The 56779-nt window shown below is 72.6% G+C and carries 48 protein-coding genes (2 of these 48 only partly in view); 23 read left to right on the top strand and 25 right to left on the bottom strand.

The genetic code is table 11. The features are described from left to right. From ACZ6X9_RS29010 to ACZ6X9_RS28985, 6 genes are all read right to left on the bottom strand, one after another. Positions 1-397, bottom strand: partial view of a hypothetical protein gene (locus tag ACZ6X9_RS29010; protein WP_469780973.1) — the 5' portion only. It extends 8 nt beyond the left edge of the window; 397 of the gene's 405 nt are visible here — the first part of the coding sequence; it begins with the start codon at positions 395-397; the stop codon falls past the left edge of the window. A gap of 960 nt (positions 398-1357) precedes the next feature. Then, positions 1358-1576: a DUF5988 family protein gene (locus ACZ6X9_RS29005; protein WP_469780972.1), complete on the bottom strand. Its 219-nt coding sequence runs from the start codon at positions 1574-1576 to the stop codon at positions 1358-1360. Between the two features lie 94 nt (positions 1577-1670). Next, positions 1671-2717 (bottom strand): ketoacyl-ACP synthase III family protein, encoded by a 1047-nt coding sequence (locus ACZ6X9_RS29000; protein ID WP_469780971.1) that lies wholly within the window; start codon positions 2715-2717, stop codon positions 1671-1673. Then, positions 2707-7806, bottom strand: coding sequence for an SDR family oxidoreductase (locus ACZ6X9_RS28995; protein ID WP_469780970.1), 5100 nt, complete (start codon positions 7804-7806; stop codon positions 2707-2709). The genes ACZ6X9_RS29000 and ACZ6X9_RS28995 overlap by 11 nt, the downstream gene beginning before the upstream one ends. Next, positions 7803-8732, bottom strand: a complete 930-nt coding sequence (locus tag ACZ6X9_RS28990; protein WP_469780969.1) for an SDR family NAD(P)-dependent oxidoreductase — start codon at positions 8730-8732, stop codon at positions 7803-7805. Before ACZ6X9_RS28990 ends, ACZ6X9_RS28995 begins: the two co-directional genes overlap by 4 nt. Positions 8733-8745: 13 nt before the next feature. Beyond that, positions 8746-10227: an acyltransferase domain-containing protein gene (locus ACZ6X9_RS28985; RefSeq protein ID WP_469780968.1), complete on the bottom strand. Its 1482-nt coding sequence runs from the start codon at positions 10225-10227 to the stop codon at positions 8746-8748. 1494 nt (positions 10228-11721) lie between these two features. Between ACZ6X9_RS28985 and ACZ6X9_RS28980 the strand changes: the two genes are divergently transcribed. Continuing rightward, the gene (locus tag ACZ6X9_RS28980) at positions 11722-11976 is read left to right on the top strand and encodes a hypothetical protein (protein WP_469780967.1); all 255 of its coding nucleotides are present in this window, start codon (positions 11722-11724) and stop codon (positions 11974-11976) included. A gap of 272 nt (positions 11977-12248) precedes the next feature. Beyond that, entirely contained in the window at positions 12249-12698 is a 450-nt protein-coding gene (locus tag ACZ6X9_RS28975; RefSeq protein ID WP_469780966.1) for a hypothetical protein, read from the top strand. Here the strand turns inward: ACZ6X9_RS28975 and ACZ6X9_RS28970 are convergent. The 4 genes from ACZ6X9_RS28970 to ACZ6X9_RS28955 form a co-directional block, all read right to left on the bottom strand. After that, positions 12680-13033, bottom strand: coding sequence for a hypothetical protein (locus ACZ6X9_RS28970; RefSeq protein WP_469780965.1), 354 nt, complete (start codon positions 13031-13033; stop codon positions 12680-12682). The genes ACZ6X9_RS28975 and ACZ6X9_RS28970 overlap by 19 nt on opposite strands. Positions 13034-13210: 177 nt before the next feature. After that, positions 13211-13792 (bottom strand): S1 RNA-binding domain-containing protein, encoded by a 582-nt coding sequence (locus tag ACZ6X9_RS28965; protein WP_469780964.1) that lies wholly within the window; start codon positions 13790-13792, stop codon positions 13211-13213. Positions 13793-13802: 10 nt separating this feature from the next. Next, entirely contained in the window at positions 13803-13970 is a 168-nt protein-coding gene (locus ACZ6X9_RS28960) for a phosphotransferase family protein (protein WP_469781027.1), read from the bottom strand. 618 nt (positions 13971-14588) lie between these two features. Continuing rightward, positions 14589-15791 (bottom strand): alpha/beta hydrolase family protein, encoded by a 1203-nt coding sequence (locus ACZ6X9_RS28955; RefSeq protein WP_469780963.1) that lies wholly within the window; start codon positions 15789-15791, stop codon positions 14589-14591. A 216-nt stretch (positions 15792-16007) separates the two neighbouring features. Here ACZ6X9_RS28955 and ACZ6X9_RS28950 point away from each other — a divergent pair, with 216 nt between their 5' ends. After that, positions 16008-17135: an amidase domain-containing protein gene (locus ACZ6X9_RS28950; RefSeq protein ID WP_469780962.1), complete on the top strand. Its 1128-nt coding sequence runs from the start codon at positions 16008-16010 to the stop codon at positions 17133-17135. Between the two features lie 242 nt (positions 17136-17377). Further along, a complete protein-coding gene (locus ACZ6X9_RS28945) occupies positions 17378-18652 on the top strand; it encodes a polysaccharide deacetylase family protein (protein WP_469780961.1) in 1275 nt (424 codons plus the stop codon). Positions 18653-18737: 85 nt separating this feature from the next. On the opposite strand, the gene ACZ6X9_RS28940 is transcribed toward ACZ6X9_RS28945, so the two are convergent. The 3 genes from ACZ6X9_RS28940 to ACZ6X9_RS28930 all read right to left on the bottom strand — a co-directional run bounded on the left by ACZ6X9_RS28940 (position 18738) and on the right by ACZ6X9_RS28930 (position 22486). Next, the gene (locus ACZ6X9_RS28940; RefSeq protein ID WP_469780960.1) at positions 18738-20615 is read right to left on the bottom strand and encodes a transglycosylase domain-containing protein; all 1878 of its coding nucleotides are present in this window, start codon (positions 20613-20615) and stop codon (positions 18738-18740) included. A gap of 474 nt (positions 20616-21089) precedes the next feature. Beyond that, the gene (locus ACZ6X9_RS28935; protein ID WP_469780959.1) at positions 21090-21581 is read right to left on the bottom strand and encodes a hypothetical protein; all 492 of its coding nucleotides are present in this window, start codon (positions 21579-21581) and stop codon (positions 21090-21092) included. 239 nt (positions 21582-21820) lie between these two features. Then, the gene (locus ACZ6X9_RS28930; RefSeq protein WP_469780958.1) at positions 21821-22486 is read right to left on the bottom strand and encodes a TetR/AcrR family transcriptional regulator; all 666 of its coding nucleotides are present in this window, start codon (positions 22484-22486) and stop codon (positions 21821-21823) included. A 65-nt stretch (positions 22487-22551) separates the two neighbouring features. On the opposite strand from ACZ6X9_RS28930, the gene ACZ6X9_RS28925 reads away from it, so the two are divergent. Next, positions 22552-24066 carry a monooxygenase gene (locus ACZ6X9_RS28925; protein ID WP_469780957.1) on the top strand — a complete coding sequence of 505 codons (1515 nt, stop codon included), beginning with the start codon at positions 22552-22554 and terminating at the stop codon, positions 24064-24066. 367 nt (positions 24067-24433) lie between these two features. Here ACZ6X9_RS28925 and ACZ6X9_RS28920 read toward each other — a convergent pair whose 3' ends face one another. Further along, complete coding sequence (locus ACZ6X9_RS28920; RefSeq protein WP_469780956.1) at positions 24434-25867, bottom strand: MFS transporter; 1434 nt, start codon at positions 25865-25867, stop codon at positions 24434-24436. A gap of 1219 nt (positions 25868-27086) precedes the next feature. Here ACZ6X9_RS28920 and ACZ6X9_RS28915 point away from each other — a divergent pair. From ACZ6X9_RS28915 to ACZ6X9_RS28895, 5 genes are all read left to right on the top strand, one after another. Then, entirely contained in the window at positions 27087-27719 is a 633-nt protein-coding gene (locus ACZ6X9_RS28915) for a dTDP-4-dehydrorhamnose 3,5-epimerase family protein (protein ID WP_469780955.1), read from the top strand. Continuing rightward, complete coding sequence (locus ACZ6X9_RS28910; RefSeq protein ID WP_469780954.1) at positions 27716-28738, top strand: NAD-dependent epimerase/dehydratase family protein; 1023 nt, start codon at positions 27716-27718, stop codon at positions 28736-28738. Before ACZ6X9_RS28915 ends, ACZ6X9_RS28910 begins: the two co-directional genes overlap by 4 nt. A 51-nt stretch (positions 28739-28789) precedes the next feature. Next, complete coding sequence (locus ACZ6X9_RS28905) at positions 28790-29095, top strand: ferredoxin (protein ID WP_469780953.1); 306 nt, start codon at positions 28790-28792, stop codon at positions 29093-29095. Positions 29096-29183: 88 nt separating this feature from the next. Beyond that, on the top strand, positions 29184-30296 hold the full coding sequence (locus ACZ6X9_RS28900) for a DegT/DnrJ/EryC1/StrS family aminotransferase (protein ID WP_469780952.1): 1113 nt from the start codon (positions 29184-29186) through the stop codon (positions 30294-30296). A 267-nt stretch (positions 30297-30563) separates the two neighbouring features. After that, positions 30564-31433, top strand: coding sequence for a YceI family protein (locus ACZ6X9_RS28895; protein ID WP_469780951.1), 870 nt, complete (start codon positions 30564-30566; stop codon positions 31431-31433). A 131-nt stretch (positions 31434-31564) separates the two neighbouring features. Here the strand turns inward: ACZ6X9_RS28895 and ACZ6X9_RS28890 are convergent, their stop codons facing one another. Together ACZ6X9_RS28890 and ACZ6X9_RS28885 are read right to left on the bottom strand one after the other, a co-directional pair. Next, positions 31565-31765: a hypothetical protein gene (locus ACZ6X9_RS28890; protein WP_469780950.1), complete on the bottom strand. Its 201-nt coding sequence runs from the start codon at positions 31763-31765 to the stop codon at positions 31565-31567. A 55-nt stretch (positions 31766-31820) separates the two neighbouring features. Next, positions 31821-32777, bottom strand: a complete 957-nt coding sequence (locus ACZ6X9_RS28885) for an MBL fold metallo-hydrolase (RefSeq protein WP_469780949.1) — start codon at positions 32775-32777, stop codon at positions 31821-31823. Positions 32778-32890: 113 nt separating this feature from the next. Here ACZ6X9_RS28885 and ACZ6X9_RS28880 point away from each other — a divergent pair, with 113 nt between their 5' ends. From ACZ6X9_RS28880 to ACZ6X9_RS28870, 3 genes are read left to right on the top strand one after another with little or no spacing between them, the layout of a single operon-like run. After that, complete coding sequence (locus ACZ6X9_RS28880; RefSeq protein ID WP_469780948.1) at positions 32891-33088, top strand: hypothetical protein; 198 nt, start codon at positions 32891-32893, stop codon at positions 33086-33088. A gap of 4 nt (positions 33089-33092) precedes the next feature. Next, complete coding sequence (locus tag ACZ6X9_RS28875) at positions 33093-34481, top strand: amidase (RefSeq protein ID WP_469780947.1); 1389 nt, start codon at positions 33093-33095, stop codon at positions 34479-34481. Between the two features lie 21 nt (positions 34482-34502). Further along, on the top strand, positions 34503-35069 hold the full coding sequence (locus ACZ6X9_RS28870) for a TetR/AcrR family transcriptional regulator (protein WP_469780946.1): 567 nt from the start codon (positions 34503-34505) through the stop codon (positions 35067-35069). Between the two features lie 72 nt (positions 35070-35141). On the opposite strand, the gene ACZ6X9_RS28865 is transcribed toward ACZ6X9_RS28870, so the two are convergent. Next, on the bottom strand, positions 35142-35789 hold the full coding sequence (locus ACZ6X9_RS28865) for a TetR/AcrR family transcriptional regulator C-terminal domain-containing protein (RefSeq protein ID WP_469780945.1): 648 nt from the start codon (positions 35787-35789) through the stop codon (positions 35142-35144). Between the two features lie 55 nt (positions 35790-35844). On the opposite strand from ACZ6X9_RS28865, the gene ACZ6X9_RS28860 reads away from it, so the two are divergent. Then, positions 35845-37350, top strand: coding sequence for an FAD-dependent monooxygenase (locus tag ACZ6X9_RS28860; RefSeq protein ID WP_469780944.1), 1506 nt, complete (start codon positions 35845-35847; stop codon positions 37348-37350). A gap of 39 nt (positions 37351-37389) precedes the next feature. Here ACZ6X9_RS28860 and ACZ6X9_RS28855 read toward each other — a convergent pair whose 3' ends face one another. Next, the gene (locus ACZ6X9_RS28855) at positions 37390-37971 is read right to left on the bottom strand and encodes an AAA family ATPase (RefSeq protein ID WP_469780943.1); all 582 of its coding nucleotides are present in this window, start codon (positions 37969-37971) and stop codon (positions 37390-37392) included. A 200-nt stretch (positions 37972-38171) separates the two neighbouring features. Next, positions 38172-39683, bottom strand: coding sequence for a glycoside hydrolase family 3 protein (locus ACZ6X9_RS28850; protein WP_469780942.1), 1512 nt, complete (start codon positions 39681-39683; stop codon positions 38172-38174). A 612-nt stretch (positions 39684-40295) separates the two neighbouring features. On the opposite strand from ACZ6X9_RS28850, the gene ACZ6X9_RS28845 reads away from it, so the two are divergent. The 5 genes from ACZ6X9_RS28845 to ACZ6X9_RS28825 are packed head-to-tail and all read left to right on the top strand — an operon-like array spanning position 40296 to position 45856. After that, positions 40296-41519 carry a phytanoyl-CoA dioxygenase family protein gene (locus tag ACZ6X9_RS28845; RefSeq protein WP_469780941.1) on the top strand — a complete coding sequence of 408 codons (1224 nt, stop codon included), beginning with the start codon at positions 40296-40298 and terminating at the stop codon, positions 41517-41519. Beyond that, a complete protein-coding gene (locus tag ACZ6X9_RS28840; RefSeq protein ID WP_469780940.1) occupies positions 41501-42850 on the top strand; it encodes a DUF6271 family protein in 1350 nt (449 codons plus the stop codon). Before ACZ6X9_RS28845 ends, ACZ6X9_RS28840 begins: the two co-directional genes overlap by 19 nt. After that, positions 42847-44091: a type III PLP-dependent enzyme gene (locus ACZ6X9_RS28835; RefSeq protein ID WP_469780939.1), complete on the top strand. Its 1245-nt coding sequence runs from the start codon at positions 42847-42849 to the stop codon at positions 44089-44091. The genes ACZ6X9_RS28840 and ACZ6X9_RS28835 overlap by 4 nt, the downstream gene beginning before the upstream one ends. Next, positions 44088-44684 (top strand): GNAT family N-acetyltransferase, encoded by a 597-nt coding sequence (locus ACZ6X9_RS28830; RefSeq protein WP_469780938.1) that lies wholly within the window; start codon positions 44088-44090, stop codon positions 44682-44684. The genes ACZ6X9_RS28835 and ACZ6X9_RS28830 overlap by 4 nt, the downstream gene beginning before the upstream one ends. Beyond that, entirely contained in the window at positions 44684-45856 is a 1173-nt protein-coding gene (locus tag ACZ6X9_RS28825; protein ID WP_469780937.1) for an MFS transporter, read from the top strand. Before ACZ6X9_RS28830 ends, ACZ6X9_RS28825 begins: the two co-directional genes overlap by 1 nt. Before the next feature lie 116 nt (positions 45857-45972). Here the strand turns inward: ACZ6X9_RS28825 and ACZ6X9_RS28820 are convergent, their stop codons facing one another. The 3 genes from ACZ6X9_RS28820 to ACZ6X9_RS28810 form a co-directional block, all read right to left on the bottom strand. Continuing rightward, complete coding sequence (locus ACZ6X9_RS28820) at positions 45973-47700, bottom strand: acyl-CoA dehydrogenase family protein (RefSeq protein ID WP_469780936.1); 1728 nt, start codon at positions 47698-47700, stop codon at positions 45973-45975. A 76-nt stretch (positions 47701-47776) separates the two neighbouring features. Next, positions 47777-48337: a PadR family transcriptional regulator gene (locus ACZ6X9_RS28815; protein ID WP_469780935.1), complete on the bottom strand. Its 561-nt coding sequence runs from the start codon at positions 48335-48337 to the stop codon at positions 47777-47779. A 140-nt stretch (positions 48338-48477) separates the two neighbouring features. Beyond that, the gene (locus ACZ6X9_RS28810) at positions 48478-49386 is read right to left on the bottom strand and encodes a LysR family transcriptional regulator (RefSeq protein ID WP_469780934.1); all 909 of its coding nucleotides are present in this window, start codon (positions 49384-49386) and stop codon (positions 48478-48480) included. A gap of 58 nt (positions 49387-49444) precedes the next feature. On the opposite strand from ACZ6X9_RS28810, the gene ACZ6X9_RS28805 reads away from it, so the two are divergent. Beyond that, a complete protein-coding gene (locus ACZ6X9_RS28805; protein ID WP_469780933.1) occupies positions 49445-50959 on the top strand; it encodes an MFS transporter in 1515 nt (504 codons plus the stop codon). A 157-nt stretch (positions 50960-51116) separates the two neighbouring features. Here ACZ6X9_RS28805 and ACZ6X9_RS28800 read toward each other — a convergent pair whose 3' ends face one another. Then, positions 51117-51626: an anthrone oxygenase family protein gene (locus ACZ6X9_RS28800; RefSeq protein WP_469780932.1), complete on the bottom strand. Its 510-nt coding sequence runs from the start codon at positions 51624-51626 to the stop codon at positions 51117-51119. Positions 51627-51687: 61 nt separating this feature from the next. On the opposite strand from ACZ6X9_RS28800, the gene ACZ6X9_RS28795 reads away from it, so the two are divergent. After that, complete coding sequence (locus tag ACZ6X9_RS28795) at positions 51688-52695, top strand: AraC family transcriptional regulator (protein ID WP_469780931.1); 1008 nt, start codon at positions 51688-51690, stop codon at positions 52693-52695. Positions 52696-53358: 663 nt separating this feature from the next. Then, positions 53359-54792 (top strand): DUF1266 domain-containing protein, encoded by a 1434-nt coding sequence (locus ACZ6X9_RS28790; protein WP_469780930.1) that lies wholly within the window; start codon positions 53359-53361, stop codon positions 54790-54792. Between the two features lie 268 nt (positions 54793-55060). Here the strand turns inward: ACZ6X9_RS28790 and ACZ6X9_RS28785 are convergent, their stop codons facing one another. Continuing rightward, entirely contained in the window at positions 55061-55417 is a 357-nt protein-coding gene (locus ACZ6X9_RS28785; RefSeq protein WP_469781026.1) for a DoxX family protein, read from the bottom strand. A gap of 402 nt (positions 55418-55819) precedes the next feature. Between ACZ6X9_RS28785 and ACZ6X9_RS28780 the strand changes: the two genes are divergently transcribed. Beyond that, on the top strand, positions 55820-55990 hold the full coding sequence (locus ACZ6X9_RS28780; protein WP_469780929.1) for a hypothetical protein: 171 nt from the start codon (positions 55820-55822) through the stop codon (positions 55988-55990). A 145-nt stretch (positions 55991-56135) separates the two neighbouring features. Here ACZ6X9_RS28780 and ACZ6X9_RS28775 read toward each other — a convergent pair whose 3' ends face one another. Next, positions 56136-56779, bottom strand: partial view of a LysR family transcriptional regulator gene (locus ACZ6X9_RS28775; protein WP_469780928.1) — the 3' portion only. The gene runs 307 nt beyond the window's last position; the window shows 644 of its 951 coding nt (coding positions 308-951); the start codon falls outside the window, past its right edge — the gene reads right to left on this strand; the stop codon is at positions 56136-56138.

Here is a 56779-nt window from a genome sequence, read left to right as displayed (position 1 = left end):
TTCGCCAGGTGTGCGTCACCAGGCCGTCGGCGTCCATCGACGCCTCGGCCAGGATGGCGACCCCGTTGAGTTCTTCGAACACTCCGCTCGAGGACCGACCCGTCAGCACGCCCTTGAACGACACGGCACCGCCCGCCGCCACATCGCCCGCGGCGCTGCCGACGAGAACGAGCTGGTCCTGCCCGGACTCGGAGGTCACCACGAAACGAGCCGTGGCCGTCTCCGTTCCGTCGGGGTACCGCTTCGAGACGTGCGTCGCCACATCGGTGACGGAATTCCCCAGAACCTGACCGCCACCCGTTGCCGAATACTCGAGCAGTACAACATCGTTGTCCACGTCGACAACGCGCGTCGCATTGATTTTGTTTCGAATGTGCGCGATCTGTTCGCCGGACATGACTCCCCTTCCGCTTGTGGCATTGGTGTTTCACATATAAGGGAAGCCGGCCGAGGAGATGGAGAGTGCGTACAGTCACTTCGCGAACAGTCTCAATGCCTCCACTTTTCCCTTGAGATTCCGGCATCACATTCGGCGGTTACAGCAGAGTTTGCCGTGCGGCCTTGCGCCCTGATTCGCCACTGTTGCTCGGGTTCCCGGGCGAATGATGGCGCAATAAAGTCGACCGTGAAGTCGCCGACGGCGTCCTGGTCTTCACGGGCCTCTTTCCCGCGCCAGAAAATCGAGCGTGCATCCGAATGCCCCTCGTCGACGCGCTGCCGATGACGCCCGAACCCGTCGGGCTCGGACTGCCGGGCGGTGGGCCGTGGGCAGCCCCCTCGGACGGCCCTTTCCCTCTCCGGCCCCGGTTCCATGGGATGCGGCACCCGTCGGGACCGGTGAGACGGGGGCGGGGACCGGCCGAGGGCGCAGTGTCCGAGGGCCCGGAGCGTGCCTGATCGGGAGGCATTCCTGGAGGACCTCGCGCACGGCCCGCGCCCGCTCCTCCGCCTCGGCCCCGGCCGCCCGGCGGGACCGCGCCTCCTCGGCCGGCAGCCGCCCTGGCACCCGGGCGACGTACCGCACACGGTCACCGGACACATCCCCTCCACCCCCGTGCGAGCCGGCCGCCGGAGCCGAGGAGCCGCGCCACAGTGCGCCGAGTGGCGTACCACTCGCCCCCTCTCACCCCCCACCTCCAGTGCACGACAGCCCACCGCCGGCCGACAACCGTGCACCCGACGGCGCCCGAGGATCCGAGGGCGCGCGGGGCGTCCGGTCGCGCCGAGTCGGGCTGAGAGCACCTTTCCGCACTGTGGGATGCGGACAGGTACGGGGCCGGGGCGGGGCCGCTGCCTTGCCCGTTGCCCGCAGTCCCGTGATGCCCGGTCCTGTGGCCGACCGACGCCTATCGCCGCGTTACTCGGCGATTTTCGTGCGGTAGGCCCAGCGGAACACGGCGAGGCGAAAGCCGTTTTGCTCTGTGTATTCGCCGGTGGACACGAAGTGTTCATGGCCGTCGTACCAGGTGAGCACGGCCTTGTCAGCCTGAGAATCGAGGCGGACGAGGCGTTTGGTGTCGGGCAGGTCCTTCGGCCCTCCGGCCAGGAAGGCGTTCGGTGGCTGATCCACGGTCACTGGAATCCCTTCTCCGGTGGCTGGTCGACAGGTGCCGATGGTTGCGGTGCCGGTGCGCCTGCACATCACCGCGCGTGGCTCGTCGTCCGGCGTTTCACCTGCTCGCATCCTGACGGGCAGTGGCGATGAAGGGGTGAGGGGGCCCGCTCTTCGGGGGTATGCGGGTGATTTCCAGGAGCAGGCAGGTCCAGGTGAAGCCCAGGCCCATGCCGACGACGAGGACGAGATCGCCGGGGCGGAGCCGACCGGTGCGCACCAAGTGGTCCAGCCCCAGCAGTTGGTCGCACGGCCCCGCGTGGCCGACGGTGCGGCCGAACGGCCAGGTCGTCCGCTCCAGGGGGAGCCCGACGGCCTCGGCGAAGAAGGTCCGCACCGGGACCTGCCCGAGGAACGGCACGACGAGGTGGCTCACTTCCCGGGCGGTGGCGTGGCCGTCCTCAAGGGTGCGGGCGATCACGTCGTGGGCGGCACGGCTCAGGGAGTCCATGAAGCCGGTGAGACCGGACTGCTGGATGACCAGCCTCTTGCGGGCCGGGATCTCGTGTGCGGCTCTCGGGACGGCCCGTGAGCCCTCCTCGAGCTCCGGCAGCGCCGTGACGGCACTGCCCCGGAGCCGCGCGAAGCCGTCCCGCGCGCCGACCACGACGGCGGCGGCGCCGTCCCCCGTCACCCATCCCGAGCCGTTGTGCCAGCGGTTGACACGCGATGCGGCGGTGGTGTGGGCCGTGACCACTAGGGCGTGGGACTGCGGCCGGCCGCCGTGGGAGAGGTGATCGCGGGCCAGGAGGAGCGCCGTCACCGCGGAGTTGCTGGCGGCGTCGACGCGGCACGTGAGCGCGTGGGGGAGGGCGAGGAGGCGTTGAAGGTAGGTGAACGGCGTCTGGTGGTCCTCGTCGGCGGCCGCCGCGTACAGCAGCATGCCGACGTCCGCGGCCGGCACACCGGAATGCCGCAGGGCGTCCAAGGCGGCGCGTGCCGCCATCTCGCGGGGTGCGAGCGAGTCGGTCGTGGCGCTGGCCGTGACGCCGCTGAGGGCGATCTCGGCGGGATCGGCCTGCCCTTGGGCCAGGGCGTCGGCGGCCCGGATCCGTGGCGGCAGCCAGCGGCCCACCCCGGCGATGTGCGGTGTCTCAGGTGCCATGGCCGTCCTCCGGGGAGGCTGTGAGCGGTGGGGGTGGGGCGGTCGGGGGCCGATGGGCGGACGCGGCGGTCGGCCAGGGAGCGCCGGGGCCGGACCGTACGTGGACATGCCCGGTCGCGGTGTCGAGGTGTCCCACCTTCTTCCCCGCCAGGCCGCGAATACGGGCGATGGAGGTGTCGCCGGCGACGGCCCACAGGTCTCCCGTGTAGGGGTCGGGCGGTGCGTGCAGGAGGATCGCGGGGCCGTGGGAGCGGAGGAGGGTGACGTCGTTACCCGGGCTTCCCAGGTCGATGGCGTCCACCGAGGCGAGGACGGCCAGGGGGACGAGGGAGGGGGATCCGAGCAGGACCGAGACTTGCGCCAGGCAGTCGAAGAGCAGGGCCGGCACCTGGAAGTCGCGGAAGGTGGCCTCCCACGAGGACAGGTCCAGGGCGTACCGGGCGAGGGCACCGGACGGCCCGGTGCGGAGATCGGCGGCCGAGGTGAACGGCCCGGACAAGTGCACCAGTTGGTTGGGGTGGTGGTACGGGTGGGAGGCCACCGGGGTTCCCGCGGGCGGGATCCCGGGCGCCGGGAGGTGTGGGTGGTGGTCGTCGAGCAGCACGTCGACCTCATGGCAGAGGGTTCCCACCCGCAACGGGTGGCCGTACGGGCTGTGCCGGTCGAGGAGCACGCGGACCCGGACGGTCACCGCCGCTCCGTCGCGGGAGGAGGCCGGCCGCGCGGGGACGGCGGTCGCCTCGGTCCTGGCCGTCAGGACCGTGCCCCGGGACTCTCCTGGCAGCGGCGTCCGGCAGCGCAGGCGGCGGAACCCCACCACCTCCAGGTCCGGCCGGAGGGCACGGGCGGCCTCGGCGGCCATCTCCAGTGCGAACATCCCCGGAACGACCGGGCGGCCGTTGACCCGGTGGTGGGGGATCCACCGTTCGCAGGCAGCCGTCTCCTCGGGCTTCGGCATGGCCCGCGCGAACGTGACGGTGCCGTCGGCGACCCGGTGGATTTCGTCCCCGGCCAGCGGGGTGGGCCGCCGGCTGGACGCGGGCGCGGGCCGGCCGGACGGGTGCCCGGTGGCGGACGCGCCGATGCCGCCGAGGTGGTCGAGCATCCGCTGCTCGGAGTCGCGTACGAAGACGACCGCGGACTCGTGCGCGTGGTCGGTCAGAGCCCGGAGGAACTGCCGGCATCCCACCTCGGGGGTGATGAACGCCTCCCAGCCCAGTTCCTTGATGTTCGCCGTGAACTCGGGTGCGGCCGCCGCCCCGACCTCGGACCAGGCCGACCACAGAAGACCGAACTCGTCACCCCTGCCGTGCCATAGGCCGGCCCAGGCCAGGAACTCGTTGGCACCGACGTAGTCCGCGTCCCCCGGGGTGCCGAACAGCATGCCGGCGGAACTGAAGTTGCACCACAGTTGGGGCGGGCACGCGGCCAGGGCGCGCTTCAGGTTGAGGTACCCGCGGACCTTCACGTCCCGCACCGTGCGGAAGTCGGCCAGGCGTTTGTCGGGCAGGGCACGCGAGCGCAGTTCCATCGCCGCGTGCAGGAGCAGATCGACGCGGCCGTGCCGCCGGAGGACCGCGGTCAGGGCGCCGTCCACACTGTCGGCGTCGGTGACGTCGCACACCGTGTAGTGGACCCGCCCGGCTCCGGTCTCGTGCTCCAGGCGATCAAGGTTGGCGCGCGCCTCCGCGCCCCGCACCAGGCGCCGGTACTCCGCCTTTACGGCCTTCACCGACTGTTCCGGCCCGCTCGCCAGGCGGCGCCTCACGTAGTCGGGCCAGGGCGGGGGTGGTGTCGCTTCGTCCGGCACCCGGGTGCGGCCGAGGATGTGCAGCTCGGGGCCGTGGCGTCGCGCCAGGTCGGTGAGGATCTCCGCGGTGATCCCGCGGGCCCCGCCGACGGCGACGACGACCGTGTCCCGTCCGAGCGCGAGCGGGGAGGGTCGTGCCGGCTCACTGGGGCACAGGGCGGGGACCAGCCGTCGGCCGCCGCTGTGGACGACCAGGCCGCCCGGTGGGGTGTGACCGGTTTCCCGAGCCAGTACCGCAAGGGCCTGATGGGCCGGGCGGAGATCCGTCAGCACGGTCGTGAAGCGCGTGCGGGGCAGCTCTGAGCGTGCGGAGCGCAGGGCCCCGGAGAACAGGCCGCCGAGCGGGTGCGGGGTCTGCCCGCGGACCGCGTCCACGAGCAGGACCGCCACGCTGCCACCGTCCTCGTCCAGCCGCTCGGACAGCGCCTGCACCGTGGCGAACATCAGGTCGTGCAGGGCCTCGACGCCGCTCGGGTCGTCCAGATCGGCGGGGCCGAGCCGGGACAGGACGCGTACGTGCCGGGGGGCGAAGGGCAGACCGGCCAGGAGCGCCGCGGCGCCGTGGGCCTCCACCGCCCGGGCCCCGGGCGGCGCGGCGCCGACCGGGGACAGCAGAACACGGTCCGGTGCGGCGGGCACGGCGGCGGCCAGCTCGGGATCGTCGGTCAGGACGACGGCGCCGGGCGGGATCGCCGGCAGGACGTCGCGGGCCGGGGCGGGCGCGGGCTGGTGCATCAGGCGCAAGCCCTTGGCGCGTCCGATCGGTTCCGAATCCCCGTCATCGGCCGGACGGTGAGGAGTGGACTCCCCGGATGTCCCGGGACGCCGACGGCCCGGCGGAATCTCGGCGGAAGGAGCGGATTCCGCTCCGGGCGGCCTGACCAGTACGGCGCCGGATCCCGGGTGGCGGGGCTTCAGGCACAGCGGGCTGCCGGAGAGGAGCGCGTGGGCGACGGCCAGAACGCCGTCGGCGCCTCCGTAGGTGCGTCGGCTCTCCCGCAGCGGGGGCACCTCGTGGGCCGGGACACCACCCCCGGAGGCCGTACCGGTGAGGGTTCCCAGCACCCGCAGTCCGTGCTCCCTGGCGGTGTACGTTCGGGTGAGAGCCAACACCACCGCGCCCTCGGCGAGGACGTGTCCGGCCGGCAGGACGCCGGCGAGGAGGGCCTCCCACTCCGGCAGGACGTTGCCGTTGACACCGCCGACGAGAACCAGGTCGCAGGTGCCGTGACGCAGGTAGCGGTGTGCGGTGTGCAGGGCGGCCGGTGCCGCGTCGAGTACGTCGTGCAGCACGGTGTTGGGCCCGTGCAGGTCGAAGTAGTTCGCCACCCGGCCGGAGACCACCGTCGGGCAGACACCGGTGAAGTCGTCCGGACCCACCTCCAAGATGGTCTCCTCGACCCGTTGCGTCAGCAGGCGTTGGATCTCCTCGGCCTGGCGCCGGTCGGGCAGCACGCGCAGCGCGGCGGTGCAGTCGCCCAGGTACAGGCGCAGGGCGGTGTCCATCGTGTGCCGCAGGGGCCCGGAACCGGTGCTCACCACTCCGGTCGTCGGGCGCAATCGGTCCCACGCGGCTCCCAGGTGCCGGGCGAGGCCGGCCGTGGCCTCGACGGCCATCAACTGTGCGCGGTCCATGTGACGCGTCACGACCGGGGGGATGGTCAGCTGGCTGGGTGCCGGCAGGGGATAGGGGTCGCCGAACTCCGGCGCGGGTGCGGGCCCTCGTCCCCGAAGCCAGTCGCACTCCGCGCGCGCGTCACGGCCCGGGAAGTGCGTCGAGATTCCGACCACGGCCACTGCATCCTCGTCCCCTCTCCGTGGCGCCGGGCGGGACTTCCGGCGAGAGGACACGGGCGGGCGGACGGACATCCCTGCCCTGGATGCCTGCTGCTCAGGGCCGGCGAGCACCACATGGGCGCCGGTGCCGCCCAGCCCGAAGGCCGAGACCCCTGCCAGACGGACCCGGTCGCCGCGTGCCGGCCACGGAAGGTCCTCGCTCGGGACGATCAGACAGCCGGCCCCACTGTCCAGCGTGCGCATCGCGCGGAAGGAAGGCTGCCGCGGAATGACCTCGTACCGTAGGGCCAGCAGGGCGTGGAGGACCGACACCAGGCCGGCGTTGGCCGACGTATGGCCGAACACGGCCTTGTTGGAGGTCACGGGGCACGGGCGGGACCGCGTCCCCAGCAGGTTACGCAACGCGGTGAGCTCGACTTCGTCGCCGACGGTGGTGCCGGTTCCGTGGCCGACGATCCAATCGGGGTCCTCTTCGGTGATCACGGCGGCGTCCCAGGCCCGCCGGACGGCCAGCATCTGGCCGCCCACGGCCGGGGCGTGCACCGAGGCACGCCGGCCGTCCGAGGCCAGGCCCGTGCCCAGGACGACGCCGTGGACCGTGTCCCCGTCCCGCAGGGCCCGGTCGAGCAGCTTGAGGGCGAGCATCGTGCTTCCCTCGCCGACTAGGGTGCCGTCGGCGTCCTCGTCGTACACCCGCGGGTGCCCCTGGCGGGTGATGCCGCCGACCTCGCAGAACAGCGCCAGTTGGGAGGCCGACAACAGGACCGAGGAGCCGCACAGTGCGATGTCGCAAGCGTCCTCCCGCAGGGCCAGGACGGCTTGGTCGAGCGCGTACAGACCGCTGGCGCAGGCGGCGTCGACCACCAGTGTCCGCGTGTCGTCCGGCACCAGGCCGCGCAGCGCGTCCTGTACGCAGAACGGTGCCAGGGCCCGTTCGCCCGGCACCGCGGCGGGCGGGTGACGCACGGCGGAGGCGTGGCGGAGCTGTTCCTCCAGCCACCTCTCGTCCGGGCGACCCGACGCGTGCCGGTGCAGGAGCCGCCGGTAACCGGCCGCGGCCAAGGGGCCTTCCAGGTGGGCCGTGCTCATCTCACCGCAGTAGGCCACGACCGCGAGCCAACGGTCGCTCGCGCGGCGACGGGCGCCTGCCAGGGCTTGGTGGGTGCTGTGCCGCAGCAGTGTCACGGCAGGGAACGCCTCCTCCGGCCAGATGCCGGCGTCCAGCTCCGCGGCCAGTCCTGGGGCCGGTGCGAGCCGGTGGAGGAAGCCGGCGCGCGGAGCGTAGACCCGGCCGTATCCAGAGCGTTCGGGGGAGGTGAAGGACTCGGCGTCGAAGAGGGTGGGGGCACTCAGCCGGGGTTCGCCGTGGCACAGGGCGGTCCAGATGCCTTCCGGGTCGTCGGCGCCGGGAAGGGCTCCGCCCACTCCCACGACGGCGACGGCGTGTCGAGCGGGGGTGTGCTCCGGTGGCGTGCCGGTCATGGGGTCGCCTCCCGGTCCGTGCAGGTCCGCAGGGCGGTTTCCTCCGTCAGCCCGGCCGGCAAGGCCGGCGAAGGCGTCTCATCACAACCGGCGTAGACGGCGAGCCGGCTGTGGACAGCGGTGGAGAAAGGGAGTGTCAACGTGTACCCCCCGTCCACCACGACGGTCTGGCCGGTGATGCCCGAGGCCATGCCCGAGGCCAGGTAGGCGACAGCGTCAGCCGCCTCCTCTTGGGTGATCGGCCGGTTCAGGGCGGAGCCCCGGCGCGAGGCATCCAGAAACGGTTCCTCCCCCGTAGCGGCGTTCCGGAGGCCGTCCGTACCGGGAAGGGGCCCTAGGCACAGAGAGTTGACCCGGATGCCGAGCGGCCCGAGTTCCAAGGCGAGATACCGGCCCAGGCACTCCACAGCGGCCTTGGCCACCCCCACCAAGGCGTATCCCGGTACCGCGCGTGTGGCGCCGGGTGAGGTGAGGTTGACGATGGCGGCGGCCGGCCTCCTCGCCATCAGCTCGACAGCCTTCAGGGAGCAGCGCAGCGCACCCATCACATTCGTCTGCCACGCTCGTTCCCAGTAGGCACCGTCAGCCTCGCGCAACGGCAGGAAGCCGCCGCTGACAGCGTTGTTCACCAGCACATCCAGTCGTCCGTGCTTCTCACGGATGCCGGCGAACATCCTGTCGACGTGATCGGCCCGCGCCACCGAGGCCCACGCTGTCTCGCAGGACCCGCCGGCAGCCGTGATCTCGGCGTGCAGGGCCCGCGCCGCCTCCCTGGAGTGGAAGTGGTTGATCACCACATGGGCGCCCTCCGCCGCGAAGCGGCGTACCAAGGTGGCGCCCAGGCTGCGTGCGCCACCCGTCACCAGGACGACCCGTCCCGCGAAAGCGCCGCGCTCTCCGGTGCCCGTCCTCCGTTCCCGGTCCACGACGTCCGCCCCCTCACCCGTCCGACGCCGCGGCGAGGACGCGGTCGGCGATCCGGCCGAGCGTGCGGTATTCCAGCAGCCGGACCTTCTCGCCGAGGGCGGGCACCGAGAAGTCCTGGGCCACCTGGCGCAGCAACTGGACCTGCCGCAGGGATTCCACTCCCAGGTCACCCTCCAGCTCCGCGTCCTCCTCCAGAATTTCCGGCGGGTATCCCAGCTCGCGGCTGTACAGCTCCCGGAGCCGGTCAAGCAGTTCGTCGCGGTTCGACAGGGCCGGGCTCGGCCGGTCCGCACTGGCGGCCGGGGCGTCAGGGATATCCGTCACACGGTCCCCGGCCCGTGCGGATTTCTTCGCTGCGGGAGCGGTCACGACGGCCGCGGCTGTTTCGTTCTCGCTGGGCCCGGTCGGCGTCCGAGTGCCCGGCGCAGCAGCGGACGGTCCCCGCACCGGCGGCGGCGCCGGCCGCGAGGTCGGGGGTGGGGGCGAAGGTGGCGCTGCGGCGTCGGTGACAGCTTGGTCGGCGGACGTGTCGGAACGGCAGGTTCCGGGCGACCGGTTGCCGTCGGGCGCGTCCGTGGTCCCGTGCACCAGTGGAACCCAGGTGCGGACCGCGGGCAGGCCTTCCAGGGCCATGCGGCTGACAAGTTCGTCCTCTCCGCATTCGATGAACCGGCGCACCCCGCGCCGGTGGAGAAGGGCAAGCACGTCGTGCAGCCTTACCTGGCGCGTGAGAGCGCCGGCGACCACCTCGACCGGGTCGTCCCGCTCCGTCAGGGGACGCCTCAGAGTGGGTGAGAAGACGGGGTACCGGGGCGCTGTGTGACGAACCGTTCCGGCAGCCGGCCGCAGAGCTGTCGCCGCGACTCCCACCGCGGGGCTGTGGGTGGCGTGCGGGACCTCCAGCCGGGCATGACTCCAGTCCAGGTGAGAAGCCAACTCCTCGAACAGCCGGAGTGGCTCTGCCGGCCCGCTGACGACCGTTCGCTGCGGCGAGTTGACGCAGGCCGGCACCAGGTCCGGATGGTCCACCGCGGCCACCAGGTGCGACACCCGCTCTTCTCCCGCCGCCACCACCGACATCAGCCCCGGCCAGCCCAGCCGGGTCAACGCCCTGCTCCGCAGGCAGGCGAGCCGTGCCCCGTCCGTGACGCTCAGCATGTCCGCGGCCACCATGGCCCACAGCTCGCCGACGCTCTGTCCGACAAGGGCGTAGGGATCGACCCCGTGAACAGTGGTCACTTCCCGCCACACTGCGAGGGACACCCCCATCAGTGACAGGTAGAGCTCCTCCGGTCCAAGCTCCCAGTCCACCGCCGGGTCGGCATTTCCCGTCAGGTAAAGGCCGACCGGCCGGCAGCCGAAGCAGAAACCGACCTCGTCGATGTCCTTCAGCAACGAGGAAACGCCGTCCGTACGACGTGCGAGGTCCTGGAGCACCCCAGGGCGGGGTGGCAAAGCCGTTCCCGGGAAGAGCACCACGTTCTTTTCGGTCATTCACTTCTCCTGCGGTCGCATGGAAAGGACTACTTCCCGCACGCGGGCGCTGCTGTCGCGAGGTGGTGCAGCGCCTGCACCGGGAGTGGGACTGAAGAGCGGTCCGGCGGCCGTCTCGGCTTACTGGGGTCTTTCGGCCGGTCTCAACGGCCTCAGCATCGCTTCACGAGGATGTGTGCAAGTTGCTTCGAGGCTGCGGGGCTGCGGGGCCGGTGCGAAGAACGTCGTCGGCGACACCCTTCGGCGTGTGCCCATCCCGATCGCCTACGGACTCCTCCAAAGCCGGCCGGTGGCACGGTGCTTGAGTTCCTCTTGCCCCTTCCGGTTTCGCTCGGGGCGGCGGGCCACAGGGCCGGGCAAGGGGCGTTGGGGCTGCGAGGCGCCTGTCCGCGGAGTCGAGGCCTTTTCATCCGGAGCGTGGGAGACCGTTGCCTGCGTATGTACATCACGCCATGGGGTGGTGCATGCCGCCAGAGGCGCGGATCAGGTTCCCGGGGCAAAGGGTGCTTCCAAACAAATCGGAAGAGGGCGTGTTCCGCCAGACGGCGCACGGGCTGCGGTGCGCATCCCCTTCACGTCGACGGATGACCCGACGCCTTTTCGTACCGACTGCGGAGTGGTGGGCTCCCTGGCGCCGGGTCGCTCACCACGAGGCGCGGGCGGTCCGGAGGCGCGTAGTCAACCCAGGTAGGGCAGAAACTGCCCCGCTTGCGTCGGAATGCGCCTGACTGAGAAAGCAGGGGTGGGTAACGGTTGACTCGACGGCCCCGGTCGACAGGAGACGCTTTATCGGCGTTCCTGGTGCGCTGTCGCTTCTATGGCAATGCCGTAGGGCAGTGCTCTGGCAGCAGATCGGTGCGGCGGTTGAGACGCACAGGACAGCAGTGACCGACCACCCCACTCCAGGCGGGGACTTTACGGATGATCGGATGAAGTTGGTCTTCGCAGTCACATTCGGGCGGCCGGCACTGCATTTCCCGGCGGACAGTGTGATCCTCATCGGCTTTCCTGCGGCAAGATCCGGGCCTGTCTCTTCGCAGGGACCGACTCACCTCGCTGTCGGACGTGCTCCCACAAGCTGGAACCCTGCACCGACTGCGGACGCCCCTCGCGCGTCGGCGCCCGGACAACACGCGGACCCATCTGCGAGAACTGCTGGGAGAAGGCCCCGGAGGCACACAAGCCCTGCAAGTAGTGCGGCACCATCGAGCGCCTGTTCCACTTCGGTCTCTGTCGACGATGCGCCGCCGACCGTCAACTGCGGAAGCTGCTGACGCCGCCGGACGGCAAGCACCGTTCCGAGCTCGACAAGGTCGGCGACGCCCTGCTGACCCTCAATCCCCGCCCGGACCCTGCTTTACCTGCGGGAATCGCCCACGGCCAACCGTCTGGTCACCGACCTTGCCGCCGGGACCTGCGAGCTCACCCACGAAGCCCTCGACGCCCGCATGACCAGCCAGAAGGACATGGCCGTCGACTACTTCCGGGCTGCCCTTGTCTCGGCAACGCCGGGCGACCGCCCGGCGGCTCCTGAACGACGACTCCACCGAGACCAGGGACCGCGTCGCCGGACTGATGGTCCTGCTCTATGGCCAGTACCCCGCGAGGACCTGCCGACTGACCACGGCGCACGTCATCCACGACGAGAACGGCGTCGCCCTCCGCCTCAACAGGACCCCGCTGAGGCTGCCACCACCCCTCGACGGCTTGGTCCTCCAGCTCGTCGAAATCGCCAACCGGCTGCGGTAGGGAGTCCGATCTTGCGGAGGCGCCGGCTGAGTTGTTTGCTGCCCAGTGGCTTGCCGAGCCTCTGGGTTGACGATGCGGGGCCCTGCTTGATCTCTGCACACAGATGCCGCCAGCAGTCCTTCAGCGCCTGCTCGGCATCAGACCCACAGGTGCCGAACGCTGGGCCGCCGGGGCCGTCAGGACCGCATACGCAGCCGAGGTGGCCCGCCGATCAGACGGCTGAGACCGGTTACCCAGCACCCCCGTATGCCGCGGGCTGCCATCATGCTCGGATGGCCCACGACATAGTGTTCTTCCTCGCCCCCGACGACGAGGCGGCCGCTTCGACGCGCCTGCGGGGACCCGGTGAGGTCTTTGAGTCTGTGACCTGCCGTTTCATTGAGCCGGACAGCGCCATCGCCGAATGGGACATGTACTTCGAGGCGCTTTCGGCCGAGGTGCCACGTGAGCAGCTCCTCGGGTGGGCCTGGCCGGAGTGGGTCATCGCCCCCTTGAACGATGGCGTCGAGGTGTTCGCTCTGCCGAAGCGGCTGACTCGAGCACTCGCCAAAGCGAGTCACGCCGAACTCGAAGAGCTCGCCGACCGCTGGACCACCCGGCTCCGGTCTGAGGACGGCGACGACATGACCGACGACGATCTACTGACGGTCTTGCAGGGGGTCGCCCGGCTCGCTGCGTCTGCGGTGAGCACGGGTGGCGGCCTCTACAGCTGGAGCTTCTGAGCGTCCCTGAGCGGGGGACGCTCGTTCTTGACACCGCTGCACGCCAGGAGCTCGGTCCCGGTGGCGTCGAAGTACAAGGTGACGAACCAAGAACTGTCTACTGCGACGATGTTGCCGGTACGCAGTTGCTCGTCGCGGTGCCGAGCTCGGAGGATCTCAACAGTCTTGTCGAGGCCGAGGGTCGTCAGTCCAATATTCAACGCCCATCTCAGCCTTGTCGCAGCGATGCCGAAGACCATCCACTGTGGCGGCCGTCCGTCGAAGAGCGTTACCTCGCCGCCGGCGGCGATGGCGGCGCGTGCTGCCTTGCATGCACTGGTCTGGCCTTGGAGCATCGCGGTGATGTCGGGCTGACTTGGGTTCTCGTCAACGGTGTGGCCATGAGGCGACTGTAGGGAGCGAACGCGGGCGTCGCTACAGGATTCGGCGGGCCTGCCGGGGCGCTGGGCCTCGGCTCGGTCGAGCTGAACCGGCTGCCCCGCCTGGCTTCGAACGGTGGGCCGTGGGAGCCGTCAGGGCCGCGCCCACGGCGCCGTGTCGGTTCCATAGCGCGCCCCGAGATCGTCCGTCCCTGCAAGTGAAAGACGGATACGCCGCATAGGTACATCGACCTCAGTGATTCGCACAGTCCTCTCATCACCGATACGAGTCGCCTGTTTCGGCCCTGCGGGTGGTAGCTCGGAGCGGTGCACAAGCCCTGCAATCCCATCGTCGAGCCTCAGGAAGATCCCGAACGGGACCAGCTTCGTGACCCGGCCCCGGATAATGCTGCCGGCGCGATCAGCCCAGTTGCTCCACGGATTCGGCTGGAGAGCTACCAGGGACAGCACCGCCTGACCACGTATCAGGGTATCCAGAGCCAAGACCTCGGCGGTCACGCGCTGGCCCAGTGACACAGCTTCATGACAAGAAGAGATCCATCTCCAGGACAGCTCCGGCGGAGGGATGAACCCCGCCGATGCTTCCGGAGCCCCGTCGAGATCAACGAACACTCCAAAGTTCTCGATCCCGGCAACCACCCCTGCAACGACGTCACCTGGGTGGAGCGTCATGAGGAAGTCGTTCAGGGCCTTGGAAGGAAGCGGATACGTCACGGCCCAGACCCTATTCCGCACATCCGAATATCCGAACCTGCCGACAGGCGAACGCGGCCAGGTCCACGGCCGGATCGCCGACCGCGGCCTCGTCCCAGTCGACCACCCCGCACAGCACGGGGAACCCACCCTCCGTCTCCCACAGCACGTTTCCGCCGCCCGGGTCGCCGTGGGCCAGAGCCCCCGACGCGTCCGCGCGGCGCCTCCACCGTCACCAGCTCCCGCTCCGCCCGTGCCCGTCCGGCGGCGGACAGCAGCGGGGACAGCTCGGCGCGGACGTCGGACGCGAAGCGCATCCACTCATCGCGGGGCGCCTTCGGCAGTCCCCCGCGCGCTGCCGGTTCCCCCGCCGGCGTGGCCGAGCGCCGTCAGCAACGCGGCGAACCGCCGGGCCGACGCTGCGAACCGCCGGACCGCGGCCTCCGCGGCCTCCGGCCGGGCGAGCGTGGACGGCTTCAGGGGCGCCCGGTACCCGGGTGAGCTCCAGGCGGGCCGGCCCGCCGCCGGGGCCGCCCTCGACGGTCGGCGGCGACGGGACGGCGAACGGAAGGCCCGCCCGGCCGACCGCGCGCAGGGTCGCCGCGCGGACGGGCAACCGGACGGCGGCCGCCGGGGTGCGCGGGAAACAGAGCACCCTTCGGGCGCCGATCACCACCCGGTGGAACTGGCCTTCGCGCACGGCCGGTTCCGTACCTTCCTCGGCCGGCAACCGGGCCACGAGCGCCGCGTACGCCGCGTGACCGTCGGCGGGGTGGACCGCCAACTGTTGGGGTGGGCCGCCATCTGTTCCTCCTCGTCAGGGCCGGTTGAACCGTACTTCCGGGTTGGCGGGTGTCGGCCCCGCGAGCAGCGGCTGCGGGACGTGCCGCAGGTGCCGGTCGAAGAAGGCGGCGACGTACGCGCGGGTGATGTCCACCGACCGCCGTCCCGAGAGGGCCGGACCCGAGTCCGGGGTGGCCGGGGGCAGCAACTGGTCGCCGAGGAAGGGGAAGTCGGTGAAGGTGAAGTGGCCGGCCCCGGCCACCGTCAGCCACCGCTTCCAGCCGTCCAGTCGCGGCCACGTGAGGTCCCAGGATCGGTCCACGCCGCCCGGGCGGTGGGTGTTGTCGTCGGTGCCGAGCATCATGAACGGCCGGCCGCCGAGCCCGCCGGCGGGCACCGCGCCGTGGAAGGCGCCGTCCAAGTTCACACCGGCCCGCACGCGGGGGTCGGCCGCCATGACCGCCGCCGCGGTCGCGCCGCCGAGCGAGTGCCCGGCCATGCCGACGCGCTGACGGTCGATCAGGTCGGCGTGCTTCCAGGGTGAGCGCGCCCCCGTCAGCCGGTCGAGGACGAAGGAGGCGTCCTTGCCCCGGTTCACCACGGCCGCGTGCCAGTCCTCCTCCGTCCTCATCCGCTCGCAGGCCGCGCAGGGCAGCATCCGGCCGCCGGGGAAGAGCGTCCCCACGGACTCGTAGGCGTGGTCGATCGAGGCCACGACGTATCCCCGGCTCGACAGGTCCTCGGCCAGCGCGGTGATCGTGTACCGGGAGACGGTGAAACCGGGGGAGAGCAGGATCAGCGGATGGCGCCCGGGTGCCGGCGGCGCGTCGACGCGGCTGTGGGTGCGCGTCGCGCTCAGTCGTTCCGCCGGGATCACCTTGTCCAGTTTGCGGACCTTCAGCAGCAGGCGGGCCTCCTCCGTGGTGAGGTAAGGGGCGGGCTTCCCGCCGCCCCGGCGCGCCGGGTAGTGGATGTCGACCATCAGCTCGCGGCCGTCGGCCGCCGGTACCCAGAGGTCCCGGCGGCCGCGGTCGACGAGGTGCAGGGTCGACCGGCCTATGGCGTACGGCCCGTTGGGGGACGGCAGTTGGAGGGTGGAGCTCGCCTCCGGGGGAGTGGCGGTGGCGGGGGCCGGTGCCCCGGGTGGCTCCGCCGCGGCGGAGGCGGTGACCGTCGCGGTCAGCGGAAGCAGACAAGCGAGTACGGCGGCCGAGGCCGCCCGGCGAAGTCTCGTCATGGTCCGGACCCTAGGTCACCCGCCCGGCCGGGAGCAGTGGTTTCCCGCCACCCGCCGGGCCTTGCGGACGAGCCGGCGGACGGGCCGTCACGGGTGGCTCGGGAGAAGCTCGGGAGAAGGCGGAGACGGGTGCGGGGGCCAACATTCCGCATGTCGGGCGCTCGTGCGAAGATTCCGTGCCCGGTCCGTGCGGACCGGGTGACAAGGGGAAACTTCGTGAAACCAACCACTCTCAGAGCAGCCGTCGGAGCCGTGCTCGCCATGGCCGTGCCGGCGGTGCTGGTGCCCGCCTCCGCCGCGAGCGCGGCTCCCAAGGCCGGTGCGGTGGACAAGGCGACCATCGCCTCCTTCGGCCGGGCCGCGGACACCCTGCTGACCGAGCGCACCTCGGCGCTGCTGGACTCGGTGAAGTCGCCGCGAATAGCCACGCAGCTCGACCGCAAGGTGCGTCTGGCCGCCGCCGCGGCCAAGACGGAGCAGGCCGGACTGGCCACCCTCCAGGCGCGCAAGAAGCGGCTCGCCGGGCTCCACGAGGCGTACACCAAGGCGGACACGCAGGTCACCGTGGACGGGACCCGCTCCTCCGGCGGCCGGGCGGTCGTGCGGCTCACCGAGACCACGACGCTCACGTACAAGAAGATCCGCGGCGACGAGCCGGTCACCACCGGCTTCAAGGCCCGGCACGAGGCCCGCTTCACCGCCCGCCCGGGCGGCACCTGGGAGCTGACGGGCCTGTCGACCGACGACGACGGCCCCATCGCCATCAACGACCCCACGGTCCGTAAGCGCGTCGCCTCCCTCGGCCCGACGCCCAGCGCCCCCCGCGCCTCCACCTCGTGGACGAGCCAGTCGGTGCCCAAGCGGGCCAAGGCCGGTGTCGACTACGCGGCCATGGCCGCCTACACCGAGAAGTACTGGCGGAACTACAACCCGTCGTACCGGAAGTTCAACGACGCCGGCGGCGACTGCACCAACTTCCTCAGCCAGGCCCTGCAGGCCGGCGGCTGGAAGCCCGAGACCGGCTCGGCGGACGACTACCGCAAGTGGTGGTACGGCGCCTCCGGCCAGTCCGACAGTTGGGTCGGCGTGAACGAGTGGTCGTGGTACGCGCTCAACTCCAAGCGCGTCACCAGCCTGGCCAACGTCTACCAGCTCGAGGTCGGCGACGTCATGCAGATGGACTTCGACGGTGACGGCTCGAAGGACCACTCCATGATGGCGACGTACCGCAGCCGCTACGGCGTCCCGTACCTCACGTACCACTCCACCAACACCTACCGGAAGTCGGTGGCGAGCATCATCGCGTCGTACCCGGACGCGGTCTACTACGCCTACCGCACCTGACCGGTGCCGCCGCGCGGTGGGCGGGCACCGCTCGGCGCGCGGACGGGAGGTGGGCCCGGCCGGTCCGTCCGGCCGGGCCCACCGGCCTGTGATCACGACGCGCAACCATGCGTTATGCCCTTTTTGGTAGTTGATGCCCCCCTGAAATCGGGGCGGTGGAAAGTCGGCGTAACAGTCCCTGTGATACTGGGGCCGGAATGTGTGTTTTGGTGCCAGGGGGTACGAAGTTGTCGAAGAGGACCATGCAGACGGCGACGGCCCTGGTCGCCGCGGCCGCCGTCGCGCTCGGACTGTCGGCCTGCGACTCCGGGAGCGACTCCGACGGAGCCGGCGGGAAGTCCGGCGGAAAGGACTCCTCGGCGTCGCCTTCGGGCAATCCGTCCGCCGACGCCGCCTCCGCCCACAAGAGCCGGCCGCAGAACCGCCGCAAGCCCGAGGAGAAGTGGGACGGCAAGGTCAAGGTGCTCGGTGACGGCTCCACGTCCTACACCGGCCCCCAGCCGAAACAGCCGAAGCCCGAGAAGCTGAAGCCGGGCGAGAAGCCCCCGCAGTTCGTCGTCTTCTCCTGGGACGGCGCCCTGGAAGGCGACGATCACCTTTTCTCGCACTTCCGCGAGGTCGCCCGCGAGAACAACGCCAAAATGACGTTCTTCCTCACCGGCACCTATCTGCTCCCCAAGTCCAAGGCCACCCTCTACCGGCCCCCGCAGCACAAGCCGGGCGAGTCCGCGATCTCCTACGCGACCGACGCGCACATCCGGGACACCCTCCGGGAGGTCCGCGCCGCCTGGCTCGACGGCAACGAGATCGGCACGCACTTCAACGGCCACTTCTGCGGCAAGAAGGGCGGTGGCGACTGGAGCGAGAGCGAGTGGAAGAGCGAGATCGAGCAGGCCTACTCGTTCGTCGAGCACTGGAAGACGAACACCGGCTACAAGGACCTGCCGCCGCTCCCCTTCGACTACGAGAAGGAGCTCGCCGGCGGCCGGGCGCCATGCCTGGAGGGCCAGAAGAACCTGCTCAAGGCGGCGAAACGGTTCGACTGGCGCTACGACGCCAGCTCGCCCGGCGACTTCCAGATATGGCCGTCGCAGATCGACGGCATATGGAACTTCCCGCTGCAACTGCTGCCCTACCCCAAGAGCGAGAAGCAGGTCCTCTCCATGGACTTCAACTTCCTCTACAACCAGTCCGGTGACAACACCAAGGGCGACCCGAAGAAGTACCCGGAGTGGCGGAAACTCACCCGCGACGGTTACCTCAACGGTTTCGAGCGCGTCTATCACGGAAGCCGCGCGCCGCTCTTCATAGGCAACCACTTCGAGGACTGGAACGGCGGCATCTACATGAAGGCCATGGAGGACGTCATGAAGTCCGTGTGCAAACGCGACGGCGTCCGCTGCGTCTCCTTCAAGCAGTTGGCCGACTGGCTCGACGCCCAGGACCCCGAGGTCCTGGCCCGGCTGCGCGGGCTCGACCCGGCGCAGTCCCCGGACTGGAAGTCGCTCGTGAAGTAGGTTCCGAGTCCGGCCCGGGACCGTCCCCCCCGGGACCGTCCCCCTCCCCGGGACCGTCCCCCCTGGGACCGCCCCGGGCCCCCGCTCACGAGCGGCCGGTCATGTACCGCGTCCAGATGCCCAGCGGGACGGAGGCGGGGGACGGACCGCCCGCGCCCTTGCCCTTCCCCGTGCCGTCGCTCTTCCCCGCGCCCTTGCCCTTCCCCTCGTCCTTGCCGTCCCCGCTCGCGTCCAGCGGCAGCAGCTCCTGGCTCTTCGGATCGATACGGGCGAGGGAGACGGCGGTGGAGAGGCCGCCCCGGTACCCCACGAACCAGGCCGACTTGGCGTCCTGCGCCGTGCCCGTCTTGCCCGCGGTGCCGGGCCCGGCGGCCTTGGCGGCGAGCGCGGTGCCGTGCCGGACCGCCTCCCGCAGGGCGTCGTCCACCGCCTTGGCCACGGAGGCGGGGAGCGCCTGCCGCGGCTTGGGCCGCTCCACGCGGACCTCCGCCCCGTTCCGGCGGAGACCGCTCACCGAGTACGGGTCGGTGTGCCGGCCCTGGGCGGCGAACGTGGCGTAGGCGTCCGCCATGCGGATGGCGCTGGGCGTCGAGGTGCCGAGCGAGAACGACGGCAGCTTCTCGCCGAGGCTGCTCTCCAGCAGACCCGTCTCCACCCCGACCTTGCCCACCCGGTCCAGGCCGACGTCCATGCCGAGCTGCATCATCGACGTGTTGACCGACTGGGCGACCGCGTTCTTCAGGGAGATCCGGCCCCAGGACTTCCCGTTGTCGTTCTCGGCCTTGACGATCTTCCCCGAGCGGTCCCAGTACGGGCCCTCCGGCGTAAGCAGCGTGATCTTGTCGTCGCCGTCGTAGAGCGTGGCGGGGGTGACGGGGGTACGCGGCTTCCCGCGCTCCCGCTGGACGCCGTCGCGCAGCGCCGCCGCGTAGACGAACGGGGTGAACGCGCTTCCGGCGGGCACCACCGAGGAGTTGGCGTCGTTGAAGCCCTGCTTCAGATAGCCCTCACCGCCGTAGAGGGCGGTGATGCGCCCGTCGGTGGTCACCGAGGCGGCGCCGATGCGCAGGTCGCGGTCGGGGTGGCCGGGGTCCGGGCCGAGCGTCACGCGCGCCTTGCCCACCGCCTTCGCCAGCGCCTGCACCCGCCGGCGGTCGAAGGTGGTGTGGATCTGGTAGCCGCCCCGGGCGAAGTCCTGGTCGGAGACGTCGCTGTGCGCGCTCACGTACGCCCGCGCGGTCTCCACCAGATAACCGGTCTGGCCCGCCAGCCCGGAGGGGTGCGGCGGAGGCACGGGCTCCGGGAAGCGGGTGTACGTGGCCCGCTCCGCCTTGGAGAGCTTGCCGATGCTCACCATCCGGTCCAGGACCCACTTCCAGCGCTCCACCGCGCGCTCGTGGTTCTTGGCGCTCACCGCGGGGTCGTAGAGCGCCGCCCCCTTGAGCAGCGAGGCGAGGAAGGCCCCCTCGCTCGCGTTCAGCTCCGAGACGTCCTTGTCGTAGTACGCGTGGGCGGCCCGCGCGATGCCGTACGTGCCCCGCCCGTACCAGCTCGTGTTCAGGTACTGCTCGAGGATCTCGTCCTTGGACAGCTTGCGGTCCAGCTTGATGGCGATGAACATCTCGCTGAGCTTCCGGTCGAACGTCTGCTCCTGGTTCAGGTAGGCGTTCTTCACGTACTGCTGCGTGATCGTGGACCCGCCCTGCGTGCTGCCGCCTGTGATCATCTTGCTGACGGCGCGGAGCATGCCGCTGGGGGAGACGCCGCTGTCGGAGTAGAACGTCTCGTTCTCGGCGGCCAGCGCCGCCCAGCGCACCTTCTCCGGAACCTTGTCCAGGGGCAGGTCCTGCCGGTTGACCTCGCCGGTGCGCGCCATCTCGGTGCCGTCGGCCCAGTAGTAGACGTTGTCCTGCTGGGTGGCGAAGGCGTTCAGGTCGGCGGGTATCTCCGTGCGCGCGTACATGATCGCCAGCAATCCGGTGACGACGCCGACGGCGCTGAATATCAGCCCCAGGGTCTGCCGCCACGACGGAACCCAGCGCCGCCAGCCCGACCGCCCCGGGCGCGGATACGCCGGTCTCAGCCACCGCCCGAGACGGCGCGCGGTCCCCTGGCGAGCGCCCCACAGTCGGCGGAGGACGGAGGGAGCGGCGGCTTTCCGGGCATGTGCCCCATTACGACGTTCGATCACTGGTCGACCCTATGGGATCGACTCCCGAGGATTTATGCCGTTTTGTCGCAAAAACATTACGGTTCAGGTCCACTTCCGCCCAAACCCTTGCAAACGGCACGCACACTCGTCCTCAGCCGCTCACCGCAGCGGCTTCCGGCTACCGCTCCTGACCGTTTCGCTGGTGGGAAGCGTACGCCCGCCGGTTTCCGCCGCTGACATGGGGGTGGGCGAGGGGCGGGGCGGAGCCATGCGCCAAGCATGGAATCAAAAGTGCTCGACCTTCTGTCCGCTGGGTACTCGGTAGCAACCGGAAACGACATGTATGAGTAGTTTAGGCGGATTGTCCTTTGTGTAGTTCGTGATGTTGACGCTGAATCGCTTCGTGTTGTGATCGGCAGACAGGCTCAGGTTCCGGTTGGCTGACGGGTCAGGCCCGTATTCTGTGACCTTCCAGCCCTGTCGTGGCAACTCCTCTTTGAGTCGCCGCATCACCCCGGCGAGCTCGTCGCCCGAGGCCGGGATGAAGCTCCAGGGGTGGTTCATCTGAAAAAAGCTGTCACGGTCTTTCCCTTCGCATTCGAGGACCCCGGGCCCGGGCTCCGACGCCTTGCCCGGGACCTCGATCAGCTTGAGGAGCCCGCTGGAGACCTTCTTCGTCCCCTCCGTCGCGCGATCGACGGTGGAGGTGCCGGCCGAGGGGAGTTCCCGGGTGCCATGACGCCACGATTCCGAAGGCGAGGGTGCCGGGTCGCTCACGCTGCATCCAGTGAGAACTGAGATGAGGGCCAGGGTGGTGACCAGGGGGCGCGGCAAGACCGTCCGAGCGACGTGCCTCCCGTCGGCGTAGTCGGTGCGTGAACCTCGACCTATCCAAGACACTGTCCTGGCCCCTTTCTTGGTCGTCGAAAGCAAGTGACACGCTAGCGATCACCGCTTCCGATCGGTGGGGGTTTCGGTCGTACGGCACCGTGGTGGTGGGGAGACGCCGCCCGGGCTCACCGCCGGACGGCGCGCAGGCCGTGCAGGATCAGGTGCAGTCCGAATTCGAAGTGTGCCGTGAAGTCCGTGCCGGTGAGCGCCGGCAGGGTGGCGGTGAGGTGTGGATATGTTCCTGCCGTCACCGCCTCGCGCAGGGTGCCCGGATCGGCGGGTTTTCCGTCGTCCGGCCGGAGGGCGGCCTGTTCCTCCAGGGTGTGGCCGACGGTGAAGTTGGCCACCGCGTAGAGCGCCCGCGCCGCTTCGTCGTCGCCGAAGCCCGCCGTGCGCAGGACGCCGACGAGGCTGTCGGCGAAGCCCAGGGTGTTCGGACCGGTCGAGTGAGTACCGGCGAAGACGCGCGCGCCGTCGCGATGGGCGAGCAGGGCCGTACGCAGCGCGCGGGCGAGGCGCGCCGTCCGCTCGCTCCAGTCGCCGTCGCCCGTCGGCCCGGCGGCGTCGGCGACCCCGTCGAGCATGCGCTCGGCCATCGCGGTGAGCAGGTCCTGTTTGGTCGCGAAGTAGCGGTAGAGGGCGCCGGCCTGGACGTCCATCGCGTCGGCGAGCCGGCGCATGGTCAGCGCGTCGAGGCCGGACTCGTCCAGCAGGTCGAGGGCGGTCCGGATGGTGCGGGCCCGGTCGAGCCGGGCGGGCCGCCCTCTGGCCGGGCTTGACGGGGAGCTCATGGATCTCACTATAGTGAACGACGTTCACGTGAACGTCGTTCACTAATGAGGGGAGGGCATCTCCGATGAACACCGATGTGCTGGTCGTGGGCGCGGGCCCGACCGGGCTGATGCTCGCCTGCGAGCTGGCACTGGCAGGCGTACGGACCCGGATCCTGGAGCGCCGCACCGAACCGCAGCGCGATTCGCGGGCGCTGAGTCTGCATCCGCGCAGTGTGGAACTGATGGACCAACGGGGGCTGCTCGACCGGTTCCTCCCGCTCGGCCGGACCGTGCCGGGCTGGCACTTCGCGGGGCTGCACACCAGGCTGGACTTCGGCACCCTCGACTCCCGGCACCGCTACACCCTCTTCCTCGCCCAGGCGCGCACCGAGGCCATCCTCGAGGAACGGGCGCGCGAACTGGGGGTGGAGATCAGCCGGGGACGCGAGGTCATCGGCGTGAGCCAGGACGGTGACGGGGTCGAGGTGGAGGCGCGAGCCTCCGGTGGCGGCACCGAGACCGTGCGCGGCCTGTACGCGGTCGGGTGTGACGGCGGGCGCAGCGTCGTGCGGCAGGCCGCGGGGATCGGCTTCCCCGGCACCGACGAGACACTGACCGGGGTGCTCGGGGACTTCACGGTCGCCGACCCGCGACCCGGCGCCCTCGACACGGCACGGGCCCGTGGTGTGATCGTCGCGCCGCTGGAGGGAGGGCTCACCCGGTTCGTCTACCTCGATCCCGAGCGGATGCGGGTGCCGGCCCGGGAGCCCGTGACCCTGGAGGAGTTCCGTACGTCGCTCATCCGGATCACCGGCTCCGACTGCGGGGTCGCCGAGCCCCGTTGGCTGTCGCGCTTCGGCAATGCCACCCGGCTCGCGGAGAGCTACCGTGCGGGACGCGTCCTCCTGGCCGGCGACGCCGCCCACATCCATTTCCCCGCCGCGGGGCAGGGGCTCAACACCGGGCTCCAGGACGCCATGAACCTGGGGTGGAAGCTGGCCGCCGCGGTCGGCGGCTGGGCCCCGCCCGGGCTGCTGGACAGTTACGACGGGGAGCGCCGGCCGGTCGGGCGGTCGGTGACCGAGAACACCGAGGTCCAGACCCTGCTGGCGGAGCTGACGCTCACGACGCGGTACCAGCGTCCGGCCGCGGCCCTGCGCGACCTTCTCGACCACCTGCTGGGCATGACGGAGGTCAACCGGTGGCTCGCCGATCAGGTCTCCGCGCTCGGCACCCGCTATCCGCCGGCGGACTCGGGCGCCGATCCGCTGGTGGGCCGGCGGATGCCCGACGTCGGGCTGACCGCCGCCGGTTCGGAGGCGACGCGGGTGTACGAACTGCTCACCCGAGGTCGCTTCGTCCTGCTCGCTCTGGCCGGGGAACCACCCCTTCGGGAGACCGTCGACGCAGGCTGGGACTCACGGGTCACGGCCGTCACCGTCGACGAGTACGACGCGCACGCGGACCTCGACGGGGTGACCGAGGTTCTCGTACGTCCCGACGGCCACGTCGCGTGGGCCACCCGCACCACCGACGGCGACGCGCGCGGCGACGAGCGGGTCCAGGCGCTGACCGCCTGGGCGGGCACGCCCTCCTGAAAGGAGCTGAGCACGCCGGTGAGCCGCGTCGGTCCACGGCCCGTGCGCCATCCGTCCGGCACGATCAGCCGGATCGTCACCGCCGGCGGATCCCGGTCCGCGCATCCGACGTGGTCCTCGTGGGCACGGCTACGCAAACAGGGTCATCGCCGGTTCCGGATGCGGGCGACCGCAGCGCATCGGCCAACTCGCCGATCGAGGCGCGTATTTCACCTCATCCGGCCAGTCCGCTTCCGACACCTGGCCAGTTCGCTTCCGCCCCCCGACCCGTCCTGCGCGACGCGCGCGACGCCATTGCCGCTCTGTGGCCGGAGCGGGAGGCATGGCCGATTCCTCCCCTCGGCTTCAAGCCCGACGCGGATCCGGGTCACCTCCCCACCGGAGGCGCCGGAGCCGGCGCGCCCTCCGCCTCGCCCGCCGTGCTGCGTCGGACGATGAGCAGGGCGCAGGCGAGGGCGGCCGCCGCGGCGGCGAGGGCGAGGGCGTAGCGGGCGCCCGTGGGGGAGTCGGTGAGACCCCAGGTGGCGGAGGCCAGGGCGGGGCCGAAGGTGAAGCCGAGGTTGCGGGAGAGCTGGACGGCGGAGCCGGCCGTGCCGGCGGCCCTCGGCGGGGCCGCGTTCATCACCAGGGCCTGCGTGGGGCCGCCGTAGAGGCCCATGCCGACGCCGGCTATCGCGAGCCGCCAGACGATGTCGGCCGAGGACCAGTCGTGGTCGCCGAGGAGGGTCAGGAGGAAGAGGCCCAGGGTGGTGAGGGCGGCGCCGGCGACGGCGGTCGGGCGGTGGCCGTAGCGGTCGGCGAGGCGGCCGCCCAGAGGTCCCGCCACACCCATGGCGAGCGGGAAGGCGAGCACGGTCAGACCGGTGGCCGTCGCCGACAGCCCGCTGTCGTCCTGCAGCCGCAAGGCCACCACGTAGTGCATCGCGCCGAAACCGCAGGCCAGCGCGAACACCGCCCCGTACACGCCCTGCGTACCCGAGGCGCGGACGACGTCCACCACCGGCCGGGCACCCGGCCCGCGCAGCCACCGCACCGCGGGCGGCAGGCCGGCCAGGGCCAGCAGGAGCCAGGCGGGGGAGGACGGGGCGAGGGTCAGGGCGAGCAGCAGCGCCGTGATCGCGCCGCCGACGAGCGCGGCGTCCGCCAGCAGCCGGCGGTCCGGCGGGACGAGGCGGCCCCCGGCGGGCAGCGCGCGGCGGGCCACCAGCAGGGCCGCGAGGCAGAACGGCAGCTTGACGAGGAACACCGCACGCCACCCGAACGCGTCGAGGAGGAGGCCGCCCACGGCCGGACCGGTGACGGCGCCGAGCGGGCCCAGGGTCGCCGGGACGCTCATGGCCCGGCCGCGCAGGTGCGGCGGCACCGACCGGGCCGCGAGGACGGGCATGAGGACGAACAGCACCGCCGCGAACGCCCCTTGCAGCACCCGGGCCGTGGCCAGCATCGGCATCCAGGGGGACGCGGCGGAGAGCAGGCCGCACAGGGCGAACCCGGACGTGGCCGTCAGGACGGCCGGCCGCAGCCCCGTGCCCGTCCCGCCGCCGCTCAGGTCCAGCCACCGGCCGGCGGGCAAGAGCAGTGCCACGACGGCCAGTTGGTAACCCAGGACCGTCCACTGCGCCATGGAAGGGGAGACCCGGAGGTCGCGCGCGATGTCGGCCAGCGAGACATTGACGATGTTCATGTCGAGCATGGCCACGAACGACAGCACTCCGGCGATGCCCACCAGCACCCACCGGGGCCGCCCCTCCTCGGCCGGCCGCCGTGTCCCCTCCGGCCGTTCCTCCGTACCGTGCCGCATCGTGTCCCCTCCGAGGCCGTGAGGCCGCCGTCGACCGGATCCGGATGGCGAGAGCGCCCGCCCCCGTGCCGTGCCACCGACGCGGCCCGCGCCCTCGGTGGCCGGATGAACTCGCGGTGGTCTCCCCGTCCCGGGCGAATCCCGTGGGCTCCCGGTGTCGTGCGTTTCGTGTCTTGCGGGCCGGCCGGGTGGTTCCGTCGAGTGGGCCGGCCGTGTGGTGCTTTCGAGTGGTCGGGTCGTCCGGTCCGGGGAAGTGTGCCGCCTCCAGGAAGTCGGCCGGCGTGGCTCGTCGGTTCCCGGGCCGCGACGGGAAACGGCTCGCTTCCGCGCGGCGGATGCCGGACGGACGGCCGGACGGAGGGCCTCGTCCGGAAGCCCCGGGGGCAGCATCGCATGGCGGCGTCCGCCGGCGGACGTCCGGATACGGCCTCTTCCCGGCGTCCGCCGGGCTCCGTCCCTCCGCCCCGCCCGTCCCCCGCGGCTCGGGGGCGCTCTCCGGGCCGCGACCCGAGCCGTGCGCGGGGCGGAGGCCGATGTCCGGTTCCGTGTCTTGTTTTTCGGGGCTTCGGCACGTTGGTTGTGCTTGTCGCCGGTGTGAGAGGGGAAGGCCGGGGGCGGGGCGACCGGTACGCCCGTGCGGTCCGGTGGTCGGGCCGACGGAACCGGAGGCCGTTCAACCGGACCGCGTACGCGGTTGAACGCCCGGTCGTGCCCGGCCGGATGCGTCCACGACTGCCCGCGTAGGTACATGACCGCCCGTGGTACGACCGTAGTCGCCCGTGTACGACCACGGCTCCCGCGTTCGGCCGCGCTCGTCGGCCGCGTTCCGCGCCGGCCGCTCCGACAGGCCACCGTACCTTCCCGGCACCTCCCCGCGACCCGCCACCCGCAACTCACCCCCCGCCGCCCGGCACCGCCCCCCTCGGGCTCGAACGCGCTTCCCTTGAACGGCCCCACGGGCGCATCGTTTCGGGGACCGGGCGGCGGGGAGCGGCAGGGAGCTCCCCTGCGGCCTGCCCCGGTGCCGGTTCCCTCCGATGACGTCCCCCCCCCGCCAGGCCGGGCCCTGGAGGTGAACCGCCGGTGACCGACGAGGACGTGGGCGAGGCCCACGCCCCGACGCCGGCGCGCCCCCGGACCGCCCGCCGCCCGGGCGACGGCCGCCCGGCCCCACGGTCCCCTCGGCTCCCCAACGGCACCCACACCGAAAGGCCCCTTCATGGACGTACGTGAACTGAGGATCGCCGGCGCCTTCCACTGCGTCCCCGACAACTTCCCCGACGAGCGCGGCCATCTCGCCTCGCCCTTCCAGGAGGAGGCCTTCACCAAGGCCACCGGACACGGTCTGTTCCCCGTCCGGCAGACCAACCACAGCCGTTCGCGCCGTGGGGTCGTGCGAGGCGTCCACTACACGACGACCCCGCCCGGCGGGGCCAAGTACGTGCACTGCTCCCACGGCAGGGCCCTGGACATCGTGGTGGACGTACGCGTCGGCTCGCCCACCTACGGCGTGTGGGAGTCCGTCGTACTGACCGCCGAACACCCGAGCGCCGTCTATCTCCCCGTCGGGGTCGGCCACGCCTTCGTCGCCTTGGAGGACGCCGTCATGACGTACCTCCTCTCCGTCCCCTACACGGCCTCCCACGAACAGGCCGTCTCCGTCCACGATCCCGCCCTCAACCTCCCCGTGCCCCATGAGGACGTCATCCTGTCCGAACGCGACCGCGCCGCCCTCACGTTGGACGAGGCGGCCGAGCGGGGGATGCTGCCGGACTACGCCACGTCGCTGCGCGTCGAGGCCGCCCTGTACGGCGCGTACCCGGCGGACGGCCGCGAGGGGAGCGGCGCGTGAACTCCTCGGAAGACAAGCGGCCGTTGGTGACCGTGCTCGGCGCCTCGGGGTTCATCGGATCCGCCGTGGCGGCCGAACTCGTGCGGCACCCGGTCAGGTTGCGTCTGGTCACCCGGGGCCACCGGCCGCCGGCCGCGGTGGCCGACGCCAAGGACGTCGAACTGCGCACCGCCGACGCCACCGACCCGGCGGCCCTCGCCGCCGCGGTCGCCGGCTCCGACGTGGTGGTCCACCTGCTGGCCCACCTGTCCGGCGACATCAACTGGCGGGGCGCCGACCCGGTGGCCGAACGCGTCAACGTCGGCACCATGCGCCACCTCACGGAAGCCCTCCGCCCGGGACCCGGCGGCCGGCCGGCCACCGTGATCTACGCAGGTGCCGCCAGCCAGGTCGGCCTCTCGGCCGCCCCGCGCATCGACGGCTCCGAGCCGGACGAACCGCAGGGCGCCTACGACCGGCAGAAGCTCGCCGCCCAGCGGCTGCTGGAGCAGGCGACCAGGGCGGGTGACGTGCACGGGATCACCCTGCGGCTGCCCACCGTCATCGGCTGCGCGCCCGGCCGCACCACGTCCAAGGGCGTCGTGGCCGCCATGACCAAGCGGGCCCTGGCCGGTGAGCCCATCACCATGTGGCACGACGGCACCGTCCGACGCGACCTGCTGCACGTCGACGACATCGCCCGGGCCTTCGCCGCCGCCCTCGACCACGGGCACGAACTCGTCGGCCGGCACTGGCTGCTGGGCAGCGGCCACGGCGAACCGCTCGGTGCCGTCTTCCGCCGGATCGCCGGCCTCGTCGCGGAGCGCACCGGACGGCCGCCGGTCCCCGTCCTCACCGTCGACCCGCCCGAGTACGCCGAACTGGGCGACTTCCACAGCATCGAGATCGACGCGTCCGCGTTCCGCGGCGTCACCGGCTGGCAACCGCGCCTGACGCTGGACCAGGCCCTGGAACGGACCGTGGACGCCCTGTACCGGCACACCGTCGACGCGCCCGAGCCCCCGCGGCCGCGGGCCTGAGCTGCGCTCCCGAGCCCACCCTGTCCCGCTGCCCGCCCCGAGGAGAAGACCATGCCCGAACCCCACACCACCGCCGCGCCCGAGGCCCCGCCACAGGACCACGCGCCGACGCCCGAACCGGCCGCCGCTCCCGCCGGCCGGTGGCGCATCGAGGTGAACCGGAACGTCTGCGCCGGCACCGGTCTGTGCCTGGGGACCGCCTCCCGGCACATGCGCCTGGAGAACGGCAGGGCCCGGCCGGTCGCGGAGGTCGTCGAACCGGACCTCAGCGTGACCGACGCCGCCGACACCTGCCCGATGGAGGCGATCACCGTCCGCGACGCGGTGACGGGCGAGATCCTCGCGCCGGAGCTGTAACCCCGGCCGCCGCGGCCGACAAGGAACCCGACGTCAGCCGCGTACGCGTCACCCGAACCGTCCGTCTTCGACCCGAGGTGGGATGTGCATGACTGTGCTGGTATGGGCCTACGGCGATGAGTACGAGGCCGAACGCGCGGAGATCCTCGACGCCGTCGACACGGTGTTCTCCTCCGGACGCCTGGTGCTGGGCCCGAGCGTCCGCGACTTCGAGACGGAGTTCGCCGCCTACCACGGCATCGGCCACTGCGTCGGCGTCGACAACGGTACGAACGCCGTGAAACTCGCCCTCCAGGCGCTCGGCATCGGCCCCGGAGACGAGGTGATCACTGTGTCGAACACGGCCGCGCCCACCGTCGTCGCCATCGCCGGCACCGGCGCGGACGTGCGCTTCGTCGACATCGACCCGGCCACCTACCTCATGGACCCGGCGGCCCTCGCCGCCGCCGTGACCCCGCGCACCCGCTGTGTCGTCCCCGTCCACCTGTACGGCCAGTGCGCCGCCATGGCCGAGATCGGGGAGGTCGCCCGTAAGCACGGCCTGGCGGTCGTCGAGGACTGCGCCCAAGCCCATGGAGCGCGGCACAACGGCCGGCTCGCCGGCACGTTCGGCGACGCCGCCGCCTTCTCCTTCTACCCCACCAAGGTGCTCGGCGCCTACGGCGACGGAGGAGCGGTCCTCACCGGCCGTCCCGAGGCCGACCGCGCGCTGCGGCGGATCCGCTACTACGGCATGGAGGACCGGTACTCCGTCGAATCCCTCCCCGCCCACAACAGTCGGCTCGACGAGGTGCAGGCGGAGATCCTGCGCCGGAAGCTGCGCCGGCTCGACGACTACATCGCCGCCCGCCGCGCCGTCGCCGACCGCTACCGGGAGGCCCTGAAGGACACCTCGCTCACCCTGCCCGCGATCGCGCCCGGGAACGACCACGTGTACTACCTCTACGTCGTGAGTCACCCCCGGCGCGACCTGATCCTGGAGCGCCTGCGCGCCGACGACATCGAGCTGAACGTCAGCTACCGCTGGCCCGTCCACACGATGAAGGGCTTCGCGGACACCCCCGCCGCCGACGCCCACCTTCCCGTCACGGAGCGGTGTGCGGAGGGCATCTTCTCGCTCCCCATGTACCCCTCGCTGCGCCCGGACGTCCAGGAGCGGGTGATCGAGGCCCTGCTCAAGGTACTGCCGACCGTGGACTGACCCCGGGCGGGCGGGGCTCGGGTGCGGTCCGCCGGATGGGGGCATGGGATGCCCTGTCGGTCGGGCGCACGATCGCCGGACGATGAGGCGGAATGGTCGCTGATGAGCCCTGTTGGGGCTGATGGTGCTCTGTGGGCGTGATGTCAGCTACTGGTGCTGATGATGGCAGTGGTACCCATGACGCCTGATGGGCCGTTTTGCGCTGGTGTGGCTTGGTGTGGTGGTGTTGGGGGCGGTTGTCGTATTGAGGGGAAAGGTGTGGCGGGGATGGCTCTCGTGCTGTTGCGCCGTTGGAAGGGTTCGTCGGGGCAGGGAGGCGTCCGGCTGCCGGAGGGCGCGGGAGGGTTGGACTGCCGGGTGCTCGACCCCGTTCAACTGCCGCTGTACCGCGCGGACGTCTCGGTCCGCGACGCGTCCGGCCGGGAGGTGCTGACCGGTCAGACGGACCCGCACGGCCGGTTCACGGCCACACTGGCGCCGGGCGACTACGTGCTCGCGGTGACGTGCGAGGGGTTCCGCCCGGTCCGCCGTCCCTTCACCTGCGTCGCCGGCGCCCACACGGCCGTCGAACCGGTCGCGATGGAACCGGCCCCGGCCCCGGCCATGCCCACGCCCGGTGCGTGGCGCATCGACCCGGACCACACCGCCGTACGCTTCGCGGCCCGCCACATCGGCCTCGCCGAGGTGCACGGCCGCTTCAACGGGTTCGAGGGAACCCTGTGGGTGGGCGAGCGGATGGAGGAGTCGCGCCTGGACGTGGTGATCGAGACGGCCAGCATCGACACCGGCGTCCGGCAGCGGGACGAGCACCTCCGGTCGGCCGAGTTCCTGGGCGTCGCCCAGTACCCGTATATGCAGTTCACCAGCGAGCGCTTCGTCCACCGGGGCGGCCCCCGCTGGTCGGTCCAGGGCGTCCTGAACCTGCACGGCGTCAGCCGGAACGTCGCCCTCGACACCCGCTACCTGGGCATCGGCACCGGGATCATGGGCGAGACCCGGGCCGCGTGCTCGGCCGTGACCGAACTCCACCGCGAGGACTTCACCCTGAACTGGAAGTCGATGATCCAGCGCGGCATCGCGATGATCGGCGCGACGATCCGCGTGGAACTCGACATCCAGGCGGTGCCGCAGTCCTGAGGGACCGAGGGATCGCAGGTCCGAAGGCCCGAGGCCCCGGGGTGCCGAGACGGCGTACGAGCGGCTCCCGGGCGACGGGCCGGCGTCGGGAAACCCGGCGGGGGCGGGCGGGCGCCCCCTCGGGTTCCGGCTCAGCCGCTCTGCTCCGGCGCCCGCCGGGGAAAAGCGGTGCGTTCGTCCAAGAGGTCGACGCACTCGTGAAGAGAGGGCTTCGGCTCGCCGGAGTGTTCCCGCATCACGGCGAGTGCGTGGACCCTCCACTGACGGGCGATCAGCTCGTCCGCCTCGGCACGCGCGGTGGCCGGCAGTCTCTTCCACAGGGCGTTCTCCATGCCGCCATTCAACCGCGCGGGCCCGGTGCCGGACCCCGGCCCCGCGCGACGCTCCTCACCACGCCGGCACGAGCCGGTAGCCGGTGCCGTCGGCGCTGACCCGGCCCGCCGTCGGGGTCGGGAAGTGGGTGCCCAGGAGCAGCGTGTCCGTGCCGGCGAGGGAGGCCAGGAGAGCGCGGCGGGTCCGGGCTGCCTGGGCGGGGTCGGTGTCCACGCAACTGGTGATGTCCGGGTGCGCCAGTTGGACGGGGTGGTGGACGCAGTCGCCGGTGACGACGGCCGTGCCCCCGCCGGAGCGGAGTTCGAGGGCCATGTGGCCGGGGGTGTGCCCGGGGGTGGGCAACAGCCGGAGGCCGGGGGCGAGATCGGTGGGGCCGTCGTGGACGTCGACGAGGTCGAGGAGCCCGGCGTCGCGGACCGGGTGGACGGAGTCGCGGAACATCCGCCGGCGGCTCTCCTCCATGTCGCCCGCCTGCCCGGCCCAGTGGTCCCATTCGGCGCGTGAGGTGACGTAGCGGGCGTTGGGGAAGGTCGGAACCCATGAACCGTCGTCGACGGCACGGGTGTTCCAGCCGACGTGGTCGGTGTGCAGATGGGTCAGGACGACGAGGTCGACGGAGTCGGGCGGAAAACCGGCGGCGGTGAGCCGGTGCATGTAGTCGGTGTCGAGGTGGTGCCAGGCCGGGTTGGCGCGGGACTTGCCGTTGCCGATGCCGGTGTCCACGAGTACGCGCCTGCCGTCGATCTCGAACGCGAAGGTGTGACTGCTCAGCAGGGGAGCGCCGTCCGGCGCGGTGAAATCGGGCCGCAGCCACGGCACTTGGGCGGTGACGTCAGGGGTGGCGGCCGGCAGCAGCCACGGTCCGGTGTCCGGCGGGAGAAGGATCTCGTCGACGCGGTGCACGCGCACCTCGCCCACCCGCCATGAGGCGTGGGCGGCCGGTCGCCGGGACGGGTCCGGGGCGGTGGAAGGGGAGGCGTCGGGGTGGGGGGAGACGTCGGGTCGGAGCATGAGCGGAGTCCTCACCGGGAAAGTAAAGGCAGATTCTTTGCGTTAGGCGAGCGTAGGGCCTAGGGTGCGGTAAACGCAAAGGATTGGCTTTTGCTGAAAGGTGGAGGCACGCCATGACCACTCCGGACCCCGGGCCGCACGAGGCGGCCGGCCGCCATGCCGTCGACGCGGCCACGGCCGGCCACATCCTCTCCGTCCTCGGCTCCCTGCGCGAGCTCGACCTCGACGGCGTCCGGCCCGCCGCCGAGTACCACCCGGAGGCCGCCCGCCTCCCGGAGCCGGCGGCCGCGTACGGCCCGGAAGGGGCGTGAGCACATGGAGCCGTATGAGCTGACGCTCGCCGAGGCGGCCGACGCCGTCGCGGCGGGAAACCTCTCACCGGTGGAGCTGACCGACTCCCTCCTCGGCCGGATCGAGGCCGTGGAGCCGGACCTGAACGCCTACGCCGAGGTCCTCGCCGACACCGCCCGCCGTTCCGCCGCCCGGGCGGAACGCGAACTGGCCGGCGGCCGGCGGCGCGGACCGCTGCACGGTGTGCCCATGGCGCTGAAGGACCTCATCGACGTGGCCGGCGTGCCGACCCGGGCGGGTTCCCGGGTCCGTGAGCGGCACACCGCGCGCCGGGACAGCACCGTCGCCGCGCGCCTGGCTGAGGCCGGCGCGGTCCTGCTGGGCAAGGCGCACACGCACGAGTTCGCCTACGGGCTCACCACACCGCAGACCCGCAACGCCTGGGCCCCGGACCGCGTGGCGGGCGGTTCCAGCGGCGGCTCGGCGGTGGCCGTCGCCGCCGGGACGGCCACCTTCGCGCTGGGCACGGACACCGGCGGCTCCATCCGCGTCCCCGCCGCGCTGAACGGCGTGGTCGGACTCAAGCCCACGTACGGGCTCGTGCCCGTCGACGGCGTGGTACCGCTCTCCTGGTCCCTGGACCACGTCGGCCCCCTGACCCGCACCAGCCGGGACGCCGCCCTCGTCCTGTCGGCCCTGACGAAACGTCAGATACCTGTCGCGGACGTGGACTTCTCCCGACTGCGGGTGGGTGTCCCGGGCAACCACTACTTCCACCGGATATCCCCCGCCGTGGCCGAGGCCGTCCGGGTGGCGATCGGCCGCCTGCGGGACCTGGGGGCGCGCCTCGTCGACGTCGGGATCCCGCTGGCCGAGCAGGTGCACGCCACCCAGTGGGGGCTGATGGTCCCCGAGGCGAGCGCCGTGCACGAGGAGACGCTCCGTTCGTCCGGCGACCTCTACGGACCGGACGTCCGCACGTTGCTGGAGGCCGGGACCGTCGTCCCGGCCGGCGACTACCTGCGGGCCCAGCGCGCCCGTACGCTCATGCGGCAAGGGTGGGCCCGGCTCCTCGACGACGTGGACGTCGTCGTGGCGCCGACCGTCCCGGTCACCGCCGTGCCCCGGGACGCGGAGACCGTACGGTGGCCCGACGGTGCCACCGAGACCGTCGCCGACGCCCACGTCCGGCTGTGTGCCCCGGCGAACATCACCGGCCTGCCGGCCCTCTCGCTCCCTGTCGGTCTCGACGGGGAAGGGCTGCCCGTCGGCATGCAGCTCATCGGGCGGCCGTACGGTGAGGCGTCGTTGCTGGGCATCGGGCACGCCCTCGAACAGGCCGGGCCGGGCATCGGGACCGGCCGGCCGGGACTGGCGCCCGAACGGGCCGTCCGGCCCCTCGCCGCGCAATGACGTTGCGTTAAGCTGGAGGGCATGAGCCCCAGACCCGCCGTGCGCCCCGGGGGCCGCAGTGCTCGCGTCCAGGAGTCCGTCCACCGGGCCGTGCGCGAACTCCAGGCCGAGGGGGCCAACCTGACCGTGCCGCTGGTCGCGGCCCGGGCCGGAGTGACCCCCTCCACGGTGTACCGCCGCTGGGGCGACCTCCAGGAGCTGCTCTCCGACGTCGCGGTGGAGCGACTGCGCCCGGAAGGGGCCCCGGAGGACCGCGGTGATCTGCGGGCCGATCTGGAGCACTGGGCCGTCGCCTTCCTGGAGGAGATGTCGTCCCCGCCCGGCCGGTCCCACGTCCGCGACGCCCTCGCCGGCGATCCGGACGGCTCCAACGCCGGGCAGTGCTCCGATTTCGCGCGTCACCAGGTCGCGCTCATCCTGGCCCGCGCCGCGGAACGCGGCGAACACGTACCGGACGTGGAGACGGTGATGGACCACCTGGTGGCGCCGATGATGTACCGCGTCCTCTTCCGGCCCGGGCCGCACGACCCCGGTTACGCACGCGACCTCGTCGCGACGGTGTTCTACCGGCTCATGCCTCTCCCGTAGCGCTGTGGTCGCGTAGCGTCGTCCACCCGTCCCGTAACCGGAAGCGGCGGTTGTCCCGCCCCCGGGGCATGTTCACCCTTCGGGCGCCGCCGTGGCCGCGGCACCGCGGAGCATCTGCCCGATCCCGAACCGGAACCGGGCCTCGAAGTCGACGGACAGGAAATCCTCCAGAGCCGCGCCCAGCCCGGGAAGGCGCCGGGTGTCGACCTGCGCGCGCAGCCGGTCGCGGGCGCCCGCGGCGGGGACGGCCTGTTCCTCCTGGACGAGGCCCAGGGTGAAGTAGAAGAGGTTCCAGGCCGTCCACGCGGCCGTCCTGCGGTCGGGGCAGCCGTGCAGCAGGGCGGTCAGCAGACGGTCGGTGAAGGCCAGGGTGCGCGGCTCGGCCGGGAACGTGCCCGCGACGAGCGCGGCGCCGTCGCGGTGCCCGAGCATCGCCCGGCGCAACCGCCCCAGCAGTTCGGCCGCCTGCTCGTCCCACGCCTCGGGCAGGCCCGTCAGTTCGACCTCGCCGAGGAGGGCCTCGGCCATCGCGTCCAGCAGCCGGTCCTTGCTGCGGATGTGCCACATGACGGTGTTCATGCTGACACCGAGCTCCGCCGCGATCGCACGGGTGGAGAGCTTGCCGACACCGCCCCGGTCGAGGACGTCGAACGCCGCCTCCACCACGTGGTCGAGCGTGATGCCGACCTTGGAACGATCGGCCGCTTGCTTCTTGGTCACTGATCGATTATATCGTGGACACCTCCATCTTGGTCAGTGATAGAGAGGGGAAATCATGGCACAGCACGTCGTCATCGTGGGTGCCGGCCCCACGGGGTCGTGGCTCGCCTGCGAACTGCGAATGGCGGGCGTTCCCGTCGTGGTCCTGGAGCGAGACACCGAAGTCGACCCGCACTCAAGGGCGTTGACGCTCCACCCCCGGACGATCGAGACCTTCGCGCTCCGCGGCGCCCACCCCGCCCTGCTCGCCGAGGGCGGACGCATCCCCAGCGGGCACTTCGCCGTGCTCGACGACCGCCTGGACTTCCGGGAGCTGGACACCGACTTCCCGTTCACGCTCACGATTCCGCAGGCCCGGACCACGGAACTGCTGCGGGAGCGCGCCCTGGCGCTGGGAGCGGACCTGCGGTACGGCCACCGGGTGACGGAGTGCCGGGAATCCGGCGGCGCGGTGACCGTGTCGGTCGAGGGGCCGGACGGCGGGTACGTGCTCGAGGCCGCGTACGCGGTCGGCTGCGACGGGACGCGCAGCCTGGTACGCCGGTGCGCGGGCATCGAGTTCGACGGCACCCCGCACACCGCGCTCGGCACCCTCGGCGACGTGGTGCTCGACGACCCGCCGCCCGGTGCCGTCGCGAGCGCGTGGACGATGGAGGGCACCCTCATGGTCGTCCCGCTGCCCGACGGCCGCCACCGGATAGCGATGCACTCGCCCGAGGACATCCGCGCCGACCGGCCGGGCGAGCTCACCTTCGAGGAGTTCCGCGAGCGGGTCCGGCGGATCACGGGCACGGACTACGGCATGCGCGACCCGTCCTGGCTGTCCCGCTACGGCAACACCAGCCGCCTCGCCCGGCACTACCGCAAGGGCCGCTTCCTCCTGGCAGGCGACGCGGCGCACCAGCACATGCCGGCGGGCGGCGTCGGGCTGAACGTCGGCGTGCAGGACGCGATGAACCTGGGCTGGAAACTGGCCGCGGTCGCCCGTGGCCGGGCACCGGAAACCCTGCTCGACACCTACCACGTCGAACGGCACCCTGTCGGAGCCGACACCATCGAGCACACCCAGGCCCAGACCGCGCTCATGATGGGCTTCACCCCAGAGGGCAGCGCACTGCGGTCCCTGCTCGGCAAACTGATCGCCGAACAGCCGCAGTTCAGAGACGCACTCGCCGAACGCCTCGCAGGCTTCTCCGTCCGGTACACCCCGCCCGGCCGAACGCACCCCCTCACCGGCCGGCGCGCACCCAACCTGCCCCTCCCCGGCGCGCGCTCCCTCTTCGGCCTGCTGCACACCGGCCGCCCCGTACTCGTGGACTTCGGCCACGCCGCCCCCTTCGACGTCATCACCACCGACGCGCCCGAAGCCGGCCACTACCGCTGTCCGCACCCCGCCGAACAGTCCCGCCCGTCCTGGACCGGCGTCACCGCGGCCCTGATCCGGCCGGACGGTTACGTGGGGTGGGCGACGGACGAAACCGATCCCGTCACCCTCACGGCCGAGGCCGGCCGTGCGGTCACGGCCCTGTACGACCCGTCGCCGGAACGGCAGCCGGCGTAGTGCGGGGGCGTGCGCGCGGTGAGCCGAACACGCGGGCCGTCACACCGGGTCGGGCTCGTCGTCGCCTGCGCGACTCGCCGGCGGCAGACCGCCTTCCCGGCCCTTGACGGCCTCCGCGATCCGCAGGGCGGCCTCGGCGGGCGTGAGGTGCGTGGTGTCGACGACCTCGGCCTCGGCGTGCAGCCACGTGCGGGCCGCCTCGGCGTAGGGCTCCAGGTGCCGGAGACGGAACGGGGAGTCGGGACCGACGACCGTGTCGCCCGCGATGCGCCCGCGAAGCGTTTCCCGGTCGGCGTGGAGGACGAAGTGCCGGACCGGAATGGCATGCCGGGCAAGGCCCGAGTCGATCTCGCGCCAGTACTCCTCGACCAGGACGGTCATGGGAACCACCAGAGTGCCACCGGTGTAGTCGAGGACGCGTCGGGCGGTCTCCACCACCAGCGGCCGCCAGGGCGGCCAGTGCTGGAAGTTGTCCGTCGCGGGCAGCCCCGGGGTGATGTCCGTCAATGTCTCGCCGACTTTCTCGGCGTCGAACACCCGGGAGTCCGGGAGCAGTCGTTGCACGAGCGCGCCGGTCGTCGTCTTGCCCGCGCCGTGGGTGCCGTTGAGCCATACGATCATGAGGCTTGACGCTAGCGTCGTGTGCGCTGCGGGACCAGCACCGGAGAAGCCCGGGAGGGCTCGGTGACCGTGTACGACCACGGGTGAGCCCGCCGTGCCGCGCCCTGATCAGGCCGGTATGCGGGTGCCGGGGCGAGGCGGGGCCGGGCGGCGTTCGCGTGCGAGCGCCGCCCGGGGAACCGACGTCCGTCGGCGAGAGGTCAGCGTTCCCCCGCCAGGATCTCCGCGGCCGCCACCCCCGACGCCGTGCTGGCGCCGTGCGTGAAGATCTGCACCGCCCCCGGAGCCGTACCGCCCGGCAGGCCCATCTCGACGACGATCGCGTCGGGACGCGCCGTGGTGAGGTCCGTGAGCGCCCGGCTCATCCACGCGTGGCGCGGGGCGTCGCGGGTGACGACGACCAGGGGGCGGCCCACCGCCGCCCCGAGGGCGCGTGTCTCCAGGGCGGCGTCCGGCGCGCCCAGGTCCTGCGGGCGCAGTTGGACGGAGGTCGTCCCGGGGAGCCGCTCGCGCAGCGGGCCGGCGACGCCCCACGGCGTCTCCTTGCCGATGGCGAGGTTCGTGGCGGGCACCAGTTCCACCACGTGGGGCGGCGCGGGCAGCGGCAGCGCGGTCCGCACCGCCCCGGTGAGCCGGAGGGCGCGGCGGGCGGCGACGAACCCGATGTCGCCGTCGGCCGCGCCGGCGGAGGCGGCCCGGCGCAGCCCCGCCGACCAGTCCGCGAACGACCGCACACGGCCGGCCGCCTCCGCGAGCCGCTCCTCGTCGAGGTCCCCGCGCGTCACGGCGTTCACCAGGGAGTCGGTCAGGAGGCGGGCGGTCGACTCCTCGGCGCTCTCGCCGCCCACGCAGACGGCGTCGACACCGGCGGCCACCGCCTTCACCGCGGCCCCGCCGATCCCGTGCGGTCCGGAGACCGCGCCCATCTCGATGGCGTCGCTGACGATCAGTCCGTCGAACCCGAGCTCGGTGCGGAGCAGGTCGACGAGGATCCGCCGGCTCAGGGTGGCGGGCAGCTCGGGGTCGTACGCGGGCACCAGGAGGTGGCCGCTCATGATCGCGCGGACGCCCGCGTCCACCGCGGCCCGGAACGGGGGCAGCGCCTGCGCGGCGATCTCCTCGCGCCCGGCGCCGTAGACCGGCAGGTCGTGGTGGGAGTCGACGGCGACGTCGCCGTGGCCGGGGAAGTGCTTGGCGCAGGCCGCCACGCCGGACGACTGGAGTCCGCGGATCCAGGCGGCGGTGTGCCGGGAGACCACGGCCGGGTCCGACCCGAAGGACCGGACGCCGATGATGGGGTTGTCCGGGTTGGAGTTGACGTCCGCGCTGGGCGCGTAGTCGAGGCTCACCCCGGCGGCGCGCAGTTGGCGGCCGAGGTCGGCGGCGACGGCCTCGGTCAGGCCGGTGTCGTCGACGGTGCCGAGGGCGAGGTTGCCCGGCCGGGTGGAGCCGGTTCCGGACTCGATCCGGGTGACGTCCCCGGCTTCCTCGTCGATGGCGACGACCAGCTCGGGGTTCTCGGCCCGCAGTCGCTCGGTCAGCCGGGCGACCTGCTCGGGGGAGACGATGTTGCGCGAGAAGAGCACGACGGACGCCAGCCCGTCGGCGATGTCCCGCAGCACCCAGTCCGGCGCCTCGGTACCCACGAAACCGGGCTGCAGGACGGAGAGTGCCAGTCGCCGCAACGCGGTGCTGTGCTTGCTGGAGGACATCGGCCGGTGCCTTTCGGGTGGGAGCGGCCCGCGAGGGTGCCGGCGGAGCGGCGGCGACACCCCACGGGCTTTGGTATAGACCAACAAGGGTGCGCTTAGGTTAACCGCACGTGTCAAGAGGGAGGGAGGGGTGTATCACTCCGTCCGTCAACAGCCGTTCCCAAGGCGGGAGTCCGCGATGTGACGGCGTCTCACGCCCGGGAGCGCAGAGCGGGCGAATGGATCACTCGCGAGTGAATGATCTCAATTCGGATGTTGACATTCTGAGTTGGTCTAGTCCACCTTGATCGGGTGCACATACATCGTGGGGCGCGTGAGGCGCGCGGCCCCGAAGAACCGACACGGACTCACCGGCCCCCGGGCACCGTCCCGGACCGCGGCCCGAGACGGGCGCCGTTCCCGGAGGCGTGACGAGCCGCGGCCCGGCTCCGCCCCACAGGCGGCCGCCTCCCGGACGGCCGCGCAGACCTTCACCTCGTTCCGGCGCCACCGGCCGGACCGCCACCCACCCGCGCGAAGGCGGCCCCGGCACGCGCCGGTGCCCACCGCGCCCACCGTGCACCGTTGGCGTTCCCAGATCCGGGGGGCGACAGAAAGGATCCGGAGTACCGCATGACGACCGCTGACCCCACGACGACCGCTGACCCCTACCTCCACCGAGCCGTCACCGACGTCCCCTACTTCAGCGCGGACGGCGAGACCTACCTCGCCCGCACCCAACTGAGGGACCTTCGGAAGCGACGGCCGCTGCGGGTGCTGTCCGAGGAGGACTTCGCCTTCTGGCAGACCTACGGCTACGTCGTCGTCCGGGAGGCGATCCCCGCGACGGCCGCCCGGCGCCTGCTCGACTTCGCCTGGGACTTCCAGGGCATGGACCCCGACCGGCCCGACACCTGGTACCAGGACCGCGAATGGCGCTCCGACCTGGACCGGGAACTGCACGTCTACGGCTTCGTCGAGGCCTACCACCACCAGCTCATCTGGGACAGCCGGCAGACCCGCCGCGTCTACGACGCGTTCGTCGACGTGTGGGACTGCGAGGAGCTGTGGGTCACCCTGGACCGGCTGAACCTCAACCCGCCCAACGTCCGCAACCGCTCACGATCCCTGATCGAGCACCGCGACCGCGGCTTCGACATCGAACTCCACTGGGACGTCGACACCACCCAGGGCATCCTCCCGCAGCGCGTCCAGGGCATCATCGCCCTCGACGACACCCGGCCCGACGTCGGCGGCTTCCAGTGCTGCCCCGAACTCTTCCGCCGGTTCGACCGCTGGAAGGCCCTCCAGCCCGACGACCGGGACCCGATCCGGCCCCGGATCGACCGCGACGACATGCCCGTCGTCCGCCCCGAACTCCGCGCCGGCGACCTGCTCATCTGGAACGGCCTGCTCGCCCACGGCGTGGCGCCCAACACCTCCGAGGACGGGGTGCGCGCCGTCCAGTACCTGTCGATGATGCCCGCCCTGGAGAACCACCGGGCCTTGCGCGCGTCCCGGGTCACCTCCTGGCGCGACCTCGCCACACCGGAATGGAACCCCACCCTCCTCGGCGACGCCGTCCGGCACGAGTCCCAGCGGTACGGGCGGGCCGAGCTGAACGACCTGGGCGCCAAGCTGCTGGGCCTGCGCTCCTGGCACGACCGGCCCGGCGAGACGGCCGCCGCCACGACCGACCCCGGCCCCGCCGCCGCCACGATCAGCGACGCCGGCCCGGCAGCCCGGACCGCCCCGGCCGCCGACGCAGCCGACCGGGCCACCGAGGCCACCCGGGGCACGCAGGCAACCCAGGCCAACCAGGCCACCGAGGAAGAGATATGCGCGGAATCTGTCTGACCCTGCCCACCAACAGGCCCTGCGCCGAGACGATCGAAGCCGTCGGCCGGGAAGCGGCCTACGCCGTCGAACACTTCGACGTCGAGGTGCACCTGCTCGTCCTCGACTCCTGCGCGCCCGCCGACTTCGCCGACCACGCCGAAGCCGTCCGCCGGCTGCCCGCGCGCCCGCGGATCACGGCACACCACCTCGACGAGGCCGCGCAGCGGGACTTCCTCCGCCGCGTGATCACCGCCGCCGGCGGCCCCGAGCCGGAGCCGCTGCTCGGCCTGATGCTCCCGGACCGCCTCTCCTACGGCGCCTGCACCAACCGCGCGTTCCTGATCGCCGCCGCGCTCGGCTGCGTGTCCGTGCACCGCCGGGACTCCGACAGCCGGTACCAGACCCTCGACGGCGTGCCGGTGTACCCGATCCACCACGAGCTGACGTCGTTGGGCCGGCGCGCCGCGGACGCCCGTGCCGACGTCACCGCGACGGACCTCGCGCCGGAGCACCTGGACCGCCGCGTCGCCATGGTCGGCGCCTCGTTCATCGGCGAACTCTCCGTCGACATCGGCGAGATCGAGACCCTCGACCCCGCCGCGTACCACGAGGTGGTCAGCCTCTGGGCGCCCGAGGACTGGACCGACGAGCAGAAGCGCGACCTCGTCGCGGAGTCCTTCCGCGGCGCGGGCACGGAACCCTTCCGCGCCGACCGGTCCCTGCTCACCCTGGTCGACCCGATGCGCGTGGACATGTGCAACATCGCCTTCCACGACGTCCACGAGCGCGTGCCCCTGCCGCCCGCCACGGACACCATCGGCAGCGACTACTTCCTCATCCACCTCGTCCACGACGCCGGCCTGCCCGGCGTCCTGCACAACCGCAACATCGTCAACTACTACACCGGCGAGCGCCGCACCGACACAGGCTTCACCGCCTACCAGCTCCGCTACGTCAAGTTCCTGCTCTCCATGCTGTACTTCAACGCCGTCTACGCCCGGCTCGCCGATGCCGGCGACACGCTGCTCGACGACCACGGCCGGGTCCGGGGCCCCGCCGTCGCCGCCCTCGCCCGCGAGAGCGCCGGCCTCGACCGGGCCGGGAACGTCCGGCGGCTCGACGCCCTCGACGCCGCCTACCGCCGCCTCGGCGGCCGGTACGCCGCCTTCGCCGACCTGCTCGCCGGCCGCCGCGAACGCCTCCTCGACGAAGCGCGCCGCGACATCGAGGACTTCGCCCTGCTCACCGAGGCCTGGGAAGCCCTGGTCCACGCGGCCCGCGTGACCCCCGTCCGCACCACGCCCCTCCACACCACCCCCCTCCACACCGCCTCGGGACGGTCCCGATGAGCACCGCGACGACGACCGCGCACACCGCCCCCGCCACCACCCCGGCCGACAGCCCCCTCTTCACAGCGCTCGCCGCCGCCGGCGAGGACCGGATCGTCCTCGACCTGGACGGCATCCGCGCCCGCTACGACGACCTCGGGCGTCAACTCCCGGGCATCGATGTCCGGTTCGCCATGAAGGCCTGCCCGGTCGACGAGGTGCTCGGCACCCTCGCCCGCGCGGGCGCCGGAGTCGACGCCGCGAGCCCGCTCGAAATGGAACAGGCGCTCCGGGCGGGCGTACCGGCCGCCCGGACGCACTACGGCAACACCGTCAAGTCCGACCGGGACATCGCCCACGCCCACCGGCTCGGCATCCGCGACTTCGCCACCGACAGCCTCGAAGACGTCGCGGCGATCGCCCGCCACGCCCCCGGCGCCCGCGTGTTCTGCCGCGGGGCCACCGGCGGCGAAGGGGCGCTGTGGGGCCTCACCCACAAGTTCGGCTGCCCGCCCGGCCAGGCCGTCCGCGTCCTGGAACGGGCCCGCGAGCTCGGCCTCACCCCGTCCGGCCTCTCCGTGCACGTCGGCTCGCAGCAGATGACCACCGAGGCCTGGCGCGCCGCGCTCACCGGCCTCGGCGAGGTCCTCACCACCCTCCGCGGACGCGGCATCACCGTCGACCACGTCAACCTCGGCGGCGGCCTGCCCGCCCTCGGCTACCTCGACCGGCAGGGCGTGCCCCTCGACCCGCCGCTGGACGCCATCCTCGCGGCGATCCGCGAGGGCACGGCCGCCCTGCGCCGGATCCACGGCGCGCCGCTGGACTTCGTCATCGAGCCGGGACGTCACCTCGTCGCCGACCACGGAGCCGTCCGGGCCCACGTCGTCCGCCTCGCGGAACGCCCCCACCCGGACGGCGGCCCCGCACACTGGCTCTACCTGAGCGTCGGCAAGTTCAACGGCCTCTACGAGATGGACGCCCTCCAGTACCGGCTGGTGTTCCCGGGGCGGCACGACGGCGGGTACGTCCGCGCCGTCCTCGCCGGGCCCACCTGCGACAGCGACGACGCCCACACCCCCGGGCACGCGCCGGTCGAGGTACCCGGCGACCTGGCCTCGGGAGACCCGGTCTGGGTGCTGTCCTGCGGCGCCTACGCCACCAGCTACATGACCCAGGGCTTCAACGGGATCGCCCCCCTGCCGTACACCTGCGTCGGCGGGGACGACGTCGGGGCCGACGGCCGGAGGTGGCCCCGGTGAGCGGTGGCATCCGCGTCCGCGGCATCACCGAAGGCGACTGGGACGCCGTCGTCGCCCTGGAGGCCGGCGCCTACACCGCGCTCGGCCTCTCCGAGGGGCGCGCCGCGCTGCGGTCCCGCGCGGACGCCTCCCCGGACACCTGCTTCGTCCTCGACGTCGGCTCCCGGCCGGCCGGCTACCTGCTGGCCTTGCCCTACCCGGCCGACCGCTGCCCGGACCTGACCCGGCCCGAGGAACCCGGGGAGCCGGCGGCCCCGGCCCCCCTCGGCGCCCCGGCCGCCAACCTGCATCTGCACGACATCGTCGTCGCACCCCACCTGCGCCGCAGGGGACTGGCCCGGCACCTGCTGCTGCACCTGACGCGCACCGCGCGGGCGCGGGGCGACGAACGGATCTCGCTCGTCGCCGTCGGCGGCAGCGAGACGTTCTGGTCGGCCCGCGGGTTCACCGCCCACCCCGGCGTCCCCCTCCCCGACGGCTACGGCCCCCATGCCGTCTACATGTCCCGGCCGGTGCCCGCCGACGGCGCCGGGAACCCCGAACCGGGCGGGACGGCACCACACGGCCGGCCCGTGCACCACGAAGCGAGCTGATGTCCGTGTTCCGCCTCCACGACCCCTACCGGCGCGCCCACGGGGCGATCGTCGCGCTGTTCTGCTCCCTCGGCTTCCAGTACGCCACCTGGGCCGCCCGGATACCGGCGCTCAAGACGGACCTCGGCCTGTCAGCGGCCGAGGTCGGCGTCCTGCTGATGGCCGCGGGCATCGGCGCGGCGGTGTCGTTCCCCCTGGTGGCGCTGCTGATGAAGCGCCTGGGCTCCCGGCGGCTCGCCCTGCTGTCGCAACTCGCCCTGGCCCTGCTCCTCCCGGCCCTGGCCGCGGCTCCCGACTACCCGGTGGCGCTGCTGATCCTCGGCGTGGACGGCGTCTGCGTGGGCTGCCTCAACGTCGCCATGAACGCGCAAGGCGCCGCACTGGAAGCCCGCTACGAGCGGACGGCCATGGCCAGGCTGCACGCCACGTTCAGCGGCGGCTCCCTGCTCGCCGCCCTCCTCGCCTCCGGCATGACCGCCCTCACCCCGTCCGTCGGGGCGCACTTCGGAGTGGCCGCCGCCCTCCTCGTCCTGCTCAACGCCTTCGCGCGGAGCGGCCTCCTCACGGAGGAACAGGCACGGCCGCAGGAGGCCGAGGAGAAGAAGCGGACGCGCGGACGGTGGGCCCTCCCCTCCCGGATCACCCTCTGGATGTGCTGTGCCATGGCCTTCGGCACCGTCACCGAGGGCGCCATGAACGACTGGTCCACCCTCTACATGAAGGACGTCGCCCACGCCGCGGCCGGACTCGCCCCCCTCGGCATCGCCGTCGTCTCCGGGATGATGGTCGTGGCCCGCCTCTTCGCCGACGGTTGGCGCGACCGCTGGGGCGACGCCCGTGTCGTCCTCCTGGGCAGCGCCCTGGCCGCCGCCGGACTCGCCTTCGCGCTGCTGACCGGCGGTGTGGCAGCGGCACTCGCCGGGTTCGCCTGCGTCGGACTGGGCATCGCCGCCGTCACCCCCTGCGTCTACGCGGCCGCGGCCCGGCAGGGCTCCGACTCCCTGACCCTGGTCGCCGCGATGGGCACCACCGGCCTGCTCGCCGGGCCGCCCCTCATCGGCTTCATCGCCAACGCGAGTGGCTTGGCCTGGGGCTTTGCCGCCGTGGCGGTGGCGGCGGGGGTGGTGTCGCTGTGCAGCACGCGGATCCGGTGGACACCGGTGGGAAGCTGAGGTTCCGGCCCCCGGCCCCACCCCTTCACCGTTTCCCGGGGCTGACGCCCCAGACCCCCTTGTCCTCGAACGCCGGACGGGCTGAACATCAGCCCGTCCGGCGTTCGAGGACCCGCTTACGGCGCCATCTCGTACGTCCCGGACAGCGCCTCCACCCGCTCCCACACCCGCGCCGAGCGCCCCTCGTCGACGACCGGGCGGCGGACCGCGCCGAGCGCCCACCGCTGCTGCGCCTCGGTGGCCGAGTCCTTGCCGTGCAGCTCGACCGCGTGCGCGGAGAAGTCGCGGACGAGCACGGCGCACAGCTCGTCGAGCACGTCCTCGTCCAGCTCCGTCAGCCGCGCCTGCTCCAGGATCAACTGGCCGTGCACGACCAGGGCGAACAACTGGCCCACGGACAGCAGCAGATCGAGGTCGCGGCTCTGCTCCTCGTCCGGCGCGGCGGTGGTCACGAACGCGCACAGCGCGTCCGCCTGTTCCCGCAGGCGGCCGACGTTGGGCAGGTGCGCGTACGCGTCGAAGGCGGTCCGCCAGTCGTGGAAGCGGATGGAGCCCAGGCCGCGCGCCGGGCCCTGGCGGAAGAGGAACGCGTCGTCGGCCGCGTCGAGACGGGTGGGTACGGGCTCGTACCCGGCGGGGTCCAGCAGGTGGTTGCGCAGGAACTTGAGGATCAGCGCCAGGTTGACGTGGACCGTGCCCTCCAGCTTCGGCAGGCTGCGGATCTCGACGGCCGCCTGGGCGAAGTAGTTGTCCTTCTCGAAGCCCTTGGCCGCGATGACGTCCCACATCAGGTCGACGACCTTCTCGCCCTCGGTGGTCACCTTCATCTTCGTCATGGGATTGAAGAGGAGGTAGCGGCGGTCGTCCGGGCCGGCGGAGCGGAAGTAGTCGACGGCGCGGTCGCTGAACAGCTTCATGCCGACCAGGCGGACGTAGGCGTCGGTCAGTTCGCGGCGCACGTGCGGGAAGGCGGTGACCGGGCGGCCGTAGAGGATCCGGTTGTGCGCGTGGGTGACGGCCTCGTACATCGCGTGCTCGCAGATGCCGATGGAGGCGGTGCACAGGTTGAACTTGCCGACGTTCACCGTGTTCAGTGCCGCGTCGAAGGCGGCACGGCCGGTGTGCAGCACGTCCTCGGCGCGGACCGGGTAGTCCTCCAGGCGGAACTCGCTGACGAACTTGGAGGAGTCGACGACGTTCTTCACCAGGTGGTACGCCGGGTGGCGGCTGTCCGCCGCGAAGAAGACGTAGCCGTCGGGGCCCTCCACGTCGGTACGGCGGCCGAAGACGGAGACCAGCCCGGCCGCGTTGCCGTTGCCGATGTAGTACTTCGAGCCGGTGGCCCGGAAGCCGCCCTCGCCGTCCGGCTCCAGCAGCATGTCGGTCGAGTAGATGTCGGCGCCGTGCGTCTTCTCGGACAGGCCGAACGCGAACACCTCGCCGTCCGCGAGGAGTTCGGCGGCGCGGGCGCGGGCGGCGGCGTTGTCGCTCTGCCACACCGGGCCCAGGCCGAGGATGGTGACCTGCCACGCGTACCAGTAGTCGAGCCCGTAGAAGCCGAGGATCTCGTTGAGCGCGGCGATCCGGGCGGTGTCCCAGCGCTTGTCCCCGTTCCCGTCCCCCTCGGCGGCCGGGGTGAGGAACGTCGCGAACAACCCTTCCCCGGCGGCGAACGCCAGGAAGTCCGCGAGCCAGGCGCGGGAACGGTAGTCCTCGATCAGCCTGCGCTTGCCGCGCTCCTCGAACCAGTCGACGGTGGCACGCAGCAGCCGGCGGGTCTCGGGGTCGAAGTGCGCGGGGTCGTAGGTGCGCGGGTTGAACAGCAGCGGGTCGGCCTTGGTCATGGGGATACGCCTTTCCGGCTCGGAGGGTAGGGGACTGGGGGAGCGGGGGACGGGGGGTGTCCGGCGCCGGCCGCGTTCACCGGGGCGCGGAGCCGATGCGGCACAGGGTGGCGAGGACGTCGTCCAGCCAGCCGAGCGTCATCCGCTCGTAGGCGATCCCGCCGCGCAGGACGGCGTGCTGGAGCTCCTGGCCGGTGTCGAGCGCCGGCGGCGCCTCGGGACCGGTGAAATCGCGCAGCTCGCCCGCGAGGTAGTGGGCGAGCCGCTCGGCGTGGACCCGGCGGTGCCGCTCGACCTCCCGGACCAGCTCGGCCGGATCGCCGAAGGCCGCGCCCCGGATCTTGACCGCCAGGTCGTGCCGGAGCGCCTCCGGCTCCACCGGCTCCGACAGCCACCGGGTGAGGACCTCCCGGCCCGGGGCCGCCACCGAGTACTCCTTCTTGTCCGGCCGGCCCTGCTGGGCCACCTCCCGGACGTCGATCCAGCCGTCGCCCACCATCCGCTTCAGGACCCGGTAGATCTGCTGGTGGGTGGCGGTCCAGAAGTACCCGATGGACCGCTCGAACCGCCGGGCCAGCTCGTAGCCGGAGCCCGGCTTCTCCAGCAGGGAAACGAGGATCGCGTGCTCGAGCGCCATGCCCTGGATCATCTATGCAACTCGTTTCATAGGAAAGAGCCGCCGCCCGAGTGAGACGGGGCTCACCCCGCCGCCCGGGCCCCCTCCGGCGCGGCAGCCGCTCCCCGGCCGCCCGGGCCGCGGGCCGGGCGCCTCCCGTCTCACTCCGGCCGGACGGCCTCCCGCGCGGCGGCCGTGAGGACCTCACGCACCCACGCGTGCACCGGGTCCTGGTCGTGCCGGGCGTGCCAGGCCAGGGAGGTGCGGACGGCCGGCAGGGGAAGGGGGATCTCCCGGACGGCCAGCGGCATGACGCGCGCGGCCCGGACGGCGACCGGGCGGGGGAGCAGCGCCAGCGCGTCGGACTCCAGGACCAGGAAGCAGGCGGTGGCGTGCGTCGGTGTCACGACCCGGACGCGCCGGGTGTGCCCGGCCTCCGCGAGCAGGTCGTCGACGACACTGTGGAACTTGCCCCGGCGGGAGAACTGGACGTGCGGCAGGGCGGCGAACCGCTCCAGGTCCAGCGGCTCGTCCGCCCCGGGCGCGTCCCGGCGGGAGACGGCCACGTAGCGGTGTTCTCCGAGCGGGCTGCTGCGGACGTCGGCGGGGAGCTCGGGCGGCAGCACGGTGCAGTCCAGGTCGACGCGGTCGCGGAGGTCGGCGAGGTCCTCGTCCCCTTCCGGGAGGACACGCAGCCGCAGGCCCGGCGCCTCGGCGGCGATCCGGGAGACGAGCGCCGGACCGAGCACCACGGCGTGCGCCTCGTTCGTCCTGAGCGTGAACGACCGCTCCACGGTGGCGAGGTCGGCCGGCTGCGGCGGCCGGAGCGCCGCCAGCGCAGCGACCAGCGCCGCCTCCACACGGGGGCGCAGCTCCCGGGCGCGCGGAGTCAGCACCAGCCCCCGCCCGGCCGGGACGAGCAGCGGATCGCCGATGACCCGCCGGAGCCGGCCCAGGGTGCGGCTCATCGCCGAGGGGGAGACCCGGAGTTCGGCGGCGGCACCGGTGACACTGCCCGTGCGCAGCAGCGCGTCGAGGGCCGGCAGCAGATTCATGTCGGGGAGTTGCACGGGACGCAAAGGTACCTGAACGACTCGGAACTTGTCGTCAATCATGCGGCGCCCGACGATGGACGACGTCTCCGAGAAAGCGATGGGAACGATGATCGACGCACAACGGCGCAACACGGCCCTCCTGGTGGCCGGTTGCTTCTTCATGGAGAACCTCGACGGCACCGTGGTGACGACCGCCGCGCCCCGCATGGCCGCGGCCCTCGGCACCACCCCCGCCGCCGTCGGTCTGGTCGTCACCGCCTACCTGGTCACCCTGGCCGCCCTCATCCCGCTCAGCGGCCGGCTGGCCGGCCGGTTCGGGGCCCGGCGGGTCTTCCTCTCCGCCATCGCCTTGTTCACCGCCGCCTCACTGGCCTGCGCGCTGAGCGACGGGCTCGGCACCCTGGTGGCCATGCGGGTGCTACAGGGCGCGGGCGGGGCGATGATGGTGCCGGTCGGCCGGCTGATGGTGGTGTCCGGAGCGGAGCGGACCGACCTGCCCCGGCTGATGGGGTACGTCGTCTGGCCCGGCCTCGTCGCCCCCGTCCTGGCACCGCCCGTCGGCGGACTGATCACCACTTACGCCGACTGGCGCTGGATGTTCCTGATCAACGTGCCGCTCGGCGCCGCCGCCTTCGCGACCGCCGCCCGCCTGCTGCCCGTCACGCCCCGGCCCGCCGACCCGCCGCGCCCCGACCCGGCGGGCGCCCTCCTCACCGTCACCGGCCTCGGCGCCCTCACCTGGACCGCCCACCTGCTCTCCGGCGACGGCGTCCCCTGGTCGCGGGTGGCCGTCCCGGCAGCCGTCAGCGCCGTCGCCCTGGCCGCCGCCGCCCGGCATCTCCTGCGCACCGACCGGCCGTTGCTCGACCTGCGGACCCTCGCCGTCCCCACCTTCCGCGCCTCGGTCACCGGCGGCTCGGTCTTCTGGTCCGTCGTCGGAGCCGCCCCGTTCCTCCTCCCGCTGCTGTTCCAGGAGGTGTTCGGGTGGAGCGCGGTGAAATCCGGCGCGGTCGTGCTCTGCGTCTTCGCGGGCAACATCGCCGTCAAGCCGGCCGTCAACCGGCTCCTCGACCGCTTCGGGTTCCGCCCGCTCCTGCTCACCGCCACCCTCGGCCTGGCTGTGACGACCGCGGCCTGCGCGCTGTTCACCCCGTCCACGCCGCTCGCCGTCATCGCCGCCGTGACCGTACCGGCCGGCGCCGCCCGCTCGCTGGGCCTCACCGCCTACCAGATCATCGCGTACGCGGACATACCGCCGGAGCGGACGCGCGACGCCAACACCCTCCAGGCGACCGCCCACCAGGCCGCCGCCGGCCTCGGCGTGGCCGTGGCGACCGTGGCCCTCCGGGCCGGGGGACCGCTCGGCACCCTGCTGACGGGCGCCGAGGCGACCCCGGCGACCGCCTACGCCGTCGCCTTCTGCCTGCTGGGCCTCCTCCCGCTCGCCGCCTTCGCCGGCGCGCTGCGGCTGCGGCCGGACGCCGGCGACACCGTCCGCGGCGGAGCCACGGCACCGCGGCCGGCCGGACGGCGGGCCGATGCTGACGGCGGCGGAACGGCGGCGGCAGGGCCGGCCCGGCGGGACTGATACCGCCGCGGGGCACGTTCGGTGGCCCGGTGGCCCGGTGGCACGGCGGCGGGGCCGGGACAGCCGAGGCGGCCGGGCCGGCGACGTGCCGAGGCGGGCTGACGACGTCCCGCGCGCCCCCCGGACGCCGGCCGCCGAGCCGGTCAGCCGTCGGCCGTCAGCCGTCGGCCGGTGTGCGGGCGGCGAGGAAGAGAGCCCAGGTCACGCAGGCGAAAGAGGCGGTGGAGGCCAGGGCGCGGACCAGGTTCCACCGGACCCAGGCGCTCTCGAAGGCGCCGCGGACTGCGGCGAAGTCGGTGAGGTGATGATCCGGGGAACCGGCCGCCGCCAGGCGATTGTTGAGCGGTACGTTGACCACGCCGGTGATCACCAGCACGGCGAGCTGGAAGGCGGCGGCCGCCACGAGCCACAGCAGCGCCGTGCGGCCGCCACCGCGCCACTCCAGCACGGCGGCGAGCGTGATCAGCGCCAGTGAGCCCAGGAAGGAGAGCATGAACCAGCCGTTGAGAATGGCCACGTTGATCCGTTGCATCGCGTCGACGAACGTCCGGTCGTCGGCGCGGGCCAGCCCCGGCATCACCGAGCAGGCATAGGAGTAGAACAGCCCGGCACCGAGCCCGGTGGTCACCACCGCCCCGAACAGGACCGCGATGCGTACAACCGACATTCCCGTACCCCCCGTTCGCCGTGCCCTACCGCAAGTCAACCCGCCGGGCCCGCCCGCGGCCATGGCCGAAGACCTCGGCCGCATACGCGAGCGTCCCGTGGACCCCGCCCCGGCCGGCGGGGACCCGCTGGGCGCGCTGCTGGCCGGCACCCGGGCCCAGGGCGCCTTCCTGCTGCGCTCGGTGTTCGACCCGCCATGGGCGATCCGTGTCCGGGACGAGGCGCCGCTGACCGTCCTGACCATGTTCCGTGGCGAAGGCTGGATCGTGCACGACCGGCGGCCGCCCGTACGGCTGCGCCCCGGTGACCTGGCGGTCGTGCGTGGCCCCGAGCCGTACACGGTCGCCGACCACCCCTCGACCGAGCCGCGGGCGATCATCCACCCGGGCCAGGTGGCGACCGACCCGGTCGGGGCCGCACTGTGCGCGGAACTCCACCGCGGCGTACGGACCTGGGGCGCGCGCCCCGACGCGGCGCACGCCCTCGTCAGCGGCACGTACCAGCTCCCCGGCGAAGTCGGCCGCCGCCTGCTGCACACCCTGCCGAACGTGCTGCACCTGACCGCCGGCGCCTGGCACTCGCCCCTGCTGCCGCTGCTGGAGGAGGAGATGAGCCGCGACGAACCGGGGCAGGCCGCGGTCCTGGACCGACTGCTCGACCTCGTCCTGATCGGCGCGCTGCGCGCCTGGCTCACACGGGAGGGCGCCGCCGCCCCGGCCTGGTACCGCGCCCACGGCGACCCGGTGGTGGGCCCCGCGCTCGGCCTGCTGCACGCCGACCCCGCCCGGCCGTGGACCGTCGCCGCCCTCGCCGCCGAGACCGGCGTCTCCCGCACGGTCCTCGCCCGCCGCTTCACCGAGCTGGTGGGCGAACCGCCGATGGCCTACCTCACCGGCTGGCGCCTCTCCCTCGCCGCCGACCTCCTCGCCTCCTCCGACGCCACCCTGGCGTCCGTCGCCCGGCAGGTCGGATACGGCAGTGCCTTCGCGCTCAGCGCCGCCTTCAAACGCGTCCGCGGCCTCAGCCCCGCCCGGCACCGCGACGCCTTCCGGGACTTGGGGCGGGGCTGAGCACCGCGCCGGTGATCCGGCGGACATCCGTGGGCGCGCGGGCCGGGCCGGGCTTGCCGGCGTCCGCTCCGCAGCCGGCCGCTCCCGGCGGATCACCGGACCGGAACGGCGGATCGGCGTGCCGTCCGGAGCGGCACCGGCGGCGGCGCGCGGTCGTGCGATGCCGCCTCGGACGGACTCCATGACCGTGCCTTGCCCACCGGTCCACTTCCGGTCGGGGACCGGCCCGGTGCGTCTCCGGTGCGGCGGCGGACGAGACGTGGGCCGAGTACGCCGACGACGGATCGGCGGCGCCGTCGTGCCCGGCACGCCGACCGCGCCGGGCACGACGTCCGTGCCGGCCTCACCGCGGCCGGCCTGCCCGGCACACTGGCCCTCGTCGGCCCTCGTCGCGGCCGGTCACGCCGTCGTCCTGGAACCGGGCCGCCGGGACGCGCCCTGCGCGCCGACGTGATCACGGCGGGCCGCTCGCCCCCGGCGTGCGGCATCCACGCGCTCAACCCACACCGACGCCCCACCCGGCCGCGGCGCCCCTGCTCGACGACCCCGCGGCGGCGTTCGCGCGTCCGTCCGTTCCGCGCACGCGGCGCCGAGCCCCGGCGAACCGACGTGATGCCGGGCCGAAGGGCGGCGCCGGTACGGCGGTTTGTAGAGTTTCCGCCCATGGGAACGGACACAGGGGGCGAGGTGACCCCGGGAGCGGGGCGGGACTTCGGGCCGGAGCACTGTCCTGAGACGCGGCGGGAGTTCGGCCCGCCCGGCTCGGGACCGTTCGGATCCGGGCAGCCGGTATCCGGTCCACCCGACTCGACCGCGGCCGGCGCCAGTCCGTCCGGTTTCGGCCCCTCCGGTTTCGGCTCCTCCGGTTTCGGGCCGCCCGGCTCCGGGCCGCAGCCGGGGACGTGGCAGGCGCCCGCCCCCGCCTGGCAGGCGCCCTCCGACATCGAGCGCGGCCTGTACGAGGCGAAGGCGCGCCAGGACTGGGCGGCCTACTTCGACGTGCTGGCAGGCGCCTTCCTCTACCACCCCATGCCCAGGGCCGACGCCGACCGGGGCCTGGCCACCCACACCCCGTTCTGGCACCCACAGGTGGGCGTCCACATGCTCGGGTTCTTCACCCACGGCGTGCTGCCCGCGCCCGTCCCCGACCCGGTGTACTTCCGCCGCTCACTGGGCCGGCTGGCCGACGAGTGGTACGACGACACCCTCTGGCTGGCCGTCAACCCGGGCACCCCGTGCGAGGCGTACTTCGCGGCCACCGCGGCCCACCGCGCCCTGTGGACGCGGCACACCGAGAACATCCGGCCCCAGCCCGCCGGAACGCTGCGCACCCTGTACGCCGGCGGGCCGCTTCAGGGGGAGGTCGCGCACGGTCTCGCCTGCGGGGCGCTGCTGTGTGTCAGCAACGGCTCCCTGTGGAACGCCATGGCCTGGCACGGCATCGGCTACCGGGGGGAACGCGAGCGCCTGCGCGACTGGTGGGACATCACCACCCGCGAACAGTGGCAGCGGACCATGGAGACCCTGCTGCGCGGCCGGGCGAGCAGTGGACCGTGGGAGTTCGTCCTCGGGCTGCGACGCGCACTCGCCCGCGAATACGGGGGACCGGTGGAGCCCGGCCACTGGCGGGAGGTGACCGCCCAAGTGCTGCGGGCCCGCGCCGCCGAGGCCCGCGCCGCCGCCGGCCCCGACGACGACGGCGGCGGGGACGTGGAGGCCGAGATCCGGCGGGTACGGCAGCTCATCGGGCGCATCACCCGCTACGAGGCGAGGTTCCGCGCCGACGGGCTGCTCCGCGACAACCGGTCCGTCCGCTCCGTACTGGCCTGGGACTTCGGCCGGGCGTCGAAGATGGCCCGCTGGGGCCTGGGCGCCCGCTTCTGCGACATGGGCGAGGCCGAGGCGGCGGTGGTGCGCGCGAGCCGGGTCAGCAGGATCGAGTACCACTCGTGGGAGGACTTCTCCGCCGGGTACATCCTGGGCCGCTGCCTCCACTTCGACGAGGAGGAATTCGGCCCGTGGTACGAGGAGATGCTCGACGCGCACCGCATCCTGACCAGCGACCCGGCGAGTCCCTGGCTGACGGTCCCTTGGTAGGCCCGCCGCCGGCGCGGGAAACCGCCGAGACGCCTCCACCCGCCGAGACGTCTCTTCCCGCCGTCCCGGCTCGGCACGTGAGTCGCCCTCCGGCGCTCACCGTCCGGCTGCGCATCCGATCGCCCGGTCACCCGGAGCGCGCCCTCGGCCGCTGCCGTCTCCGTCGGCGGCCGTACGGCGTCGCGCTACGGTCCCCCGTACGAGGGCGCCGACGGCCGTCGCGGATTTCCGTGCCTCACCAGGGACCGTGGTAGGCCACCCCCGCGCCTCACCACGGACCGTGGTAAGACACCCCCAGGACGAGGGCGGCCACAGCGGTGGCCAGGAACACGATCCCGCCCACGATGTTGCGGGAGCCGACCCGCAGGTGCGCGATGATCGCGCCGATGAAGTACAGCACGAGACCGGCGGCGGCCAGCGTTCCCAGGAGCGGCACGGCGAGCCCGGCGAGCAGCCCCACGGTGCCCGCCGCCAACAACAGGCCCAGAACCGGGACGTATTTCCGGGGTATGCCTTTCATGTCCGCCTGGGACTTGGGGTATTCGTGGCCGATCAGGTACGTGACGGCGGCGGCGCCGTTGAAGACCGCGCCGACGATGGTGATCGTGACGAAGGCGATGAACACGTGCTCTCCGCTCTGTTCGGTGGACACGATGTCGCCGGAGGGGGCCGGTGCGGGATGCCGTACTCCGGACGGCAGACCGGCACCCCGTACGCACCGCCGGTGGCCCAACGTCGGTCGGGCACAGCGGCGTTGCCAGGACGTGATGGTGCTGCGCGGTGATGATCGTACCCGCGCCTCGCGAGGGTGCGGCGGAGTGGTCCGTGCGGCGGAAGGCCGGTGGTCTCCGTCCGCCCGCTGCCGGCCGCGTCTTCTTCGCCGCGGTGGCACTGCGGTGCCGGTGAGGAGAGGGTCGAATGGTCTCTCCTTGTTTCGTTCACTCCACCCGGGTGGTGTGAGGTGTCGTCGTGAAGGCCGACAGAGTCCCGATTCCGGTCGCAGCTCGATCCGGCGTACAAGTCGACTGTGAAACCCGTCCGTTGCGGACGCTCCGCCCACCACCTGGCCACCCGGGTCGCCGCCCACGCCGGTTGGGCCGACCAGTCCCACCCGCATCGGGACATCATGGCGTTCACCGGGGCAACTCCCGCGACCCTGGCCGGTGAAGCGTTCCTCGCCGTCGACGCCATCGCGTGACCCGGAGCCGCGTCAGGCTCAGCGTCTCCGGGGAGCCCCGGCTCGGTCACCGACCGGAGGGGCACGGCTGACTCCGTGAGCCGTGGCGGTCGCGGGTACCCGCCGGCCCGGCCGCGGCCCCGCCGCGGAAGGCCGGCCGCGCGCGTCACAGGCCGGTCGGTGTGTCCGGTCCGGGCAGCCACCACCTGGTGTCGGGGAGGCGGTGCCAGCCGTGGTCGCGGGCGTAGGTGTGGACGAGTTCGAGAGTGCGGTTCAGCACGGGTGCCGCGGTGGTGGCGGGGTGCCAGACGGCGTGCCACGGGTAGAGCGGTACGGGGTCGGTCAGGGGGCGCGCGGTCAGGCCGTCGGGGAGCTGCCCGGTGGTGAGGCCGAAGGCGGGGTAGCCCCGGGCGGCCACCAACGCGTGGATGGCGGCCCGGCCGTGCCCGCGGACACGCAGTGCGACGGACAGCCCGAACGCGCTGACGGCCTCCTCGATCCAGTCGCGCCACTCGGCGGCCTCGTCGGCGGTGTGGACGAGCAGCGGGTGGTCGGCGAGGGCGGCGAGGGGGACATGGTCGTGGGCGGCGAGGGGGTGGCCCGCCGGGAGGACGACACCGATGGGTTCGAGGCGTACGGGCATGGTGGCGAGCCCGTCGGGGAGGGGCCGGCCGAGTCCGTGGACGCGGCCGAAGGCCAGGTCGAGGTCGCCCGCGAGCAGACGGGGCAGCGCGGCGGCCAGCCCCTGGCTCTGCAGGACCTCGAACGGCAGGCAGGGGGACTGGGCACGCAGGTGCTCGGTGACGATCG

This window comes from Streptomyces sp. NPDC052910, assembly GCF_055585605.1.
This window is presented reverse-complemented; position numbering and strand designations above follow the sequence as displayed.

Bases quoted from the DNA above. Each gene is read 5' to 3' on its own strand.
- ACZ6X9_RS28850 (WP_469780942.1), bottom strand. From the start codon at position 39,683: ATGTCCTCCAGCAAGCACAGCACCGCGTTGCGGCGACTGGCACTCTCC.
- ACZ6X9_RS28915 (WP_469780955.1), top strand. From the start codon at position 27,087: ATGGACGTACGTGAACTGAGGATCGCCGGCGCCTTCCACTGCGTCCCC.
- ACZ6X9_RS28900 (WP_469780952.1), top strand. From the start codon at position 29,184: ATGACTGTGCTGGTATGGGCCTACGGCGATGAGTACGAGGCCGAACGC.
- ACZ6X9_RS28875 (WP_469780947.1), top strand. From the start codon at position 33,093: ATGGAGCCGTATGAGCTGACGCTCGCCGAGGCGGCCGACGCCGTCGCG.
- ACZ6X9_RS28925 (WP_469780957.1), top strand. From the start codon at position 22,552: ATGAACACCGATGTGCTGGTCGTGGGCGCGGGCCCGACCGGGCTGATG.
- ACZ6X9_RS28880 (WP_469780948.1), top strand. From the start codon at position 32,891: ATGACCACTCCGGACCCCGGGCCGCACGAGGCGGCCGGCCGCCATGCC.
- ACZ6X9_RS28885 (WP_469780949.1), bottom strand. From the start codon at position 32,777: ATGCTCCGACCCGACGTCTCCCCCCACCCCGACGCCTCCCCTTCCACC.
- ACZ6X9_RS28790 (WP_469780930.1), top strand. From the start codon at position 53,359: ATGGGAACGGACACAGGGGGCGAGGTGACCCCGGGAGCGGGGCGGGAC.
- ACZ6X9_RS28940 (WP_469780960.1), bottom strand. From the start codon at position 20,615: ATGTACGCGCGCACGGAGATACCCGCCGACCTGAACGCCTTCGCCACC.
- ACZ6X9_RS28815 (WP_469780935.1), bottom strand. From the start codon at position 48,337: ATGGCGCTCGAGCACGCGATCCTCGTTTCCCTGCTGGAGAAGCCGGGC.
- ACZ6X9_RS28805 (WP_469780933.1), top strand. From the start codon at position 49,445: ATGGACGACGTCTCCGAGAAAGCGATGGGAACGATGATCGACGCACAA.
- ACZ6X9_RS28800 (WP_469780932.1), bottom strand. From the start codon at position 51,626: ATGTCGGTTGTACGCATCGCGGTCCTGTTCGGGGCGGTGGTGACCACC.
- ACZ6X9_RS28985 (WP_469780968.1), bottom strand. From the start codon at position 10,227: ATGACCGAAAAGAACGTGGTGCTCTTCCCGGGAACGGCTTTGCCACCC.
- ACZ6X9_RS28920 (WP_469780956.1), bottom strand. From the start codon at position 25,867: ATGCGGCACGGTACGGAGGAACGGCCGGAGGGGACACGGCGGCCGGCC.
- ACZ6X9_RS28840 (WP_469780940.1), top strand. From the start codon at position 41,501: ATGCGCGGAATCTGTCTGACCCTGCCCACCAACAGGCCCTGCGCCGAG.
- ACZ6X9_RS28855 (WP_469780943.1), bottom strand. From the start codon at position 37,971: ATGATCGTATGGCTCAACGGCACCCACGGCGCGGGCAAGACGACGACC.
- ACZ6X9_RS28970 (WP_469780965.1), bottom strand. From the start codon at position 13,033: ATGCTCCAAGGCCAGACCAGTGCATGCAAGGCAGCACGCGCCGCCATC.
- ACZ6X9_RS28895 (WP_469780951.1), top strand. From the start codon at position 30,564: ATGGCTCTCGTGCTGTTGCGCCGTTGGAAGGGTTCGTCGGGGCAGGGA.
- ACZ6X9_RS28905 (WP_469780953.1), top strand. From the start codon at position 28,790: ATGCCCGAACCCCACACCACCGCCGCGCCCGAGGCCCCGCCACAGGAC.
- ACZ6X9_RS28955 (WP_469780963.1), bottom strand. From the start codon at position 15,791: ATGACGAGACTTCGCCGGGCGGCCTCGGCCGCCGTACTCGCTTGTCTG.
- ACZ6X9_RS28975 (WP_469780966.1), top strand. From the start codon at position 12,249: ATGGCCCACGACATAGTGTTCTTCCTCGCCCCCGACGACGAGGCGGCC.
- ACZ6X9_RS28930 (WP_469780958.1), bottom strand. From the start codon at position 22,486: ATGAGCTCCCCGTCAAGCCCGGCCAGAGGGCGGCCCGCCCGGCTCGAC.
- ACZ6X9_RS28835 (WP_469780939.1), top strand. From the start codon at position 42,847: ATGAGCACCGCGACGACGACCGCGCACACCGCCCCCGCCACCACCCCG.
- ACZ6X9_RS28825 (WP_469780937.1), top strand. From the start codon at position 44,684: ATGTCCGTGTTCCGCCTCCACGACCCCTACCGGCGCGCCCACGGGGCG.
- ACZ6X9_RS28795 (WP_469780931.1), top strand. From the start codon at position 51,688: ATGGCCGAAGACCTCGGCCGCATACGCGAGCGTCCCGTGGACCCCGCC.
- ACZ6X9_RS28860 (WP_469780944.1), top strand. From the start codon at position 35,845: ATGGCACAGCACGTCGTCATCGTGGGTGCCGGCCCCACGGGGTCGTGG.
- ACZ6X9_RS28945 (WP_469780961.1), top strand. From the start codon at position 17,378: ATGCAGACGGCGACGGCCCTGGTCGCCGCGGCCGCCGTCGCGCTCGGA.
- ACZ6X9_RS28845 (WP_469780941.1), top strand. From the start codon at position 40,296: ATGACGACCGCTGACCCCACGACGACCGCTGACCCCTACCTCCACCGA.
- ACZ6X9_RS28870 (WP_469780946.1), top strand. From the start codon at position 34,503: ATGAGCCCCAGACCCGCCGTGCGCCCCGGGGGCCGCAGTGCTCGCGTC.
- ACZ6X9_RS29000 (WP_469780971.1), bottom strand. From the start codon at position 2,717: ATGGCACCTGAGACACCGCACATCGCCGGGGTGGGCCGCTGGCTGCCG.
- ACZ6X9_RS28890 (WP_469780950.1), bottom strand. From the start codon at position 31,765: ATGGAGAACGCCCTGTGGAAGAGACTGCCGGCCACCGCGCGTGCCGAG.
- ACZ6X9_RS28995 (WP_469780970.1), bottom strand. From the start codon at position 7,806: ATGACCGGCACGCCACCGGAGCACACCCCCGCTCGACACGCCGTCGCC.
- ACZ6X9_RS28820 (WP_469780936.1), bottom strand. From the start codon at position 47,700: ATGACCAAGGCCGACCCGCTGCTGTTCAACCCGCGCACCTACGACCCC.